Here is a 55,394-nt window from a genome sequence, read left to right as displayed (position 1 = left end):
AGCGAGTGGTTCTGGAACACGACCGCACGCTCGGGGCCGGGGCCCGCGATCTCGCGGTTGGCGCACAGCAGCGTGCCCTCGGTCGCATCCAACAGGCCGGCGATGAGGTTCAGCAGGGTCGACTTGCCGCAGCCCGAGTGGCCGATCAGCGTGACGAACTCGCCCTTCTTCACGTTCAGGTTGATGTCGCGCAGCGCATGGAAGCTGCCCTTGGCGGTGTGGAACACCATTTCCGCCTTCTGGATCTCGATGAACTTGCTTGTGTTATCCATGTCACGCTCCTCAGTTGCGCACTTCTTCATAGGTGAATGCTCTGGCGATGGCGACCAGCGCCTGTTCCAGCAACAGGCCGACCACGCCGATCACGACGATCGCGATGATGATGTGCGGCACGTTCAGGTTGTTCCATTCATCCCAGACCCAGAAACCGATGCCCACGCCGCCGGTCAGCATTTCGGCGGCGACGATCACCAGCCATGCGGTGCCGATCGCGAGGCGCACGCCGGTCAGCATGTAAGGCAGCACCGACGGAAACAGGATCTTCGTGACGATCTTCCACTCCGACAGGTTGAGCACCTTGGCCACGTTCATGTAATCCTGCGGCACGCGCTGCACGCCGACCGCAGTGTTGATGATCATCGGCCAGATCGAGCAGATGAAGATCGCCCAGATCGCGGCCGGGTTGGCGGCCTTGAACACCAGCAGACCGATCGGCAGCCAGGCGAGCGGCGACACCGGCTTGAGCAGGCTGATGATCGGATTGAACATGCCGGACAGGAACTTGAAGCGGCCGATCATGAAGCCGAGCGGGATGCCCACCAGCGCCGCCATGCCGAAGCCGGTCGCCACGCGCTTGAGCGAGGACCACAGGTTCCACCCGATGCCCTGGTCATTCGGGCCTTTCTGGTAGAAGGGATCGGAGAACAGCTTGATCGCATGCTCCAGCGTCACCGCCGGCGTCGGGAAGCCGGTGCTTTTCGCGGCAACGATCTCCCACACGAGCACCAGCAGCGCGATGCCGAGCACCGGCGGCAATACCGCGAGGAAGTAAGGCTTCAGCGGCCGCCTCTTCGCCGGCGCGGGCGCGGCCGCCGGCGGGGCTGCAGCCTTTTTCAGGGGAGCAGCGGATACCCGTTCGTTCAATACCTTGTCCATGACTGCGCTCATATTGGCCTCTCACACTTTGATCTTGAAGGAACCCGCGTACAGCTTCGGGTTCTTGCCGTCCCACACCACGCCGTCGATCAGCTTCGAGGAACGCATCGGGTCCTTGGGCACGCTGACCTTCGCCATGTTGGCGGCGTCCTTGTACAGGTCGATCTGGTTGATCTGCCGCGCGACTGCGAGGTAATCGATGTCTTCCTTCAGCAGGCCCCAGCGGCGCTGCTGCGTGAGGAACCACATGCCGTCGGACAGGTACGGGAAATTGACGTAGCCGTCGTTGAAGAACTTCATGTGGTTGGGATCGTCCCAGGTCTTGCCCATGCCGTTCTGGTAGCGCCCGAGGATGCGCTGGTTGATGGCATCCACGCTGGTGTTCACGTAAGCCTTGTCTGCAACGGTCTCGGCCATCTTCATCTTGTTCTGCAGGCCGGCATCGATCCATTTTCCCGCTTCGAGCACGGCGGCGGTCATGGCGCGCGCGGTGTTCGGATATTTCTTCACCCATTCGGCGGTGGTGCCGAGGATCTTTTCCGGATGGTCCTTCCAGATGTCCTGGGTGGTCACGCCGGTGATGCCGATACCGTCCATGATCGCGCGATGGCCCCAAGGCTCGCCCACGCAATAGCCGTCCATGTTCCCGACGCGCATGTTGGCCACCATCTGCGGCGGCGGCACGGTAATGATCTTGGCATCCTTCATCGGATCGATGCCGTGCGCGGCCAGCCAGTAATACAGCCACATCGCATGCGTGCCGGTGGGGAAAGTCTGGGCGAAGGTGTATTCCCGCTTGTCCGACTGCATCAGCTTGGCCAGCGACGCGCCGTCCACCGCGCCCTTGTCGGCGAGCTTTTTCGAGAGCGTGATCGCCTGGCCGTTGTGGTTGAGCGTCATGAGCATGGCCATGTCTTTTTTCGGGCCGCTGATGCCCAGGTGCACGCCGTAGACGAGACCGTAGAGGACGTGGGCAGCGTCGAGCTCGCCGTTGACCAGCTTGTCGCGCACCCCGGCCCAGGACGCCTCCTTGGTCGGTACGATCTTGATGCCGTACTTCTTGTCGATGCCAAGGACGGAGGCCATGACCACCGACGCGCAATCGGTGAGCGGAATGAAGCCGACCTTGACTTCCTCTTTTTCCGGCTTGTCCGAGCCGGCCGCCCAGGCGCCCTGCGTGGCCAGTCCTCCGAAGGCGCCCGCGGTCATTGCGGCGCCGGCCTTGAGCAGGCTGCGACGGGTCAGGTTCGTCTTGGATGCTTTTATAGTCATGCTGTCCTCATGCGTGATGTCGAAACGGGCAAAAAGAAAGGCGTCCGTCAGCACGGGCAGAAACCCATGTGAACGGACGCCTTTGTCCAGAACCATCCTGACCGGCAGTGGTCAGGACAGCATCATTACTTGTTGCGCCTTCGTTGGCGCCCGGTCTCTATCTGCAAGTGGTGTGCCAGCGCTTGTCGGTGGTTTTCCTACATGTTGGATCCGCGATAAGCCCTTGCCGCGCACTCATTTCGTGCATTGCATTAAAACAGGGCTCCCTAAATGAGCAAGTCGGCCACGTCGAGCATGCGCTGCGCCACGTCGGACAGCTTCAGGTTCTTGTCCATCGCCAGCCGTCGCAGTTTCTTGTAGGCCTCGTCTTCGGTGCAATGGTGGCGCTCCATCAGCAAGCCCTTGGCGCGTTCGATGACCTTGCGCTCGGCCAGCTTGATCTTGGTCTCCGAGAGCTCGTGGCGCAGCTTCTGGTCGACCTCGAAGCGCGCCAGCGCGACGTCGAGCACCGCCTTCACGCGGTCCGCCGAAAGACCCGCGACGACATAGGCGGAGACGCCGGCCTCGATCGCGGCGTGCATCTTTTCCTTGTCGTTGTCCTCGGTGAAGCAGACGATGGGACGGCGCGCGTTCGCGGTGGCGGCGACCACCTTCTTCAGTGCGGCGTCCGACTGCTCATCGACGATGATCACATCGGGCTGCAGCTGCGCGATCTGCTCCTCGAGACCGGCATCGGGCGGCAGCGCGGCGAGGATGTTATAGCCGCTTTCGAGCAGGCCGATGCGGATCGCACGGGCGCGCTCGGCCTGCAGCAGGGCGGCCTTGTCGGCGCCTTCCGGCGCGACCAGGGAGTTGATGACTACGATCTTGAGCTGTCTGGAGTCGTTCATGTGCGGAGCCTCGGGTGCGCTAATCCTATAAAATAGGGCTTTGCAAAAAGCTTGCCATCCCGCCTCTCATCCCATGCTTGTCCTCGGCGTCGAATCCTCCTGTGACGAAACCGGCCTGGCGTTGTACGACACACAACGCGGCCTCCTTGCGCACGCCCTGCATTCGCAGGTGGCGATGCACGAGGAATACGGCGGCGTGGTGCCGGAGCTGGCCTCGCGCGACCATATCCGCCGCGCGATCCCGCTGCTGGAACAAGTGCTGGCCCGGGCGGAAACACCGCGCAGCGCGATCGATGCGATAGCGTATACACAAGGCCCCGGGCTGGCCGGCGCGCTGCTGGTCGGCGCATCGGTCGCCTGCGGCCTCGGCCTGGCGCTCGACCGCCCGGTGCTCGGCGTGCATCACCTGGAGGGGCACCTGCTCTCCCCGCTGCTGTCGCGCGACCCGCCGGAGTTTCCGTTTGTTGCCTTGCTGATCTCGGGCGGGCATACCCAGTTGATGCGCGTGGACGGCGTGGGCCAGTACACGCTGCTGGGCGAGACGATGGACGATGCCGCAGGTGAAGCTTTTGACAAGTCGGCCAAGCTGCTCGGCCTCGGCTATCCCGGCGGCCCGGCGATCTCGCGCCTGGCCGAATTCGGCGATCCCGGCACGTACAAGCTGCCGCGGCCGATGCTGCATTCGAAAGACCTCAATTTCAGTTTCTCCGGCCTGAAGACCGCCGTCCTGACGCTGGTGAAAAGCCAGGTGGTCAACATCTGCGAGCAGGACAAGGCAAACATCGCCCGCGCCTTCGTCGACGCCATCGTGGAAGTGCTGGTGGCGAAATGCCTCGCGGCCCTGAAACAGACAGGCCTGAAACGCCTCGTGATCGCCGGCGGCGTCGGCGCCAACCGGCAATTGCGCGAAGGTCTGAACGCGGCGGCGCAGAAGCGGCGTTTCCGTGTCTACTATCCGGAACTGGAGTTCTGCACCGACAACGGCGCGATGATTGCGTTTGCGGGGGCGATGCGCCTGCAGATCAATCCGCAGGCGGCCAAGCGCGACTATGCGTTCAATGTGCGGCCGCGATGGCCGCTGGATGAATTGCGGGCGGTTTGAGGGGCTCCGCGGTGGGTTTCGCCGCACTCTGAATGCATGGTGGGTTTCGCTTCGCTCTACCCACCCTACGATTCTTTATAAAGGACGGTAGGGTGGGTAGAGCGCAGCGAAACCCGCCAAACTACGCGTACCGCTCAAAGCCGCCCCGTCCTCCGGTGACGATCCACCCAATACGCCCACAGCACCAGCAACCACTGCGACTGCCCCACCCACGCAATCGCATCCGCGCTCGGCGGCGGCTCGCCAAACAGATTGCCGGCATGAACCAGCAGCAGAAAACCGACCAGCGACACGAATCCCCACTTCCCTTTCGCGTTCACGGCCTGCGTACTGCGCGCATACAGCCACACGCCGAGCAGGAAGAGAGGCAATTCTACCGCCAGCGTCAGCGGCAGCGAAGCCCACAGCCCCATCCCGGCGAACGTCTCGCTGCCCGGATACAGAGGCAGGTCGGGCAGGTGCACGATGGCGTCAAGCAGCCAGTGGCTGACGACAAGCGCGCCGACCAGCCATGCACCGCGCCAGTCCTTGCGCAGCCACCCGTACAGCACGCCGACAACGACGCCCCATCCGGCCGCGCCAAGCAGGCTGTGAGAAATCGGGTAATGCTCGAAAACCAGCGGCGTGATCGAATGCGCGCTGGGTGCAATGCGTACCGTTTCCACGCCCAGGAGCAACAAGGTCGGCCATATCAGGTCGATGAACTGTGCCGCGAGGAAAAGCGTGCCGAGAGAGACCTTGGGCGCAGCCGCCTTGGCGCCGAAGCCGATCCCGAAATGTCCGATGAACATGGCCGCCCTCCCCCTTATTTCTTCTTGCTGCCGATCCTGCTTTCCTTGCCCGCCAGCAGGTTGGCGATGTTCTGCCGGTGGCGGTAGATCAGCAGCGCGCTCATGGCGGCCACGGCCGCCAGCTTGGCATCGACACCGAACAGCAGGCCGTAATAGAAAGGCGCGAAGATGCTGGCCACCAGCGCGGCCAGCGAGGAGTAGCGAAAGGCATAGGCAATCACGAGCCAACTGACCAGCGTGGCCAGCCCCAGCCAGCCGTTCAGGCCGAGCAGCACCCCCAGCGCGGTGGCGACGCCCTTGCCGCCGACGAAGCGGAAAAACACCGGCCACAGGTGGCCGAGGAATACCGCCAGCGACACCAGCGCAATGCCGGTGTCGCCCACGCCGTATTGCTCGCCGAAACGCATGGCGAGCCACACCGCCAGCCAGCCCTTGAAGCCGTCTCCCAGCAGGGTCAGTGCGGCGGCGGCCTTGTTGCCGCTGCGTAGCACATTGGTCGCGCCTGGATTCTTCGATCCATAGGTGCGCGGGTCGGCCAGCCCGAACAGGGCGCTGACGACGACGGCAAACGAGATGGAGCCGATCAGGTAGGCGGCGATGACAAACAACGCGGTGGACATTCTCTCCCTTTCAGATGGATGGCTGTGCCCGGCTTACTCTTCGAGCGCGCACTGGACGGTTTTGACGGGCAGGACATTGGCGAGCACCTTCGGATCGATGCCGACCAGGTAGCCGCGCCTGCCGCCGTTGATATAGATCTTGTCGAGCGCGAGGATGCTTTCCTCGACATAGACCGGCATGGCCTTGCGCGTGCCGAACGGCGAGGTGCCGCCGACGAGGAAGCCGGAATGCCGGTTCGCGACTTCGGGCTTGCAGGGTTCGACCGACTTGCAGCCGATCTGGCGCGCGAGGTTCTTGGTCGAGACCTTGCGGTCGCCGTGCATCAGCACCACCAGCGGCTTGGCCGCTTCGTCCTGCATGATCAGGGTCTTGACGACATGGTGCTCGTCCACGCCCAGCTCGCGCGCGGAGACGGCGGTGCCGCCGTGCTCTTCATAGGTGTAGGGATGCTCGGTGAAGGCGACGCCCTGTTTGCGCAGGAATTGCGTGGCCGGAGTTTCCGAAACGTGTTCTTTCTTTGCCATTGCAGCTGCCGGAAAAATTTCGCCACATTATGCAGCAAGAACAGGCCTTTGCGGCCGACCTTGCGCTTTTGTCATGCCGCCGACTGGAGTGGCTGCAACGGCTGACTGTGCAGCAGTTCGTCGAAGGCGTCCGGCGGCACCGGCCTGCTGTAATAGTAGCCTTGTGCAAACACGCATTGGCGCGCGCGCAGGAATGCCGCCTGTTCGCCTGTTTCCACGCCCTCGGCAATCACCTTGAGGTTCAGGCTGTGCGCCATGGCGATGATGGCATTGGTGATGGCGGCGTCATGCGGGTCCTGGCCGATGCCTCGAATGAAGGACTGGTCGATCTTGAGCGCATGGATGGGGAAGCGCTTCAGGTAGGACAGGCTGGAGTAGCCGGTGCCGAAATCGTCCACCCAAAGCTGCACGCCCATGTCGCTCAACTGCCGCAGCGGCACCAGGTTTTCCTCGCTGGGGTGCATGAGGAAGTTTTCGGTGATCTCCAGTTCCAGCGCCGCGGCCGGCACCCCGGTGTCTTCCAGGATGCGTTCGACGCCGGCCACGAAATCCGGCTGCAGCAGCTGACGTGCGGACAGGTTCACCGCCATGCACAGATCGGCATGCCCGGCGTCGCGCCAGCGCTTGAGCTGCAGGCAGGCTTCGCGCAGCACCCATTCGCCGATCTGCGTGATGAGCCCCGTCTCCTCGGCGATCGGGATGAACTCGGCGGGCGGGATGAAGCCGCGCTCCGGCTGCATCCAGCGCAGCAGCGCCTCCGCGGAAACGATCCTGCCGCATTCCATGTCCACCTGCGGCTGGTAATGCAGGAAGAACTCGCCGCGCGCGATCGCCTGGCGCAACTGGTTGGCAATGGCGAGCCGGCGCTGGGCGGCGACATTGAGGCTTTGCATGAAAAACTGGTAATTGCCCCGGCCCTTTCCCTTGGCGTGGTACATCGCGGTATCGGCGGCACGCATCAGCGTATCGGCGTCCTCGCCGTCTTCCGGGAACAGGCTGATGCCGATGCTGCAGCCGGCATGCAGCGCGTGGCCGTCGACGTGGAACGTGTTCCTGAGCTCGTCCAGGATCTTCTGCGCGACGGCGGCGGCGGCGTGGTCGTCTTCGATGGCCGGCAGCACCAGCACGAATTCGTCGCCGCCGAGCCGGGCCAGCGTGTCGCCGCGGCGCAGGCAAAGCTGCAGCCGCCCTGCCACCAATTGCAGCAGGTGGTCGCCGACCTGGTGGCCCAGCGAGTCGTTGATGTGCTTGAAGTCGTCCAGATCAATGAACATGACCGCGACCGACTTTGCGGTCCGCTGCGATTGGCCGACGGCCTGCCTGAGCCGGTCGAGCAGCAGCGCGCGGTTCGGCAGGCCGGTGAGCGTGTCGTGGTGGGCCATGTAGCTGATGCGATGCTCCGCCTGCTTGCGTTCGATGGCGATGCCGGCAATGCGGGCGGTGAAATCGGCGAGCCGCAGTTCCGGCTGAGTGGGCGTGCGCACCTCGCGGTAATACATCGAGAACGTGCCGAGGACGCTGCCCTGCTGGGACAGGATAGGCGTCGCCCAGCATGCGCGCAGGCCGTGGGCCAGCGCCAGCTCGCGATACGCTTCCCACAATGCATCGTTCTCGATGTCGGTGACCACCACGCGTTCGCGCCGGTGCATCGCCGTGCCGCAGGAACCGGCGGACGGGCCGATGCTCAAGCCTTCCAGCGCCCGCGAATACGCGCCCGGCAGGCTGCCCGCCGCTCCGACGCGGACATGCTCGCCATCCTCGTCCAGCAGCAGCACCGCGCCGAGCATGCCTTCCGATTGCGATTCGATGACACTCACCAGCGTGTCGAGCACTTCCTGCAACGACGCCCCGGTGGCGATCATCTCCAGCACGCGGGCCTGTCCCATGTGCAGCGCCTCCACCTGCTTCCGTTCGCTGATCACCTTGCCGGTGCCGCGATACCCGCGGAACGCGCCCTTGTCATCGAACAGCGGCTCGCCGCTGATGCTGTACCAGTACCAGCGTCCGTCGTCGGCACGCACCTTGTATTCGAGGTTGCGGAATGGGCGGCGATCCGCCAGCACTCGCGTATGCGCATCCCACGCCTCCCGGTCGAGCGCTTCCTCGTCGATGGCGAGGTCGTCGCGCGTCTTGCCGATCAAGCGCTCGGGCACCATGCCGGCGGCGCGGCCGACGCCTTCCGATACCAGGGTGAACCGGAAGTGCTCATCCTGCTCCCAGTACCAGTCCGACGAGAGATGGGTCAGGCTGCGGAAACGTTCCTCGCTCGTAACCAGCGCCTGCTCGGCGCACCTGCGCTGGATGAACTGCGCGATCTGGCTGCCGATGACCTGCATCATGCCGATCATTTCACCGTCGGGCATGCGCGTCTCGCGGCTGTAGAAGGACATGACGGCGACAGCCTTCCCGACGAGCAGGACTGGCACGGCAAAACTACCGTGCAGGCCGATCTGCATCGCTTCCTTCGCGCGCCTGAATTCGGGATCGGCCGAGATGTCCGGGAGCCAGATCGGCTGCCGCGCACGGGTCATCCGTCCGGGGATGCCGCGCGATGCCGACACGGTCTTGCCGGTTGCGACGGCGACGAAGCTCGTGGGCGCCAGGACCGGAGCCTCCCATGCCCGCATCAGCCTGAAGGTATCGGCATCTTCGTCGACCTCCCAAAGTTCGCCGATCTCCCAGCCGAAATTGGTGCATACCGCGTCGAGCAGCGGGAGTGCCGCCGCGTCCAGCGAAGCGGCGTCGGCGAGCACCCGCGTCACGGCGAACTGCACGGCCTGGCGTTGTTCGGCGCGCCGCCGGTCGGTGATGTCGCGGAAATTGCACTGGATGACGCGCGTATCCTCCACCTGGTAGGCGCTGCTGACGAAATCGACGATCAGGTCGCGCCCGTCGTTCGCCTGCAGCGGCAGCGAGTCATGGCGCACCGACTCCTTTACCTGCAGCGCGTCGCAGATGCCGGCGAATGCCGGCTGGATGCGGAAGGGGGCGACGTCGCGGATGCGCTTGCCGACGAATTCGTCGTGGCGGAAACCGAGCATGTCGAGCAGACAGGAGTTGGCGTCGGTGATCACCCCCGAGCCGGAATGGAGCAGCAGAATGCCGTCCTTTGCGGTTTCGAACAGGCGGCGGTAATGCGCCTCCGACAGCTGGAGCTCGCGCTCGATCCTGCGCCGCTCGGCGTTTTCTTCCTCGAGATCGGTGTAAAGCCGCGCGTTCTCCAGCGAGATGGCCGCCTGCGAGGACAACAGTTCCAGCACGCCCAGCGCATCCGCGGAAAAGGCGCCGGCGATGAGATTGTTTTCAAGGTATAGCAGGCCGGCGAGTTCGGCCTGCCGGAAGATCGGCTGGCAAAGGACGGAGTTCGGATGGTTGGCGGCGATGTACGGATCGCCGGCGAAACGGTTGTCTTCGCCCGCGTTCTCCAGCAACACTTTCTGGCGCGTCCTCCAGACGTAATTCACGAGGGTCACCGGTACCAGCGTGGTGGATGCCAGCCCGAGCCCGGGCAGTCGGCTCGCCTGGACAACGCCTCGCTCGTCGAGCCCCGCTTCGGCCTCGATGGCGAGCGCGCCTCCGTGCTGCAGTATCACGTAGCCCTTTTGCGCGCCCGCCTGTTCGATCACGACCTGCAGCAGCTTGGCCAGAAGCTTGTCGAACGCGATCTCTCCGGACAGAGCCTGCGATGCCTTGATGACGGCAAGCGCATCGAGCTGCAAGGTGCCGCGCGGAAGACCGTCATCGGCCGCGCTGCTTTCCGCGCCGTGCAGTTGCGGATAGAGCGACTCCAGCTGGCGCACCTTGCCGCTCGCACCCCAACGGGCATAGCAGGCGTGTGCGTGCCGGAGGTAGGCGTCGGCGCTGCGGCCGGAGCCGCGCGTGCGGTAGAAGTGGGCGGCGAGTTCGTTGGCCAGGGCCTCGTCCTGGACGAAACCGTGCAGGGAAGCGAGCCGGATCGCCTGCTCGTAGCGCTGCATCGCATCGAGGTCGCGGCCTTCGATGCGCGCCATTTCCGCGCCCAGCAGCGCATAGCGGTGCAGGAAGTTCTGCGGGCAGTGTTTCGCCCACTGGCGCAGCCGCTTCTGGCAGGCCTTCAGCGTCCCGGCGAATTCCAGCTGCCGCTCGATATCGACCTGAGTGTAGAGCGCGGTCAGCGTCAATGCGTGGTAGAGCGTGCAGCTTGCCTCGATCGGCATGGAGATCATCACGTCCTGCATCGCCATGGCATCGCGGGCCGCATCGGACGCGTCGCCATAGCGGCGGTAAACGAAGCAGGCGATCTGTTTCATGGCATGCCGGAAGGCGATGCCCGATCGGAAGCTTGCCCGATCGAAGGCTTCCAGGCACTCGGCCTCGTCGAAACCGTCGTCGCTGAATCCGGCCTGCTCGTTCGTCGCGCCCTTCATGCTGGCGATGAACTGCTGCACCAGCCGGATGGCGCGATAGACCGTGTCGTTGCGGCTTTGCCGGGCGAAGGCGGCATACTTTTGCAGTGCATTCGACACCGTGTCGAGCGATTCGCCCTTTTCGATCATCTGCCATGGCGTGCGGAAGGACGAGTAGCCCGCCCACACGAGGTCGCCGACTTCCAGGCAGGCGCGGAAACCCTCTTCCATCAAGGCGATGTTGTCGGCGAACGGCTTGTGCCAGAAGTTGAGGTAATTGCCGTGCAGGAAAAGCAGCGCGCCGCGCATGCGGACGTCGTTGTACTTTTCATTCAGCCGCAGGCCGAGCTCGGAAAACGCGTAGCCCGATGCGACATCGCCGAAATGCGACGCGAGAATAATGCCGTAGCCGCTGAAGGCAAGGCAGGATTTTTCCGTCGGCCCGAATTCGAGGGACAGGTTGACCGCCTTGTACATCAACAGGCGGTACAGCCGGTTGCGGGCGACAAACGCGCAAGGCAGCATGTCCACCAGCAAGGCGATACAAGCACTTGCGTTGGGGTCGGACGCATGCGGGATGTCGAACAGGTCGCAGGCAGGACGTCCCGCGAGGTTGCACGCGATGCGCTCGCGCTCCCGGCTTTCCTGCGCGGCGATGTCCGCTTCGCCGTCCGGCAAGGCGATGCCGAACAGCTGCAGGCCTTCGCTCCCGGCCTCCACCGCTTCCTCGAAACGCCCCGCGGTCTGGCAGAGGCTCATGCGCAGCCCGTAGACTTTCGCCCGGTCCAGTGGAGCGGCAACATGCTGCAGGATCAGGGCGAACAGTTCTTCCGCGCGCTCGCCGTCGCCGCTCAGGTATTCGCATTCGGCCAGGTCGAAATGGCATTCGAAGGCGCGGGCCGGATCGGACGTCCAGATGTCCGCGGGCAGGAGCGCGGCCGCATGCCGGAAGTAATTGCGTGCCGCGGCGAAGGCAATTGCGGAGCGCGCCTTGCTGCCAGCGAGCCGGTTGAGACGGCACAGCACTTCCCGTTCCTGCGCATCGTCCAGCGCGGTGAGGTCCTGGTTGAACTGATTGACCACATCAAACACGCGCTCCTCGACCTGCTCCCGGGTGAATGCAGCGAGGCAGGCACGGCCGATCTGCAGGTGCATTGCGCTGCGCTCGCCGGCCGGGATGGTCGAGTAGGCGGCTTCCTGCACCCTGTCATGCAGAAAGCGGTAGTCATCGCCGGCACGCAGCACGAGTCCGGCACGCATGGCCTCGGACAGCGCCGCCGGCAGGTCCGGCGCTGCGCAGCCGAGGGCGGCGGCCAGCAATGCGCCGGGAGCACGCGTGCCGAGACAGGCAAGATGCTGCAACGCGCGCTGCGATGCGGGCGACAGGCGCATCAGCTTGCCGATCATGAACTCGGCCACGTTATCGGTGAAGCCGTGCGCCTCGATACGCGGCAAGTCCCAGCGCCAGCCCGAAAGCCCGCGGTCGAATTCGATCAGGTGCTGCTCGTGCAGGGCGGCGAGGAACTGGATGGCGAAGAAGGGGTTGCCGCCGGTCTTGTCGACGATCAGCCGTGCCAGGGGCAGCGTATCCTTCTCGCTGCGGTGGAGCGCATCGGCGACCAGCATGTTGATCGCTTTGTCCGGCAATGCTTCCAGGATGATCTCCGTCACCGGGGTGCGTCCCTTGCGCAACGCGTCGAGGCTGAGGCGGAACGGGTGCGAGGCGCCGACCTCGTTGTCCCGGTAGGCGCATACCGGCATGAAGTACCGCATTTCCGGATGCAGCAGCAGGCTTTCCAGCAAGGCCAGGCTGGCCGGGTCGGCCCACTGCAGATCGTCCAGGAACAGCACCAGCGGATGCGCCTGTTGCGCGAAGACGCCGATGAAACGGCGGAACACCATGCCGAAGCGGTTGCGTGCTTCTGTCGCGGGCAGTTGCGGCACCGGCTGCTGCGGCCCGATGATCAGTTCGACCGACGGGATGACATCGACGATGAGCTGGCCGTTGACGCCGAGCGCTTCCTGCAGGCGCTGTTTCCATTGCGCGACGCGTTCCTCGCTTTGCGCAAGCAGTTGCAGCACGAGCCCGGCGAAGGCCTGGACGATGGTCGCATACGGGATGTCGCGCTTGTACTGGTCGAACTTGCCGGAGGCGAACAGCGCCTGCTCGCGCGCGATCGGCTGGTACAGTTCATTGACCAGCGACGACTTGCCGATGCCGGAGTAGCCGGTGACCAGCACCAGTTCCGGCCGCCCTTCGCAGGCCACGCGTTCGAAGGCCTGGCGCAGCAGGACGATTTCCCTGTCGCGTCCGTACAGTTTCTGCGGCAGCTGGAAGTGCGCCGGGACGTCGTGCCGGGCGAGGACAAAGGCGTCGATCGTGCCACGCGCCCGCCATTGGCGTTCGCATTCGCGCAGGTCGTGCAGGAGGCCTTCCGCGCTCTGGTAGCGTTCCTCGGGTTCCTTGGCCAGCAGTTTCATCACCATTGCCGACAGGACCGGGGGCAGGGAAAGCCGCATGTCGGCCGGCGGCGTGGGCATGCGGGCGATATGGCTGTAGATCCAGCCCATGGCATCCGTTGCCTCGAAGGGCAAGCGCCCCGTGAGCATCTGGTAAAAAATGATGCCGAGTGCGTAGAGGTCGCTGCGTCGGTCCGGTACGCGATGCATCCGTCCGGTCTGCTCGGGCGACATATAGGCTTGGGGCGCGGCGGCCTCGACAGCCGGGTGCGGCACTGCAAGGCTCTCGCCCTGTCCCAGGCCTGTGAGCCAAACGCCGCTGGCGGCCTCGTCCACCAGGATATATCCCGGCTCCAGCGCTCTGTGCACGATGTCGCGTTCATGGAGTTCGGCGACCGCGTCTGCGATGCTGGCGGCAAGCGCGAGAAAGCGGGCCGGAGCCATCGGCTCGCCGAGCATGAGGGATAGCGGCTCGCCTCCCGGATCTTCCAGCAGCAGCGCCGGCCGCCCCTCGCAGGTCTCGATGGCGACCGGCCTGATGACGCGGGGAGCGTTGACGGTCTTGCCGATGGCAAGCGCGTTGCGCATCCAGTCGCTGTGATGAACGCCGTAATTCTCCGGGACCGCGTGCATCAGGACCGCGTGCCGGTCAGCGGCACGCACCGCGCGGCACAAGATTCCCATACTGCCGACATGCAGGATTTTGCTTACGGAATACATTCTGTCCCCATGTGTTGTGGCTTCGCCCCGTCGGAGTTGGACGCGCCTCTTCTTTCCCGCCTGCAAGATTCTTTCTCAGACTAAAGGAGTATTTCCGCAGATACAAGTACTGACAGCTGCCTCCCATAATTTTTGAAGGCGCGCCTCTAGTGGAACAGTGCAGTTGTTGACTAAACAGCAACCGGTTTGCGCATGCTCAACAAAGCTGCCGAAAATCCGGCCGACGCATGCTGCACTGCGGCGAGCCATGGTAAAAAGCGCAAGGCGCCCCCGGGTTGCTCAAGTGAAAAAGAATTTTGTGCGGCGCACAAAAAAGAGCTTGACTTTGAGGAGGTCGACCTTAAAATATGAATTGTTGCGGCGCACAATAGCGCCGGCCCCGATATTCCGAATACATCCAAAGGAGCGAATCAATGTTTACCCTTCCCGAACAGTTTTCCAGTGCCGCCAAGGCCAACTTCGAAGCCCAACTGTCCCTGCTGACCAACCTGACCAGCAAGGCATTCGAAAGCGTGGAAAAGGTTGTCGACCTGAACCTGAACGTGGCCAAGGCCTCGCTCGAGGATTCCTCGATCGCCGCCCGCCAGCTGCTCAGCGCCAAGGACCCGCAAGAGTTCTTCTCGCTGACCGCTGCCCAGGCGCAGCCGACCGCAGCCAAGGCGATCGCCTATGGCCGTCACCTCGCCGGCATCGCCACCAGCGCGCAGGCTGAGCTCACCCGCACCGCGGAAGAGCAGATCGCCGAAACCGGCCGCAAGATGAGCGCCCTGGTAGACGATGTCTCCAAGAACGCACCGGCCGGCACGGAGAATGTGATTGCCATCGTGAAGACCGCGCTCGGCAATGCAAACGCCGGCTACGAGCAGTTCAGCAAGACCACCAAGCAGGCGGTCGAAGTCATGGAAGCGAACATGAATTCGGCAGTCAGCCAGTTCACGCAGGCAGCCGAAAAGACGGGCAGCCGCGCACGCAGGTAATCCCCGCAAGGGAGTGGGAAACGGGCCTCAGGGCCCGTTTTTTTTTCGCCCGTCGCCGTCGTTGCAGCTTCCCCTCAGGGGCGTGCAGCGGCCTTAGATGTGGCTGACAAAGTAGGTGGCCGCGAAGGTGGCGGCGACGAGGATGAGATAGGAAATGGTACGCAGGCTTTCCATGTCGGTAGTCCGGAAAAATTCACTGACGTACCAATGTACCAGTTAGCCGAAGGGTCAAATTGAGATAAAGCAATGCTTTCCTGCCGCGATTCTCGGAATGATCAAGACCGGCGCCCTACTCGTTTCTGCGCTGCGGCCGATGTTCCGCTTCGACGGCCTCGAGTGTTTTCAGGCGCAGGATCATCACCGTCACGCCGGTGGCGATCGCCAGCAGCATGATCTTGAGCAGCAGCGGCCGGACCAGGTAGATCGAGTAGCTCATGGACACCCAGAGCATGACGAGCGCGACGATCTTGGCGCGCAAGGGCAGCGCCCGCTTGTCCTCGAAGTTGCGGAGGTATTCGCCGAACACCGGGTGATAGCGCAGCCAGCGGTGCATGCGGTCGGAGCCGCGCACGAAGCAGGCGGAAGCCAGCAGCAGGAAGGGAGTAGTCGGCAACAGCGGGAGGAAAATCCCGAGTATCGCCAGCACGACGGCGATGCAGCCGATGATGTTGAGGAGGATTTTCATCTCGCGCCCGGCCTCGGCCTATCCCCGCGGATGGTGCATGGCATGCAGCTTCTTCAACCGCTCGCGCGCCACATGGGTGTAGATCTGCGTCGTCGAGATGTCCGCGTGACCGAGCAGCAACTGCACCACGCGCAGATCCGCGCCGTGGTTCAGCAGGTGCGTGGCGAACGCGTGGCGCAGCGTGTGCGGCGACAGGGGGGCGTTGATCGCTGCCCGCAGCGCGTATTTCTTGATCAGCGTCCAGAACATCTGGCGCGTCATGCCCGCCCCGCGCGCCGTGACGAACAGCGCGTCGTCGACCTGGCCGTTGAGGATCGCGGGGCGTCCTTCCTTCAGGTAGCGCTCGATCCACCCGCGCGCCTCTTCCCCGAACGGCACCAGCCGCGTCTTGCTGCCTTTGCCCGTGATGCGCAGCACGCCCTCGTTCATGCCCACTTCGAGTGTCTTGAGCAACACCAGTTCCGATACCCGCAAGCCGCTGGCATACATCAGTTCGAGCATGGTCCGGTCGCGCAGGCCAAGCGGCGTGTTCACGTCCGGTGCGCCGAGCAAGGCTTCGACCTGCGCCTCCGACAGGGTTTTCGGATAGCGCGGCGCCTGCTTGGCGGATTTGATCTTGAGACAAGGATCGGCGGAAATGCGATTCTGCCGCAAGGCAAGCTGGTAGAAGCGCTTGAGCACGGCGAGGCGCCGATTGGCCGAGGTCGCCTTCGTCTCCGCATGGCGGGCGGCGAAATAGGCATTGATATCGGTGTCCGACGCGGCATACAGACCCTTGCCCTTCTCGGCGTCCAGCCAGGCGGCAAACAGGGTCATGTCGCGCCGATATGCGTCGAGGGTATTCCTGGCCAGGCCGTCTTCCAGCCACAGGGTGTCGCAGAACTCGTCGATGGGCGACTGGCTTGCCGTAGGCGCTTCCGTCATCAATAGCCCTTGACGCCCTCGTGGGCAAGCAGCCAGCGCTTGACGCCGAGGTGGAACCCGGTCTCGTCGTCATGGTTGGAAAACCCGCCCAGGCCGCCGGATGCGGTCACGCGGTGGCAGGGGACGACGAGCGGATACCAGTTCGCGCCGCATGCCTGACCGACCGCGCGCGGCGCCGAGCGGATCAGCTTAGCGACCTGGCCATAGGTCAGGACGTCGCCGCGGGGAATGCCCGAGATGACATCCCACACGCGGCGCTGGAAGGCCGTGCCGGCCTCGGCCAGCGGCAGGTCGAAGCGGAAATCGGGTTCTTGCAGGTAGCGTTCGACCTGCCGGGCGGCGCGCTCGGACAAATCGTCTGTCGGCGCCTTCTCGTTGAAGCTGCGCGGCAGGTACACGAGTTCGCGGATCGCGCCGGCCTCCGTCCGGATGCCTATCGCGCCGAACGGCGCCTCGACGATGGCGGCGAACAATGCGGTGTTTGAGGATGGATGCATGGCGTTAGGATAAATCAAAACGCGTCGCGTATCCGCATGCGCGCGGGCTTGCGTCCCATAAAGAAAATCGGCGTGTCCGTTTCCGGAACACGCCGATTGTCATGATGCCATCCTGCTTACTCCTCGAAGGCTTCCTCGCGCTTCTTGCGCAGGTTCGGGCTGAGCACGACCATCATCGCCAGCGCGGCCAGCACCAGCATGGTGGCCGAGATCGGCCGCTGCAGGAACACCATCGGATCACTGCGCGACAGCAGCAGCGCGCGGCGCAGGTACTCTTCCATCATCGGGCCGATGATGAAGCCCAGCAGCATCGGCGCCGGCTCCATTTCCAGCTTGGAGCAGATGTAGCCGAACAAGCCGAAGCCCGCCATCAGGAACACGTCGAAGTCGCTGTTGTTCAGGGAGAACACACCGATCGCGCAGAACACCAGGATGCAGGGGAACAGGAAGTGGTACGGCACCATGATCATGCGTACCCACAGGCCGATCATCGGCAGGTTGAGCACGATCAGGAACAAGTTGCCGATCCACATCGAGGCGATGATGCCCCAGAACAAGGCCGGCTGTTCGGTCACCACCGCCGGTCCCGGCTGGATGCCCTGGATGATCATCGCGCCGATCATCAGCGCCATCACCGGGTTGGACGGGATGCCCAGCGTCAGCATCGGGATGAACGAGGTCTGGGCGCCGGCATTGTTGGCCGCTTCCGGTGCCGCCACGCCTTCGATCGCACCCTTGCCGAAGTTGGCGGAGTTCTTCGATACCTTCTTCTCGATGGAATAGGACACGAAGGAAGCCAGCATTGCGCCGCCGCCCGGCAGGATGCCCAGCATGGAGCCGAGCGTGGTGCCGCGCAGGATCGGTGCCACGATGCGCTTGAGGTCGTCCTTGGTCGGCATCAGCCCGGTCACCTTCTTCATCACCAGCGAACGGTTTTCCTCATGCTCGAGGTTGGAGATGATTTCGCCGAGGCCGAACATGCCCATCGCCACGACAACGAAGTTGATGCCGTCGGCCAGCTGCGGCAGGTCGAAGGTGTAGCGCGGCGTGCCCGAGTTAACGTCGGTGCCGACCAGGCCCAGCAACAGGCCGAGGATGATCATGCCGATGGCGCGCAGCAACGAACCATGTGCGAGCACGACGGAAGCAACCAGGCCCAGCACCATCAGCGAGAAGTATTCGGCCGGGCCGAAGTTCAGCGCCAGTTCGGCCAGCGGCGGGGCAAACAGTGCCAGCAGCACGGTGGCGACGGTGCCGGCGAAGAAGGAGCCGATCGCCGCGGTCGCCAGTGCCTTGCCGGCATTGCCGTTCTTTGCCATCTGGTGGCCGTCGAGCGCGGTCACCACTGAGGAGGACTCGCCGGGCAGGTTGACCAGGATGGCGGTGGTGGAGCCGCCGTATTGCGCGCCGTAGTAGATACCGGCCAGCATGATCAGCGCCGAGACCGGCGGCAGCGAGAAGGTCGCCGGCAGCAGCATCGCGATGGTGGCCACCGGGCCGAGGCCGGGCAGCACGCCGACCGCGGTGCCGAAGAACACCCCCATCAGGCAGTACATCAGGTTGGTCAGGGTCAGAGCGGTATCGAAACCGAGCGCCAGGTTGTTGAGAATTTCCATGACGTCTTTCCCTTAGAAACCGAGCCACGGCCCGAACATGGGCATCGGCAGGCCGAGCGCCTTGACGAACAGCAGCACGCAGAATACCGACATGCCGACACCGAGGAGCACGTAGGGCCCAAGCTTGAACTTGGTGCTGGCGATGCCGCTGATCACGACGACCAGGACGACGCTGAGCGCAAGGCCGGCGCCGCGCACCAGCAGGCCGAACACCACCACCGAGAATAAGACCAGGAGGATTTCGCGAATGGCGAAGCGGCCGATCGGACTGCCGGTCCTGACCATGGAGCGGACCACGCCGATCAATCCGATCAGGGTCAGCAAGCCGCCGAGAATGGTGGGGAAGTAAGCCGGCCCCATCCTTCCGGCGGTGCCCATCGAGTAGTCGCGGCCGATGATGACGGCGGCAAGCCCGAAGATGACGAAAATGACCCCGGACCAGAAGTCCTTGGGGCCGCGAATGAACGATGGCAAAGCGTATCTCCTTCTACTTATTGGATCGATGGGAGTGGTGCCTTCGGTCTCGCCGCAGTGTTTACCCAGGGCGGGTCAAGGCATCTTATCCCATTTTCCGGCCGCCGGATCTAGATTCCATTAGGCCGCGGCACGCCGCCGGGGTTGCCCCGGCGGCGTGCCGTTTACAGCAATGTCGCTACAGCGGGAAATGCGGGTGATCAGTCAGCGTAGACGCCGGCCTTCTTGATGATCGGGCTCCACTTGTCGATTTCCGCCTTCAGGAAGCTGCGGTGTGCATCCGGCGTTGCGCGGGCTTCGGCAACCGGCTCCGTGCCCAGTTCGCCGAAGCGCTGCTTGACGTTAGGATCCTTCAGCGCAACCTGGAGTGCCTTGGAGAGCGTGTCGACGGCAGCCTTCGGCGTGCCCTTGGGCGCGTACAGGCCGTGCCACACGGCGACTTCGAAGTTCGCCAGGCCGGCTTCATGCAGCGTCGGCAGGTCGGGCAGCGACGGCACGCGCGACTTGGTGGTCACGCCGTAGGCCTTGATCTTGCCGCTCTTGATCTGGCTGGTGGTGTTGGTGGTCTGGTCGCACATGAAATCCACCTGGCCGCCGAGCAGGTCGTTCATCGCCGGGCCGGTGCCCTTGTAGGGAACCGTGGTCAGTTCGGTGTCGATGGCGCTCATGAAGAGCATGCCGCAAAGATGCGATGCGGAACCCACGCCGGCGTTGGCATAGGTCACCTTTTGCTTGTTGGCCTTGACGTAGGAGAGCAGTTCCTTGAAGTCCTTGGCCGGGAAGTCCTTGCGGGCGACGAAGGTCATCGGCACGTCGGTGATCAGGCCGATAGGCTCGAAGCTGTCCAGGGCGTTATACGACAGTTTGCGATAGAGCGCCGGCGCGGTGGACTGGCCGATGTGGTGCAGCAACAGGGTGTAGCCGTCCGGGTCGGCCTTGGCCACACGGGCCGCGCCGATCGTGCCGCCGGCACCGCCGACGTTTTCGATGATCACTTGCTGGCCGAGCGTCTTGCTCATCGACTGGGCGACGAGGCGCGCAACCGTATCGGTCGGGCCGCCCGCAGCGAACGGGACGATCACGGTGACCGTCTTGGCCGGATAGGACTGTGCATAAGCAGCGGTGCTGGCGACCAGGGCAAGACCTGCGAGGAAGCGCAAAGGCTTGAGATTCATGAGTGTCACTCCTCCAATAATTGGTATTTGATACACGAAAAGATCTGTTGTGCGAATTCACTCCGGACGGAGATGCATTCGCGCGCACAAAAACAAGGCGGCAGCGTGCCTCGATGCACCATTATTGCGAGTGGCCATTCTCTAAACAATTGTGGAAAGCCGCAGTGAAAGCGCGGGCGCTCTCGCCGCAGCTTGGCAAAGAATCAATGAATGCGGGAGGAAGGCGGCCGGCAGATGCGCCGGCCGCCTGGAGAGAAAGATTATTTGACGAGCAACACCGGCACGTCGGCCAGGTGGATGATCTTGGTCGCGACGGAGCCGACCAGGAGGCTGGAAATACCGGACAGGCCGCGGGTGCCGATGATGATTTCGTCGCAGCCCTGCTCCTTGGCGAAACGGGTGATCACTTCCGCCGGCTCGCCCACGAACAGGTGCTGCTCGAAAGGCACGCCGGCGGCCTCGAGCGGCTGGCGGGAGGCGTCCAGCACCTTCATGCCCTCTTCGTGGTGGTATTGCTTGATCTGGCCGGCATCGACGAAGGTGGAGACACCGCCGTGCAGCGGATACTGCACGTTCACCAGGTGCACCTGGTATCCATCCTTGCCGGCGGCCGCACGCTTGGCCACATGCGCTACCGCACGCAACGAGGTGTCGGAACCATCAACCGCCAATAGTACTTTCAGCATCGCTCTTCTCCGAATGAGAGTTGTTTATTGTGAAGCTGGCCAACGCTCATTTGGCGCGGCTGCCTTCGGATTTTTCGGCAGCAAGGTCTTCCAGCGGCACCTTCTCCTTTGCCTCCGCTCGCGCCGCCAGCATCTTGCCGATGACGACCACCACCACCGCGCCGACCACCGGGCCGATCCACTTCGCTGCCGGGAGTGTCGCTTCGAACCAGTCATGCACGGCCACATCGCTGACTGCCATGCCGCCCGCGATCCATCCAAGCAGCGCGCCGCCGAGCACGATCACGACCGGGAAGCGGTCCATCAGGCGGATCACGAGCTGGCTGCCGAGCATGATGATCGGGATGCTGAGCAGCAGGCCGAAGACGATCAGGAACTTGCTGTCTTTGGCTGCGCCGGCGATCGCGATGACGTTATCGAGGCTCATGACGGCGTCGGCGACGATGATGGTCTTGATGGCCGCGGCCAGGGTCGCGCCGGCTTCGATGTTGTGTCCGCCTTCGTCGTGTTCCGGCAGCAGCAGCTTGATGCCGATCCACAGCAGCAGCGCGGCGCCGACGAGTTTCAGGTAGGGAACGGCGAGCAGGGTCACGGCGAACAGGATCAGAACGACGCGCAGACCGATGGCGCCGACCATGCCCCAGAAGATGCCGAGCTTGCGCTGTTTCTCCGGCAGGCGTCGGCAGGCCAGCCCGATCACGACCGCGTTATCGCCGCCCAGCACGATGTCGATGGCGACGATCTGCATGAGCGCTACCCAGAACTGCGGATTAGAGAAGTCCATAATGATCTCGAAAAACTAAATGTGTTGAACGCGGAAAGGCAGTGAACCACGGAGACGGCAGAACGCCGGCTGCGAAGGTCGACAGAAGCCGACAGAGCCCGAAAACAGGCAATCCCGCATATTGCCAACCGGACAAGCGGCTTTCAAGCGGAAAAACCGAAGGAACACTGCGGTTGCACTTTGCAATTATTGCCTTCTTGTCCACGACTCGCAATCGTGGATAACCACATCGGATGAAAAAAAGCCGCCGGCCCGGTGACGAGGCGGCGGCTTTCGACATTGCTTGGGCGCGAATCAGACGCCGTCGAACTTGATGCCTTGCTTGGTGACGACGTTCTTCATCTTCTCCAGTTCAGCCTTGATCTCGGCGGCATGCTCGGCCGGCGTATTGCCCACCGGCTCGGCGCCCTGCTGCTTCAGCCTGTCCTTGACCTCGGGCATGTTCAGCACCTTCACGGCCGCGGCGTTGAGCTTCTTGATGATGTCCTCGGGCGTCTTCGGCGGGGCGACCAGGCCATACCAGGCGGGGTCGTTCACCTGCTTCAGGCCGAGCTCGGCGAAGGTCGGCACGTTCGGCAGCGCGTCGAGACGCTTGTTCCACGCGATCGCCAGCGGGCGCAGCTTGCCGGACTGGATGTGAGACATCGAAGACGGCAGGTTGTCGAACATCATGTCCACCTGGCCGCCGAGCAGGTCGTTGAGCGCCGGGCCCGCGCCGCGGTACGGAATGTGCAGGATGAAGGTGCCGGTGGAAGCCTTGAACTGCTCGCCGACCATGTGCTGGATGCTGCAGGTGCCGGAGGTCGCGTAGTTCAGCTTGCCGGGGCTCTTCTTGACCTGCTCCAGGAACTGCTTGAAATCCTGGGCGGGGAACTTCGAATTCACCGTCAGCACGTTCGGGGTGCGCGCCATGTTGGTGATCGGCGCGAAGCCGGAGATCGGATCGTAGCCCAGCTTGGGGTTGCAGGCCGCGTTGACGGCGTGCGTGGAGACGGTCGAGACGCCGATGGTATAGCCGTCCGGGTTCGCCTTGGAAATCGCCGCCGCGCCGATGCTGCCGCCGCCACCGCCGCGGTTTTCCACGACGACGCTCTGGCCGAGTTCCTTGCCCAGCTTGTCGGCAACGATACGCGCCACGATGTCGGTCGTGCCGCCCGGAGCGAACGGTACGATCAGGGTGATGGGCTTGCTCGGGTAGTTGTCCGCCTGGGCCGAGGCGGCAATGGCAAGACCGGATACGAGTGCAAACAGCAACTTGTTCAACTTCATTTTTATCTCCTCAACTTGGATTCATGACAGGTCGCACCCGTCATATTAATGATGCCTGGTGTCTTTTGCATTCTTCGTGCCAACGCGGCCAAGTGACGCAACCCGTTGATTTACATCCGCTTTCCTTTCCTGCCCCCATGCATGCAATGTGAAAAGCCGGAATCCCGCGTCCCGCCGTTCCGGATTTTCGCGCCTTATCTGCCGGCGTAGACCGATGCCGCCCGGTACACTTCCGCCAGCAAATCCTTGCCGATGCGCGGCTCCATTTCCCGGTGCACGGCCAAAAGCGCCCGGCGCCACTCTTCTCTTTCCTTGTCCGACAAGACGTAGATCGTCGTCTTGCCGGATTTGCGGATCGCTTCGAGCGCCTCTTCATTTTCCTTCTGCGCGATCGCATTGGCGTAGACCGTCGCTTCCCTCATCGCCCCTTCCAGCGCCGTGCGTATGCCGGACGGCAGGCCGTCCCAGAATTTCTTGTTGACGATGACGGCATAGCCGAGATAACCGTGATTGGAAACGGTCAGGTGGCGCTGCATTTCATGCATGCGCTGCGTGTAGAAGTTGGACGGCGGGTTTTCCGTGCCGTCGACCACGCCGCTCTGCAGCGCCTGGTAGACCTCGTTGAAGGACAGCGCCTGCGGGCTCGCGCCGAGCGCGCGCATCTGCGCATCGAGGACTTTCGACGGCTGGATGCGCATCTTCAGGCCCTTGAAATCGGCTGGCGTCCTGAGCGGCTTGTTGGACGACATGACCTTGAAGCCGTTATCCCAGAACGCCAGGCCGGTGATGCCCTTGGACTCCAGCTTCTTCAACAGCCCCTGGCCGACCGGCCCTTCGGTCACCCGGTACAGCACTTCTTTCGACGGGAAAATATACGGCAGATCGAAGACTTCGAATTCGCGCACGCCGAGCGGGCCGAACTTGGCGAGCGAAGGCGCGAGCATCTGCACCGCGCCCAATTGCAGCGCCTCCAGCTCTTCCTTGTCCTTGTAGAGCTGGTTGTTGGGATGGACGTCGACACGAACGCGGCCGCCGGTCGCCTTTTCGGCGAGCTGCTTGAAGCGTTCGGCAGCCTTGCCCTTGGGCGTGTCGGCGGCGACGACATGGCTGAACTTGATGACGATGGGCGCCTGCGAGGGTGCTTCTGCCCGGGCTTGGGCGCTGGAAAAGATGACAGCAATTGCGGCAAACCACGCAACCAGATTCATGAGGGGATTCCGTGCTCAGGGTAGGGATAGACTTCCGGTCGAATCATTCTCCCCGCCGCCATCTGCGGCAACAACTGTGGATAACCACAATCGCAAGCCAGCAAGGCGGCTTGGCGGTGGGCTACACTTGAACCTGTCAAGAACCCGCATTGCCCCGCCCGACCATGCTCAACAAACAACTTGCATCGCTGTTCAGTTTCGGCTTCCCCGGCCGCAGGCGGATCTGGCACTGGCTGGTCCCGATGCTGCTGGTGATGCTCTTTGTGTCGACCTTGCTGTGGCTGCCCTGGCAGGCGCAGCAGATGGAGGCGACCGAGCGCCAGGAGCAGCTGATCGCCGACACCCTGTGGGTGGAACAGACCATCCGCTTCCAGCTCGACCGCAACGAAGACAGCATCCGCCTGATCGGCAATGAAATCAGCACCGGTTATCTTTCCGGCAAGCGCTTGCAGGATCGCATGGCCGTCCTGATCCGCAACAATCGCGAACTGAACCGCATCGTCTGGCTCGACGCGCAGGGGAAGACCGTGGTTTCCACCGACGATTCCTCCATCGCACTGACCGATTTTTCGTCGAATTCGCGCATCACGGCGGAACGCGCGCGGGCCACCAAGACACCGCACTACAGCCAGCCCGCCCCGCCGCCGGGACTGAACGGGCCGATGCTGATGGATTACCACGTCCCGCTCTATCTCGGCGAGCAGTACCTCGGCAGCCTCGTGGCCAGCTATTCCGTCAACAGCATCCTCGATGAAATGGTGCCGTGGTGGTTCGCGCAGGATAACGAGATCCTGCTCAGCGACGGCGACGACAATGTGATCGCGCGCCGCGCTGCCGGCGGCCCGGGCCGCGGCGTGTACACCCACAGCCGGGCGCTCGACGTTCCCTATGCCAACCTGATCCTGCGCACCAACAGCGTCAAGAGCGCGCCGAAGCTGCTGCCCAACCTGCTGGTCGGCTCGGTCATCGCACTCTCGATCGGCCTGATCTGGAGCCTGATCGCGCTCTGGCGCGACATCAACCGCCGGCTGGCGGCGGAAGGCGCACTGCGGCAGCAGGTCGCCTTCCGGACAGCGATGGAAAACTCGCTGATGACCGGCCTGCGCGCACGCGACCTCGAAGGCCGCATCACTTACGTGAACCCGGCGTTCTGCGAAATGGTCGGCATCCCGGCCGAGGAACTGGTGGGCAAGGCGCCGCCGATGCCTTACTGGGCGCCGGAAGCGATGGACGAATACAAGCAGCGCTTCACACGCGTTTTGGCGGGAACGGTCACGCCGCAGTTCGAAACCATTTTCCAGCGCTCCAACGGTGAACGCTTCCCGGTGCTGATCTTCGAATCGCCGCTGGTGGACGACAGCGGCAAGCAGACGGGCTGGATGGGATCGATCCTCGATATTTCCGACCGCAAGCGGGTGGAAGACCTGAACCGGCGCCAGCAGGAAAAGCTGCAGGCCAGCGCGCGCCTGGCGACCATGGGCGAAATCGCCTCGACCCTGGCGCACGAGCTCAACCAGCCGCTGGCGGCGATTTCTAGCTACACCACAGGCGCCCTCAACCTGATCGAGAACAGCGTCGCCAAGGGCATCCGTTTCGATCCGGAGTCGCTCAAGCCCGCGCTGGAAAAGGCAAGCACCCAGGCGCAGCGCGCCGGGCATATCATCCGCAGCGTGCACACCTTCGTGAAGCGGCGCGAGCCGAGCCGCGAAGCGATCGCTGTGCAATCGCTGATCGACAGCGTGATCCCGCTGGTCGAACTGCAGGCACGGCAATTCTTCGTCGCCATCCAGGTGCAGGTCGCACCCCAGCTGCCGAGCGTCCTCGCCGACCGCGTCATGCTCGAGCAGGTGCTGCTGAACCTGACGCGCAATGCGATCGAGGCGATGCAGGACGTGGCGCCCGAGCGCCGCATCCTGCGCATCGTGGCCGGACAGGATGCCGAGCCGGGCGGCCAGCGCAGCATTGTCATTTCGGTCATCGACCAGGGGCACGGCATCCCGCAGGAAGTCGCGGAACGGCTGTTCTCGCCCTTCTTCTCCACCAAGGCCGAAGGCATGGGCATGGGCCTGAACATCTGCAGGACCACGGTCGAATTCCACGGCGGGACGCTGGTCCACGCAAACAACCCCGGGGGCGGCACGATATTCCGGTTCTCGCTGCCGGTCCTGGCGGAAACTGTGGCGGAATCGGCCACTGAGGGCCAATAATGGCCCCGGCGGCCCTGCAGGAATTAGCCTTGCCTCCTGACAACTCTCTATAATGCACGGATGACGGACGGGCGGCCCGCGTCCGCATACGGGGAGACAGCATGCTGCACATCGTTGATGACGAAGAAGTAATACGCGACTCGCTCACGTGGCTCGCACGCTCGCGTGCCATTGAGACCGTCGCGTATGAAAGCGGCACTGCCTTCCTGGCCGCGCTCGACGCGAAGAAGGATTTCGACCCCCAGGGCGAATGCCTGCTGCTCGACGTGCGCATGCCGGACATGAGCGGCTCGGCGCTGTTCGACACCCTGGCCACGCGTGGACTGACCGCACGCCTGCCGGTGATCTTCCTCACCGGCCACGGCGATGTGCCCATGGCGGTGGACAAGCTCAAGCGCGGCGCCTTCGACTTCTTCGAGAAACCGTTCAACGACAACAAGCTGATGGACCGCGTAGAGGAAGCGCTCGCCGCCTCGCGCGAAGCCGGCGCCGCGGCCGAGGTGCACACCCGCCTGGCGACCCTGTCCATCCGCGAGCGGGAAGTCCTCGACCTCATCCTCGCCGGAAAAATGAACAAGGTGATCGCCGACGAGCTCGGCATCAGCATGCGCACGGTGGAAGTGCACCGCGCGCACATCTTCGACAAGATGAATGTGAAGACGGCCGTCGAACTCGCCCGCCTGCTCAAGTAAGCCCGGCCTCCGGTAAGCGATATCCCGGAGGGCGGGACGCCGCAATACTCGGTAAGATGCAGGCTCCATCGCATTCCCGCCCCGCTCCATGTCGATCGCCACCATCCTCTTTCCCGACTTTGCGCTGATCCTGCTCGGCTTCCTGCTGATGCGCTACACGGATTGGGGGCCGCAGTTCTGGAGCGGGCTGGAAAAGCTGATCTACTACTTCCTCTTCCCGGCGCTGCTGTTCTACACCACCTCGCGCACCGCCTTCGATTTCGACACCACCGGGAAGATGCTGCAGGTGGCCCTGGTCGGGGTGGCCTGCGGCATCGCGCTCGGATGGCTGGCCAAGCCGCTCTTCCGCAGCCCGCCCATGATGTTCGAGTCGGGCGTCCAGACCGCCTTCCGTTTCAATTCCTACATCGCGCTCGCCATCGCCTCCCGCCTCGCCGGCGAGGAGGGCACCACCCTCATGGCCCTGATCATCGGCTTCGCCGTCCCCATCTGCAACATGGCGGCTGTGCATGCGCTGGTCCATCGCGGCGGCGGCCTGCTGGGAGAACTGGCGAAGAATCCGCTGCTCATTGCCACGGCCGCCGGCATGAGCTTCAACCTGCTGGGGCTGCAATTGCCGGAAGTGATCGGCGCCACGCTGTCGCGCATGTCGAATGCCTCGATCGCCGTCGGCCTGCTGACGGTCGGCGCCGGCCTGCGCCTGTCGGGATTGCACGAGGCGAAGGGACTGGCGATCTACTTCCTCGCCGTCAAGCTGGTGGCGCTGCCGGCGATCGGTTATTTCGTCGGGCGCTGGGCCAACCTGCCGCCTTTGCAGCTGCAGATTGCGGTCGCCTTCTGCGCCCTGCCGACCGCTTCCAGCGCCTATGTGCTGGCCGCGCGCATGGGTGGCAACGGGCCGTTCGTGGCATTCCTGATTTCGGCCGGCACGGTGCTGTCGGTGTTCACCATCCCGGTCTGGCTGGCACTGGCGCGCTGATCAGCGATGCCGGGCGAGCGCCCAGGCGACGTGCTCGCGCACCAGTTCCGACGGATGCCCGGCGCGTGCCTCCAGCGCGGCGACGATGGCCGGGTCGCCGCGGCGCTGGGCAGCAGCGTTGCCGAGGCCGATCGCGAGATTGCGCAGCCAGCGCTCATGCCCGATGCGGCGGATCGGACTGCCCTCCAGGCGCCGGTTGAATTCCTCTTCCTCCCACGCGAACAGGTCGAGCATGCTCACATCGTCGAGCCCGTTACGGACGTCGAAATCGGGCAGCTCCGAGCGTTGCGCGAACTTGTTCCAGGGGCAGATGAGCTGGCAATCGTCGCAGCCGTAGACGCGGTTGCCGATCAGCGGGCGCAGCTCGACCGGAATGCTGCCCTTGAGCTCGATGGTCAGGTAGGAGATGCAGCGCCGTGCATCCAGCCGGTACGGGCCGAGAATGGCCTGCGTCGGGCAGACGTCGATGCAGGCACGGCACTGGCCGCAATGCGACTGCTCCGGCGGATCGACGGGCAAGGGCAGGTCGGTGAACAGCTCGCCAAGGAAAAACATCGAACCCGCTTCGCGGCTGAGCAGTAGCGTGTGCTTGCCGCGCCAGCCTATCCCCGACTTCTCGGCCAGCGCTTCCTCCATCACGGGGGCCGAGTCGGTGAACACGCGGTAGCCGAACTCGCCCACTTCGGCGCGGATGCGGTCCGCCAGTTGCTGGAGGCGGGCACGCAGCACCTTGTGGTAGTCCCGGCCGCGCGCGTAGATGGACACCACGGCCTGCCCCGGTTCGGCCGCGCGCGCAGCCTCGGTTTCGCGCCACTGCTCGCCGCCCTCGCGCGGCAGGTAATTCATGCGCGCCGTGATGACACGGACCGTGCCGGGCACCAGTTCCGCCGGCCGGGCGCGCTTCATGCCATGCGCTGCCATATAATCCATGTCGCCATGGAAGCCGGCGTCCAGCCACGCCTGCAGGCCGGCTTCCGCATGCCGCAGGTCGATGTCGGCGATGCCGATGTCGGAAAACCCGAGTTCACGTCCCCACGCCTTGATGGCCAGCGCGAGCGTGGACAGATTGTTATCGGAAACGGTCATGACAGGCAGGATTTCCCGGTCGCACGGGAAACGAAAGCGAAAAACACCAAAGACGCCATTTTACGAGATGCAGCACTTCCAGACCCACTTGCACAACGAAGCCGGCACCGCCGCCCTCGGCGCCGCGCTGGCGCGCGCCCTCGCCCCCGGCCTGACGATCTACCTGGAAGGCGACCTCGGCGCCGGCAAGACGGCCCTCACCCGGGCCATGCTGCATGCCGCAGGCCACGCGGGCCACGTCAAGAGCCCGACCTACACGCTGGCCGAACCGTACACCGTGCGTCTCGGCGGTGATCCGGTGGAAATCATCCATTTCGATCTTTACCGGCTAGGCAGCCCGGAGGAATTCCTCGATGCCGGCTTCCGCGAGCATTTCAACCAGAGCACCATCTGCATCGTCGAATGGCCGGAAAAGGCGGCCGGCGTGTTGCCCGCGCCAGACATTAAAGTGCTTTTGAGCATCAAAGTTGCCGGGCGTGATATAGAATTGCAGGCGTTGACCGACCAGGGTAGTCAATGCCTCGACCGTTTGAAATTCGCACCAAATCTGTGACATCAGGAACCCGCCGCACGATTCTCAAAGCCGGCGGCACACTCCTTCTCTCCGTTGTTGCCCCCCTGCCCTCGCACGCTGCCCAGATTTTGGCGGTGCGCGTCTGGCCGGCCGAAGACTACACCCGCGTCACGCTCGAGAACGATACCAACCTCAAGACCAGCCATTTCATCGTCAAGGACCCGGAACGGCTGGTGGTCGATATCGAAGGTCTCGAGCTCAACCCGACTTTGAAAGAGCTGGTCGCGAAGATCCAGTCGAACGATCCCTACATCAAGCAGGTGCGCGTGGGCCAGAACCGGCCGAACGTGGTGCGCCTGGTGTTCGATCTGAAGGAAGAGGTCAACCCGCAGGTCTTCACGCTTGCTCCGGTCGGCGAATACCGCCACCGGCTGATCTTCGATCTCTACCCGGTCAATCCGCCCGATCCCATCCTCGCGCTGATCCAGAAAGGCGAATGGGACAAGCAGCCTGCCGAAGTGAAGCCGCCCCTCGCCGACATCCAACCTGAACCCTTGCCCGCGCAACCGGAAGCGCCGGCCGCCAAGGCTGATGGCAAGGAAGATAAGGCAACGACGACCACGCGCATGGTCACCATCGCGCTCGACCCGGGCCATGGTGGCGAAGACCCCGGCGCCATCGGACGTGCCGGCAGCCGCGAGAAGGATGTGGTGCTGGCGATCGCCAAGCGCCTGAAGAACAAGATCGAGAACCAGCCCAACATGCGCGTGATGCTCACGCGCGACGGCGACTATTTCGTCCCGCTGCACACCCGCGTGCAAAAGGCGCGCAAGGTGCAGGCCGACCTGTTCGTCTCCATCCATGCGGATGCGTGGATCGAAGCGACGGCACGCGGCTCCTCGGTGTTCGTGCTGTCTGAAAAAGGCGCGTCGTCGACCGCCGCGCGCTGGCTGGCCAACAAGGAAAATGCGGCCGACCTGATCGGCGGCGTGAACATCAAATCGCACGACCGCCAGCTCGCGCACGTGCTGCTCGACCTCACGACCACGGCGCAGATCAACGACAGCCTGAAGGTCGGCAAGGCGGTGCTCAATGAAATCGGCGGCATCAACCGCCTGCACAAGAATGCGGTGGAACAGGCGGGCTTCGCGGTGCTCAAGGCGCCCGACATCCCGAGCATCCTGATCGAAACCGCATTCATCTCCAATCCTGAAGAGGAATCGAAGCTGACCGACGATGCCTACCAGGACCAGATGGCGGACGCCATCCTCAAGGGCATCCGCAAGTACTTCGCCAAGAACCCGCCGCTGGCCAAGAGCCGGATGATGTAATTCAGGCATGTCTGATCACTAAGTAGAAATACGAAGGTGATCCTGTCCCTGAACTCGGTTCTAATATAGCCAGAAAAAATCGACGTACCGTCAGAGTACAACCCGGGCTACCGCATCGCACGCGCCAGACGTGCTCTCATATTCAACCGACAACAACCGCGGCATTTCACTGCCGGGCGGGGGGACACATGAAACTTCGACATCTTCACATCGGCACGCGCCTTGGCTTCGGCTTTGGCCTCGTATTGCTTCTCCTGGTGGTGCTGGCGCTGGCCAGCCTTTCCAGCATGTCCAACATCCATACCAGCCTGGACAAGGTCATCAACGAAAACAATGTCGTGACCAAGGAACTGAACGACATGCGCCAGGCCGTCATGCGTGTCGCCGTGGCAGTGCGCAACGTGTCCGTGATGACCAACGAGGATGAGGTCAACAACGAGATCAAGCATATCGACGCGGCCAATGCAGAGTACCAGGAAAGCGCCGCCGCCCTCGGCAAGATGATGACCGATGGAGCGGGCAAGGCCTTGCTGGGCAAGATCGCGGCCGGCCAGGCCGCTACCGCGCCCGGCGTCGACAGGGCCATCGCGCTGGCGAAGAAGCAAGGGGATGTGATTCCCGTGCTGCTGAGTAGCGTCGTCCCGCATCAGCGCGCCTGGGTCGAGGCAATCGACGAGATGATCGCCCACCAGCAGAAGCTGGCCCGGCAGACCTCTGTCGAAGCGAACGACGCTTACGGCAACGCACTCCTGCTGACCCTGGCGCTCGCCGGCGCCGCCCTGACCATCGGTGTCTTCGTCGCCTGGTATGTCACGCGCAGCATCACCGCGCCGCTCAAGGGTGCAGTGCACGTGGCACGCCGTGTAGCCGACGGCGACCTGAGCACGCGCGTCACGGTCGAATCGGAAGACGAGACGGGGCAGCTGCTTGCCGCGCTGCGCGACATGAACGAAAGCCTGGTGCGCATCGTCGGCGAGGTACGTGCCGGCACGGACACGATCACCGATGCATCGAGCGAAATCGCACGCGGCAACATGGACTTGTCGGCGCGCACCGAGGAACAGGCAAGTTCGTTGCAGATGACCGCGTCGTCGATGGAAGAGCTGACCTCGACGGTCAAGCACAATGCGGACAGCGCCGCGCAGGCAAACAAGCTGGCGGCGACGGCATCCGAAGTCGCCGTCCGGGGCGGCACCGTGGTGTCGCAGGTGGTCGAGACGATGGGCTCGATCAACGAATCGGCGAAGAAGATCGTCGACATCATCGGTGTCATCGACGGCATCGCCTTCCAGACCAATATCCTCGCGCTGAACGCAGCCGTCGAAGCGGCCCGTGCCGGCGAGCAGGGCCGCGGCTTCGCGGTGGTGGCGGCGGAAGTGCGCAACCTCGCCCAGCGCTCCGCCGCGGCGGCGAAGGAAATCAAGGCATTGATCAGCGATTCCGTGGAAAAGGTCGGCATCGGCGCCAGGCTGGTCGACCAGGCCGGCACCACCATGGATGAGGTCGTGACCAGCGTGCGCCACGTGACCGACATCATCAGCGAGATCGCGGCGGCCAGCAACGAGCAGACGGCGGGCATCGAGCAGGTCAACCAGGCGATCACCCAGATGGACAACGTCACGCAGCAGAATGCCGCGCTGGTGGAGCAGGCCGCGGCTGCAGCAAGCGCGATGCAGGAACAGGCCGGCAACCTGTCGGCGGTGGTCAGCGTGTTCAAACTGCGCGACGGCAATGCGCCGGTGAAGCGGCTGACGGCGCAGCAGCCGGCACCGAAGGCGAAAACGCCTGCCCTGCCCGCCCGTCCGGCGCGGGCAGCGGCACTGCCGGCCGCGCGTCCGGCAGGACCGGACAGCGGCGACTGGGAAGAGTTCTGACCGGACCTGTTGACAATCCGTCATCCCTCCCCGGCCGGCCTGCCTTTTACCGCGCTGCAGTGTCGCAAAGTGGCGGAGAGTCTGCTACTCTTTGTTGCATAGGGGAAATTTGAAAGGGACAAGGAACATGATGCAGACCACCGCCACCGCTGTCGAAACAGCCGACGATATCGCCGCGCGTGAATTCCTGGCCTTCACACTGGGCAAGGAAGAGTACGGCATCCATATCCTCAAGGTGCAGGAATTGCGCGGCTACGAAGAGCCGACCCGCATTGCGAATGCGCCGGACTTCATCAAGGGCGTGGTCAACCTGCGCGGCATCATCGTGCCCATCGTCGACATGCGCATCAAGTTCAACCTGGGCACGCCGACCTACGACCAGTTCACCGTCGTCATCATCCTCAACATCAACGGCCGCGTGGTGGGCATGGTGGTGGACAGCGTTTCCGACGTGATCACGCTCAATGCCGACCAAGTCAAGCCGGCGCCGGAAATGGGGACGGCGCTCAATACCGATTACCTGATCGGCCTCGGTACGGTGGACCAGCGCATGCTCATCCTGGTCGACATCGACAGGCTGATGTCGAGCGCGGAAATGGGGCTGATCGACGCCGTCGCCGCCTGAGTCAGGAAGGCAGCAAGAAAAAAGGCCGCAGATGCGGCCATTTTCTTTTCCAGGAGAGGACAAGGGGCTAGCGCCGTCCGCCCGCCAGCTTCTGATAGACCTTCCACATGCCGCCCAATGCAACGGGGACCACGGCCGCGAGGACACCGACCAGCACGATCGTGTTGAGGTGATTGCGGATGAACGGGATGTTGCCGAAAAAGTAGCCGGCCACGACCAGGCCGATCACCCAGATCAGCGCGCCGACGATATTGAAGAACTGGAATTTCGCGAAGGTCATTGCCGACACGCCCGCCACGAAGGGTGCAAAAGTACGCACCACGGGAACGAAACGCGCGAGGATAATCGTCTTGCCGCCGTGGTTCTCGTAGAACGCGTGGGTCTTGCGCAGGGCATCCTTGTCCAGCCAGCGGTAATCGTGCGTGAAGACCTTTTCTCCGATCGCGCGCCCGATCCAGTAGTTGACGGTATTGCCGGTGACGGCGGCGATGATCAGCAGGCTCATCAGCACCCATTCGTTCATCGCGCCGGTGGCGCAGAAGGCGCCGGCGATGAACAGCAGGGAATCGCCCGGCAGGAAGGGCAGCACCACCAGTCCTGTCTCGCAAAATACGATGGCAAACAGCACGACGTACACCATCGTGCCGTACTCGGCGATGAAGGTACCGAGGTACTTGTCGACATGCAGGATCATGTCGAAGAATTGCAGAAAGTCCATGCTCGCTCCGGGTTCTGAACGGCGAATCATACACCACGGATTTTCCCCGGATTAAGAGATGGAACAAACATTTACACCGCCGCCGGCACCCGCGGAAGCGGACGTTACGGACGTTATAATTCGCGGATGAATGCACCGCACACCCCGCCCCGCCCGATACAGGCGCTCCCCGACCATCTGATTTCGCAGATCGCCGCCGGCGAGGTCGTCGACCGGCCCTCCGCGGTCGTCAAGGAGCTGCTGGAGAATGCCCTGGACGCCGGCGCGACCCAGATTACCGTCCGGCTGGAGGAAGGCGGCGTCAAGCGCATCGCCATCACCGACAACGGCCGCGGCATCCCGCCGTCGCAAATGCCGCTTGCGCTTGCGCGCCACGCAACATCCAAGATCGCCTCGCTCGACGATCTGGAGAATGTCAGCACCCTTGGTTTTCGCGGCGAAGCGCTGGCCTCCATCGCATCGGTCGCACAGCTCACGCTGACCTCGCGCACCGCGCAGGAACCGCACGCATGGGAAATCTCAGGCAGCCACACCGGGCAGGTTGTGCCCTCGTCCGGCGCCCAGGGAACGACCATCGATGTGCGCGACCTGTATTTCAATACGCCGGCCCGGCGCAAGTTCCTGAAATCCGAGCAGACCGAATTCGGCCATTGCGCCGAGGTCGTGCGGCGCATCGCACTGTCGCGCCCGGACGTCGCCTTCTCGCTGTCGCACAACGGCAAGACCGTCGACCACTGGAACGTGAGCGAAGTCGAAAAACGCAGCGCAAACATCCTCGGCGCCGATTTCGCCGGTGCAAGGCTGCGCCTCGACGAATCGGCCGGGCCCTTGCGCCTGCACGGCTTCGTCGGCCTGCCCACCGCCTCGCGCGCCCGCGCCGATTCGCAATACTTTTATGTCAACGGCCGCTTCGTGCGCGACAAGCTGCTGACGCACGCGGTGCGCGCGGCGTACCAGGATGTGCTGCACGGCGACCGCTATCCCTCCTACGTGCTGGGTCTGGATCTCGACCCGGCGCTGGTGGACGTGAACGTCCACCCGTCCAAGATTGAAGTGCGTTTCCGCGACAGCCGCGCAGTGCACCAGTTCGTCTTCCACGCCATCAGCCGCACGCTGGCGCAGACCGCGCCAGGCGGGGACAATGACGCGGCGGCACCGGTTGTCTCGTCGTCCGCGGCCTTGCCCTGGATACGCGAACAGCGCCAGTCCTCGTTCGGCATGCAGTTTTCATCCGGCCTCGGCGTGGCCCAGACGACAGCCGATTACGGTGCGCTGTTTTCAGGTCCTTCACCCTCGATACCGCAGTCCGTGCCGTCCCTGCAGGCTGCACCTCAGCCCATGCCCGCCGAGGCCGATGAAGAATTCCCCCTCGGCTTCGCGCTCGCGCAGTTGCACGGCATTTACGTGCTTGCCCAGAACAGGAAAGGCCTCGTGCTCGTCGACATGCATGCAGCCCACGAGCGCATCCTGTACGAGCAGTTGAAGAATGCGCTGGATGCCGATGCACTGCAGGTGCAGCCGCTGCTGATTCCCGTCACCTTCCATGCCGATGCGGTCGAGGTCGGCACGGCCGAAGAAAACCAGGCCGCGCTGAAATCGCTCGGCTTCGACATCAGCGCCCTGTCGCCCACCACGCTCGCCGTGCGCGCCGTGCCCGCGCTGCTGAAGAACGCGGATGCGCAGAACCTCGCGCGCGACGTCTTGCGCGACCTGCGAGAATTCGGCGGATCGCGCGTGCTGCTGGAGCGCCGCAACGAAATGCTGGGCACCCTCGCCTGTCACACCGCGGTACGCGCGAATCGCGCGCTGACCTTGCCGGAGATGAACGCCCTGCTGCGCCAGATGGAAGCCACGGAACGTGCCGACCAGTGCAACCACGGCCGTCCGACCTGGGTCCAGCTCGCGCTGTCCGACCTCGACAAACTGTTCCTGCGCGGGCAATAAGAAGTGAGCAATCCGGCAAAGCCGCTCGCCGTGGCGATCATGGGCCCCACCGCATCGGGCAAGACCGCCGCCGCGCTGGAAGTGGCGCGGGAGATCCCGTGCGAAGTCATTTCCGTCGACTCCGCCCTGGTCTACCGCGGCATGGACATCGGCACCGCGAAACCGACGGCCGCTGAGCGCGCCGCCGTACCGCATCACCTGATCGACATCCTCGACCCGCTCGACGCCTACTCCGCGATGCAGTTCCGGCAAGACGCGCTGCGACTGGTAAGCGAGATCGTGCAGCGCGGCCGGCTACCGCTGCTGGTCGGCGGCACCATGCTGTATTTCAAGGCGCTGCGCGACGGGCTGGACGAACTGCCGCAGGCCGATCCGGAGATCCGCGCGCGGCTCGACGCCGAAGCGGCCGAACTCGGCGTACCCGCCTTGCATGCGCGCCTGTCGGAAATCGACCCGGAGACTGCCGCACGACTGAAGCCGAACGATTCCCAGCGCATCCAGCGTGCGCTGGAAATCCATACGCTCACCGGACGCCCGATGTCGCAACTGCTGTCCGGCAAGCAGAAGATAGCGCTGCCCTTCGACATGCTGCCGCTGTCGCTGGAACCGTCGGACCGCAGCGTGCTCCACGACCGCATCGCCGCCCGTTTCGATGCAATGCTGGCCGGCGACGGCTTGTTGCAGGAGGTTACTGCACTGCGCGCCCGCGGCGACCTGCATCTCGGCCTGCCCTCGATGCGCTGCGTCGGTTACCGGCAGGCATGGGAATACCTGGACGGCGACTGCGACTTTCCGACGATGCGGGAACGCGGTATTGCAGCGACGCGGCAGCTTGCCAAACGTCAGCTCACGTGGCTTCGCTCGATGCCCGATCGCATTGTCATCGATTGCCTTGCACCGGATGCCACGGCCCAGGTACAGCATGCCGTCCGAGGCGCGCTGCCATAGGGAAACGTATTTTTTCACCCGCAAGATATTGACAAGCTTGACGGGTTGCATCATAATTTAGGGCTATTTTGGTGATATAGCTCAGCTGGTTAGAGCACAGCACTCATAATGCTGGGGTCGGTGGTTCAAGTCCACCTATCACCACCAGATGCCAATGGGTTACGGGTTCGCTCGTAACCCATTTTGCTTTTGTAGTTCCAACAAGCAAACCGCTTCCGCCGGGGGTGTAGGCAGAGTGCTATAATTCGCCCCGCCCCGGTGCACGTTTCAAATATCATGTACGCGGGCCTCGCGCCTGCGGGACGCCCCGGAACCGAACCTGTGAGCCGTCCCAGCGGATTCCAATCCTGATCGCTGCCTTGCGGCGATTCGACGAAACGGGGTATGAGATGTGGCGTCGACCCTTCCTGACCATCTTTCTTTCCGCGGCACTGACCCTGCCTGCGCTGGCATTCGACCGTCCCTTTCCCGCGCCGACCAAGCGCGGACAGATGACGCCGGGTGCCCATCCGGAAATCGTGATCGACGGCAAGCAGCGCAGGCTGTCGCCGGGCGCGCGCATCTGGAACGAGAACAACCTGATCGAAATGCCCGCCGCCCTGCGCGGATCTAACCTCGTGGTGAACTACACTGAAGACACCCAGGGAGAGATCGACCGCGTCTGGATCCTGACCAAGCAGGAAGCCAGCCAGCCGGTGGCGAAGCAGATCAATCCCATGCAACGATAGCCATGCCGAAAAAAGTTTTCATCAAGACCTTTGGCTGCCAGATGAACGAGTATGACTCGGACAAGATGGCGGACGTCCTGAACGTGTCCGAAGGCCTCGTCAAGACCGATACGCCGGAAGATGCCGACGTCATCCTGCTCAATACCTGCTCCGTGCGCGAGAAGGCGCAGGAAAAGGTGTTTTCCGACCTCGGCCGCCTGCGCGAACTGAAGCAGTCCAGGCCCGACCTCGTGATCGGCGTCGGCGGCTGCGTGGCCTCGCAGGAAGGCGAGGCCATCATCAAGCGCGCGCCCTACGTCGACGTGGTATTCGGCCCGCAGACCCTGCATCGCCTGCCCGACCTGATCAGCAAGCGCCGCGAGAGCGGGCGCTCGCAGGTCGACATCAGCTTCCCGGAGATCGAGAAGTTCGACCACCTGCCGCCGGCCAAGGTGGAAGGCGGCGTGGCCAACGTGTCGATCATGGAAGGCTGCAGCAAGTATTGCAGCTACTGCGTGGTGCCCTATACCCGGGGCGAGGAAGTGTCGCGCCGCTTCGACGACGTGCTCGCCGAAGTCGCGCTCATCGCCGAGCAGGGCGTCAAGGAAATCACGCTGCTGGGCCAGAATGTGAATGCCTACCGCGGCGTGATGGCGGATGGCGAAATCGCGGACTTCGCGCTGCTGATCGAGTACATCGCGGAGATTCCCGGCATCGAGCGCATACGCTTCGTCACCAGCCATCCGAAGGAATTCACGCAGCGCCTGATCGATACTTACGCCAAGGTCCCGAAGCTGGCGAACCATCTCTACCTGCCGGCGCAGCACGGCTCGGACCGCATCCTGATGGCGATGAAGCGCGGCTATACCGCGCTGGAGTACAAGTCGGTGATCCGCCGCGTGCGCGAAGTGCGCCCGGACATCACGATCTCGAGCGACTTCATCGTCGGCTTCCCCGGCGAGACGGAAGCGGATTTCGAGGCGATGATGAAATTCATCGAGGACGTCGGCTTCGACCGCAGCTTCAGCTTCCTCTTCAGCCCGCGCCCCGGCACGCCCGCGGCCAACCTGCACGACGATACCCCGCACGACGTCAAGCTCAAGCGCCTGCTGCGCCTGCAGTCCACCATCGAAGCGAATGTGCGCCGCATCAACGAGAGCATGGCGGGCAGCGTGCAGCGCATCATCGTCGAAGGCCCGACGACCAAGAATCCGCAGGAATTCCAGGGACGCACCGAGAACAACCGCGTCGTGAATTTCGATGCCGGGCCGAACGGCGCTCGACTCATCGGCCAGATGCTCGACGTCAACATCGTGCACGCTTATCCGCACTCGCTGCGCGGAGAACTTGTGATCAAACAGTGACTCTCAGCGATACCGACAACCTATTTTGAAAACAAAAATTCCCGCACAGCCCCAACATTTCATCCCGGAACCGCTGGACAACAAGCGGCTCGCCCACTTGTGCGGGCCGATGGATGAAAACCTCCGCCAGATTTCGGCCGCACTCGATGTCACGATCTTCCGCCGCGGCGAGAAGTTCGTGATCAGCGGCGCCAATTCCCAGCGTGCAATGGAACTGCTGGAAAACTTTTACCAGATCGCCGACAAGGCGATTTCCGTGGAGGACATCCAACTCGCGCTGGTGGAGCAGCGCGCGGTGAACCAGCCGAACGGCGAGGCGAAGGAAGAAGAAAACAACGAGGAAGAAGCAATTCCCGTCCTGAAGACCCGCCGCCACGACCTGCGCGGACGCACGCCGCACCAGAGCCAGTACATCAAGTCCATTCTCGAGCACGACGTTACCTTCGGCGTCGGCCCCGCCGGTACCGGCAAGACCTATCTCGCGGTGGCCTGCGCAGTGGACGCCCTGGAGCGCGACGCGGTCAAGCGCCTTGTGCTCACCCGCCCCGCGGTGGAGGCCGGCGAGCGCCTCGGCTTCCTGCCGGGCGACCTGGCGCAAAAGGTTGATCCCTATCTGCGCCCCCTGTACGACGCGCTCTACGACCTGCTCGGTTTCGACCGCGTTCAGAAGCTGTTCGAGAAACAGGTGATCGAGATCGCGCCGCTGGCGTACATGCGCGGCCGCACGCTGAACCATTCGTTCATCATCCTCGATGAAGCGCAGAACACGACGCCGGAACAGATGAAGATGTTCCTCACCCGGATCGGCTTCGGCAGCAAGGCCGTGGTCACCGGTGACGTCACGCAGATCGACCTGCAGCGCACGCAGAAAAGCGGCCTGGTCGATGCCGTGCAGATCCTGCGCAACGTGCGCGGCATCGCCTTCACCCACTTCACCAGCGCCGACGTCGTCCGCCATCCCCTGGTCGCACGCATCGTCGATGCCTACGATGCTTCCGGATCCGCCAAGAACGCAGCCGCACGACATGCCGCAAGAAAATAAACTCACCCTGTCCGTCCAGTATCCCGATCCCCGCCTGAAAGAAACCATTCCGCGAAACAAGTTGCGGCGATGGATACAGGCGGCCCTGTTCGCGCCTGCGGAACTGACGATCCGCTTCGTCGATGCCGAGGAAGGCCGGACGCTGAACCGCGAATACCGCGGCAAGGATTACGCCACCAACGTACTGACGTTCGCCTATACCGAGGATGAGGAAAGCGAAGTGACGCAGGCCGACATCATCCTCTGCACCGACGTCCTGCAACGCGAGGCGGCGGAGCAAAAGAAATCGGTGGAAGCGCACGCAGCGCATCTGGTAGTGCACGGCGTCCTGCATGCCCAGGGTTACGACCACGAAAACGACGAGGAAGCCGCCGAAATGGAAGCGCTGGAAGTTGAAATCCTGGAAAGCCTGGGTGAGGCGAACCCCTACGCGGAAAGTTAGACTTTAGACAACTTGCGCCCCGGATTTCTGGGTTCGAAAGCGCATTTGTTGTATCCTATATCGACGATAACAACGGCTTTTCGCCATATGCAAGATCACCCTAGTGGTGCCAAATTTTCTGACACCAAACCTCAGCGTTCCCTCTTCGAGCGCCTGACCGCGCTGATCTCCCCTGAGCCTGAAAATCGCGCAGAACTCCTCAAGGTCCTTCAGGAGGCGCATGAGCGCAACCTGATCGATGCCGATGCGCTGTCCATGATCGAGGGCGTATTCCAGGTTTCCGACCTCTCGGCCCGGGACATCATGGTGCCGCGTCCCCAGATGGACGTTATCGACATCAACAAGCCGATCGAGGAATGGCTGCCGCTGGTGCTGCACACCGCGCACTCCCGCTTTCCCGCAGTGGACGGCGACCGCGACAAGGTGGTCGGCATCCTGCTGGCAAAAGACCTGCTGCGCTACTACGCTGATGAGTCCTTCGACGTGCGCGACATGCTGCGCCCGGCGGTGTTCATTCCCGAGTCCAAGCAGCTCAACGTGCTGTTGCGCGACTTCCGCGCCAACCGCAACCACATGGCCATCGTGGTGGACGAATACGGCGGCGTGGCCGGCCTGCTCACCATCGAAGACGTGCTGGAACAGATCGTCGGCGACATCGAGGATGAATACGATTACGACGAGGAAGAAGATAACATCCTGCCGGTCAACGACGGCGCGCGCGGACTGCGCTGGCGTGTGAAGGCGCTGACCGAGATCGAGCAGTTCAACGAGGCCCTGGGCACCGGCTTCTCGGATGAAGACGTCGACACCATCGGCGGCCTGGTCGCCAACCATCTCGGGCGCGTGCCGCGCAAGGGAGATGTGTTCGACATCGACGACGTGCGCTTCGAAGTCTTGCGCGCCGATGCCCGCCAGGTCCATATGCTGCTGGTGCAGAAACTGGCGCAACGCTCGATTGCCACCGCCTCGTGATAAGGGCGGCCGCGCAGACGTTCACCAATGACAATCCACTGACGCCCATCGCTTGAAGCCCCGCATCCCGACGACTTCCCAATCGCCGCTCGCCTATCTTGCCGCCCTCGCCGCCGGCGCGGCGACGGTGCTGGCGTTCGCGCCGTTCGGCCTGTGGCCGGTGCAGATTGCGACGCTGGCGCTGATGTTCCGCATGCTGGACCGCGAAGCCGGTTTCCGGCACGGTGCGCTGCTGGGCTGGGCCTACGGCTCGGGCTGGCTGATCGCCGGCGTGCACTGGCTGTACATCAGCATGCACCGCTATGGGGGCCTCCCTGGCTGGATGGCGGTGCTGGCGGTGATCCTGCTCGGGGCCGGGCTGTCCGTCTTCATGGCGCTCGGCACGGGCGGCGCGGCGTGGCTGAAGAAACGCTGGTCGCTCGGCTCCACCGCCTTCCTGCTGCTGGTGATGCCGGCGGTGTGGACGGTGGTCGAATGGACGCGCGGCTGGATCTTCACCGGCTTCCCCTGGGTCAGCTCCGGTTACGCGCACACAAACAGCCCGCTGGCAGGCTATGCGCCGCTGGTCGGCGTCTACGGGCTTGCGCTGCTGTCTGCGCTGGTGGCCGGCAGCATCGCATTGCTGCCGGCGAAAAAGCTTCCGCTCGCCGGCGCCGCCGTCCTGCTGGCCGCGGGTTTCGGATTGCGCGGCGTGGCATGGACCGAGCCGCACGGAAGCCCGGTGACGGTCCGTCTGCTGCAGGGCAATGTGCCGCAGGAGATGAAGTTCCAGCCCGGGCAGGTCGAAGCGACTTTGGCCCAGTACCACGGCATGATCACGGAAAAGCCGGCCGACCTGATCGCCACGCCCGAGACCGCGATCCCGCTGCTGTCGACCCAGCTGCCGGAAGACTACCTGCCGCTGCTGGCGGATTTTTCCGCCGCCACGAAGAGCCATCTCGTGATCGGCATTCCCGTCAGCGACGGGCCGCGCCAGTATTCCAACAGCGTGCTAGGCATCGCGCCGGGTGCCACGGGAATGTACCGTTACGACAAGCATCACCTGGTGCCCTTCGGCGAATTCATCCCGCCGGGTTCGCGCTGGTTCGTGCAGATGATGAACATCCCGCTCGGCGATTTCAACAGCGCGGGCCTGCTGCAGGCGCCGTTCAAGGTGCGGGACCAGTGGGTGCTGCCTAACATCTGCTACGAGGACTTGTTCGGCGAGGAAATTGCGGCCCAGTTGCGCGCCAGCGCCGACGGCCGGCTTCCGGAAGCGACCATGCTGCTCAACGTGTCCAACATCGCCTGGTTCGGCGATTCCATTGCCCTGCCCCAGCACCTGCAGATTTCGCAGATGCGCTCCATCGAAACCGGCAAGCCCATGCTGCGTTCCACGAATACCGGCGTAACTGCCGTGATCGGGCCGACAGGCGAAGTCGCCGGCCAACTGCCGCCCTTCGAAAAGGGCACGCTGTCGGCAAGCGTGCAGGGATTTTCCGGCCTGACGCCGTATAGCCGCTACGGCAACATCCCGGCCGTCGGCGCGGCAATCCTCCTGCTTTTTGCCGCCCGGTTTTCGGGTTTATCCCGCGGCAACAAACTGCCTAACCCCCTCGAAACCCGCTAAAATCTAGGGTTTTAGCGATTTTCCGTCATTCATCCTCAGCCCGCCTGACCGGCGGCGAAGGTCACCTTACGATGCTCACATTTCAACAAGTCATCCTGAAGCTGCAAGAGTACTGGGACGCGCAAGGCTGCGCCCTGCTCCAGCCCTACGACATGGAAGTCGGCGCCGGCACTTCGCATACCGCGACCTTCCTGCGCGCCATCGGCCCGGAGCCGTGGCGCGCTGCCTACGTCCAACCGTCGCGCCGCCCGAAGGACGGCCGCTATGGTGAGAACCCGAACCGCATGCAGCACTACTACCAGTACCAGGTGGTGCTCAAGCCGGCGCCGGAAAACATCCTCGACCTGTATCTCGGTTCGCTGGAAGCGCTGGGACTGGACCTGAAGCAGAACGATGTGCGCTTCGTCGAGGACGACTGGGAAAACCCGACGCTGGGCGCATGGGGCCTGGGCTGGGAAGTGTGGCTCAACGGCATGGAAGTGACGCAGTTCACCTACTTCCAGCAGGTGGGCGGACTGGACTGCAAGCCGGTGCTGGGTGAGATCACCTACGGCATCGAACGCCTCGCGATGTATCTGCAGGGCGTGGAAAACGTGTACGACCTGGTGTGGACCGAATGGGAAGAACACGGCGTGACCAAGCGCCTGACCTATGGCGATGTGTTCCACCAGAATGAAGTCGAGCAATCGACCTTTAACTTCGAGCACTCCAATACCGAATTCCTGTTCTCGCTGTTCGGCAACTACGAAGCCGAAGCGAAGCGCCTGATGGAAGTGCCGCTGGCCCTGCCCGCCTACGAAATGATCCTGAAGGCGGCGCATACCTTCAACCTGCTCGACGCCCGCGGCGCGATTTCCGTCACCGAGCGCGCGGCCTACATCGGCCGCATCCGCAACCTGTCGCGTTCGGTCGCGCAGGCTTATTTCGAGTCCCGCGAGAGGCTCGGCTTCCCGATGTGCGGCGACACCCGCCAGGCTGCCTAAGAATATCCACCCGCGCATGCGGGAATGACGACAAGAGAACATGAACCAGACACTGCTAGTCGAACTGCTCACCGAAGAACTCCCGCCCAAGGCGCTGGCCCGGCTGGGCGAGGCGTTTGCCGCCGGTATCTTCAACGGCCTGAAGTCGCGCGATTTCGTCGAGGCCGACGCCGTCGCCACCGCCTATGCCACGCCGCGCCGCCTCGCCGTCTCGATCACGAAAGTGCGCGCCACCTCGCCGGACAAATCCATCCGCGAAAAAGTGCTGCCGGTTTCCGTCGCGCTCGACAAGGAAGGCAACCCGACGCCGCCGCTGGCCAAGAAGCTGGCTGCGCTCGGCTTCCCCGACCTCACGCTGGCCGACCTGGAACGCGCCTCCGACGGCAAGGCGGAAAGCTTCTTCTACAACTATACCGCGCCCGGCTCCGCGCTGCACGCCGGCCTGCAGGCCGCGCTGGAAGACACGGTGGCCAAGCTGCCGATCCCGAAGCTGATGAGCTACCAGCGCCCCGACGGCTCCACCGTGCAATTCGTGCGCCCCGCGCACAAGCTGATCGCACTGCACGGCGCCGATGTCGTGCCCATCGCAATCCTCGGCCTGTCCGCCGGACGCGTCACGCTGGGCCACCGCTTCCTGTCGTCCGGCGACATCGCTGTTGCCAGTGCGGAGAGCTATGCGTCGACGCTGGAAGTACAAGGCAAGGTCATCGCCTCCGTCAACGCGCGCAAGGAACGCATCCGCGCATCGCTGCTCGACAAGGCCGGCCATGACAAGACCCTGATGCCGGAAAGCCTGCTCGACGAAGTGACGGCGCTGGTCGAATGGCCGGTGGTCTACGAATGCAAGTTCGAGGACTCTTTCCTGTCGGTGCCGCAGGAATGCCTGATCCTCACCATGCAGACCAACCAGAAATATTTCGCGCTGACCGACAGCAACGGCAAGCTGCGCTCCCGCTTCCTGATCGTCTCCAACCTGGAAACCGCCGATCCGCAGCACATCATCGGCGGCAACGAGCGCGTGGTGCGTCCGCGCCTGTCCGATGCGAAGTTCTTCTTCGAGCAGGACAAGAAAAAGAAACTCGCGGACCGCCTGCCCGGCCTCGCGAATGTGGTCTACCACAACAAGCTCGGCACCCAGGCGCAGCGCACCGAACGCATCAAGACGCTGGCCGGCAAGATCGCCCAGGCATTGAACGCCGACGTGGCGCTGGCCGAGCGCGGCGCGCTGCTGGCCAAGGCCGACCTGCTGACCGACATGGTCGGCGAGTTCCCGGAACTGCAGGGCATCATGGGCACCTACTATGCGCGCCACGACGGCGAGCATGACGAGGTGGCCCGCGCCGCTTCCGAACACTACCAGCCGCGCTTCGCCGGCGATACGCTGCCGGAAACGCAGACCGGCACGGTGGTCGCCCTCGCCGACAAGCTGGAAACGCTGGTCGGCATCTGGGGCATCGGCCTGCAGCCGACCGGCGACAAGGACCCGTTCGCCCTGCGCCGCCATGCACTTGGGGTGCTGCGCATGCTGGTGGAAAAGCGCCTGCCGCTGTCGCTCAAGGCCGTCCTGCAGGACACCGCGCAACTGTTCGCCGGCAATGCCAACTTCAAGGACGCCACCGCTGAAGTGACCGAGTTCATGCTGGATCGCCTGCGCGGACTGCTGCGCGAGCGCGGCTATGCGCAAGGCGCGATCGAAGCGGTGGTCGCGCAGAACCCGGACCGCCTCGACAACATCGTCGAGCGCCTGGATGCCGTGAAGGCCTTCGCCGACCTGCCGGAAGCCGAATCGCTGGCCGCCGCCAACAAGCGCATCACCAACATCCTCAAGAAGACGGAAGTAGGCGCAGGCAAGGTCAGCAAGGAATTGCTGAAGGAGCAGGCGGAAGAAAACCTGTTCACCGCGATGACGGAACTCAAGCCCAAGGTCGACGCGGCATTCGCCAGCGGCGACTTCACCGGTACCCTGAAGACGCTCGCGCACATCCGCGACAACGTCGACGCCTTCTTCAACGACGTGATGGTGATGGCCGAGGACGAGCAGTTGCGCAACAACCGCCTCGCCCTGCTGTCCGACCTGCACGGCATGATGAACCGCGTGGCGGATATCTCGAAACTGGCGGCATAAAGTGGTAGCAAGAGCAGACGAGCACGCGCGCATGAAACTGATCATCCTCGACCGCGATGGCGTCATCAACCACGACTCCGACCAGTTCATCAAATCGCCGGACGAGTGGGTGCCCATCCCCGGATCGCTCGAAGCCATCGCACGCCTGCACCAGGCGGGCTACCGCGTGGTGGTCTGCACCAACCAGTCCGGCATTGCGCGCGGCCTGTTCAACATCGTCACGCTCAACGCGATCCACCAGAAACTGCACGCGGCGGTGCGCGTGGTCGGCGGCGAAATCGACGCCATCTTCTTCTGCCCGCACGCCGCCGACGACAACTGCGACTGCCGCAAGCCGAAGCCGGGCATGCTGCAGGAGATCGCCGAGCGTTTCGAAGTCAGCCTCAAGGGCGTGCCGGCCATCGGCGATTCGCTGCGCGACCTGCAGGCGGGATTCGTGGTCGGCTGCACGCCCTACCTGGTCCTGACCGGAAAGGGCGAGAAGACGCATGCCAAGGGCGGGCTGCCGCCGGGAACGACGGTCTATCCGAACCTGGCTGCCGTCGTCGACCAGCTGTTGAAATCGACGGCAAGCGTATCCGCTGCCGCATAAATATTGCATCCGCCGGCCCTAGTCCCCTAGGGCGGCGTTCCTGGAGAACCGATGTCTAGCTTTATCCTGTTCCTGCGTTCGCTCGTGTTCGCACTCCTGATGGTGATCGCGACCGTGGTATGGGCACCCATGTGCTTCCTGTTTGCGCCGCTTCCCTACAACCAACGCTACCACCTGACGTCATTCTGGAACCGGTTCGTGATCTGGAGCGCGAAGACGGTGTGCGGCATCCGCTACCAGTTCAAGGGCACCGAAAACCTGCCCGACGGGCCGGCCATCCTCCTCTCGAAGCACCAGTCGGCCTGGGAAACGATCGCTTACCTCTTCAGCTTCCCGCGCCCGCTGGTGTATGTGTTCAAGAAGGAGCTGCTCTACATTCCCTTCTTCGGCTGGGGCATCGCACTGCTGCGCATGATCCCGATCGACCGGCAGAAGGGCAAGGATGCGTTCGCCCAGGTTGTGGCACATGGGCGCAAGCGCCTGGCGAGCGGCCAATGGATCATCATGTTCCCCGAGGGCACGCGCTCCTTCGTGGGCACGAAGGGCAAGTACAAGGCGGGCGGCACCCGCCTTGCCGTGGAAACCAATACGCCGGTCGTGCCGATCGCGATGAATGCGGGCGAATGCTGGCCGAAAAACAGCTTCATCAAGAAGCCCGGCCTGATCACCGTTTCGATCGGCAAGCCGATTTCCCCGGAAGGCAAGACCCCTGCTGAGTTACTGCAACAAGTTGAAAATTGGATAGAATCCGAGATGCGGGTGATTTCCTCGCCCGGCATTTATTCAAAAGACAACCTCCCGGATTCCCTTGAAGCTGCTACGCCAGACTCCGCCTGACCCCAACCAGCTCTCGCTGCAGCTCGACTTTTTCTCTCCGGATTTTTCCGCACAGCCGGCCGTCGACCAACCCGCTCCGGTGCCGACGCCGGTGGCACCGAAGGAAGCGCCGGAACTCTTTCCGGCGCCTGCAACACCCGGCAGCGTCGCGCAGCCGGGACGCCGCCGGGTACAGGTGCGCGACCATTTCCTCGAATACCGCCTCGCGCGCTCCAAGCGCCGCACCATCGGCTTCCTCATCGATGAGGACGGCCTGCGCGTGACGGCGCCGAAGTGGGTGACGGTCGCCGAGATCGAAAACGCGATCCGCGACAAGCAGCGCTGGATCCTCACCAAGCTGGCCGAGCGCCGCGAACGCTCCGCGCGCCGCCTGCAGCCGCACATGCAATGGTGCGACGGCGCAACACTCCCCTATCTGGGCAATGACATCGCCTTGCGCATCCTCGCGGCGCAAGCCACGGGCGTGACCTACAATGCCGAGACGCGCGAGCTCACCGTCAGCCTGCCGCCCGAGGCCGGCGAACAACAGCTCAAGGACCGTGTCCAAGGATGGCTGCAGCTGGAAGCGAAACGCGTGTTTGCGGAACGCCTTCCGGTGTACGCGGAAAAACTCGGCGTTACCTATCATTCGTTTGCCTTGTCGTCGGCCACGACCCAGTGGGGGTCGTGCACCGTGGAAGGCAAGATCAGGCTCAACTGGCGGCTGATCCATTTCGCGCTGCCCATGATCGATTACGTGATCGCGCACGAGCTGTCGCACCTGCGCGAGATGAACCACAGCCCGCGCTTCTGGGCGACGGTGCAATCGATCTTCCCGGAGTTCGAAATGGCCAAGCGGGTGCTGCGCGAAAGTGGCCCCGACACGCTGCCCATTTTTTGAACAGGAATACTCCATGCGCATTCTTCACACCATGCTGCGGGTCGGCGACCTGCAACGTTCCATCGACTTCTACACCAAGGTGCTCGGCATGAACCTGCTGCGCACCACCGACCGGCCGGAACAGAAGTACACGCTGGCCTTCGTCGGCTACGGCACCAACCCGGACCATGCGGAACTCGAGCTGACCTACAACTACGGCGTCGACAAGTACGACCTCGGTTCGGCCTACGGCCATATCGCCATCGGCGTGCCCGACGCGTACAAGACCTGCGAGCAGGTGAAGGCGGCCGGCGGCAACGTCACGCGCGAAGCGGGACCGGTCAAGGGCGGCGACACCGTCATCGCCTTCGTGCAAGACCCGGACGGCTACAAGATCGAACTGATCGAACGCAAGGGCGAATAACGCAACAGGATGGATTCGCACGTAACGAACGCTACGCACGACCGTCCGCGCCCGCAGTCCCTCTCCGACCTCTATCTCTCCTTCACGCTGCTGGCGCTGCAAGGCTTCGGCGGCGTGCTCGCCATCGTGCAGCACGAGCTGGTCGAGAAGAAGCGCTGGATGACGCGCGAGGAATTCGTGGAGGAATGGGCGGTCGCGCAGATCATGCCCGGACCCAATGTCGTCAACCTGTCGCTGATGATCGGCGCCCGCTATTTCGGCCTGCCCGGCGCGCTCGCGGCGCTGGCCGGCATGCTGTCGCTGCCGCTGGTGGTGGTACTGCTGCTGACCTTCGTCTACGCACAGTTCGCCGATCATCCCGGCCTTGCCGGTGCATTGCGCGGCATGGGTGCGGTCGCCGCCGGTCTCATCACCGCCGCCGGGCTCAGGCTGCTGTCCACGCTGAAGAACTATCCCCTGGGAATGCCGGCCGGCATCGGCTTTGCCGCGGCCTGCTTCATCGCCATCGCGCTGCTGCGCTGGCCGCTGCTCTATGTGCTGCCCAGCCTCGGCGTCGTGGCATGCTTCCTCACCTACAGGAAGCTGAAGCCATGAGCGGCTTGTCCCTCCAATGGGCAGACTGGCTGCAACTGTTCGTGCAGTATCTGTCCCTGTCGCTGCTGTCGGTCGGCGGGGCGATCACCACGGCGCCCGAGATGCACCGCTATCTCGTGGACGAGACGCGCTGGCTGACGGAACAGCAGTTCAACGCCTCCATCGCCATCGCACAGGCGGCGCCCGGGCCCAACATCCTGTTTGTCGCGCTGATGGGATGGCATGTGGGCATCAACACCGGCAGCCTGCTCATGGGGCTGTTCGGCGTGATGGTCACGATGGTCGGCATCATGCTGCCCAGCACGACGCTTACCTACCTCGCCGCGCAATGGGGCCACCGCAACCGCAACCTGCGCGGCGTGCGTGCGTTCAAGCAGGGGATGGGACCGATCGTGATCGCGCTCCTGGTCGCGACCGGATGGGTGCTGACCAGTGCGCACAACGATGCGGCAAGGGACTGGCCGCTCTGGCTACTGACGGCAGTCTCCGCCATCATCATCTGGCGCACCCGGCTGCACCTGCTGTGGATGTTGGGCGCGGGCGCGGTGCTCGGCTGGTTCGGGCTGGTGTAGGGCTAGAGGCGGTTCGCCAGGGCGACGAACTGTTCCACGGGTACCGCCTCCGGCCGCGCCTGCGGATCGACGCCGGCTTCCACCAGTTCACTTTCGGTGAACATGCCGGACAGGCAGTTGCGGATCACCTTGCGCCGCTGCGAAAACGCCTTCGTCACGACCTGCTCCAGCTTGGCCGCATCGCAGGGGAGCGGCGTCGCAAGCGGGATCATGCGCACGATGGCCGAATCCACGGCCGGCGGCGGATCGAACGCGGTCGGCGGGACGACGAACAGCAGTTCCATGTAATAGCGCCACTGCAGCATCACGGAAAGCCGGCCGTAAGCCTTGCCGCCGGGTTCCGCCACCATGCGCTCCACCACTTCCTTCTGCAGCATGAAATGCTGGTCCTGCACGCGCGGTGCGATCGCGGCGAGATGAAACAGCAAGGGGCTGGAGATGTTGTACGGCAGGTTGCCGACGACGCGCAGCTTCTTCCCTTCCGGCACCGGGATCGACGCGAAATCGAACTGCAGCGCATCGCCTTCGTGGATCTCGAGGCGGGCCGGATCGAAGCGCTTCTTCAGGCGCGCGACGAGGTCGCGGTCGAGCTCGACCACGTGCAGCCGGTCGAGTGATTCCAGCAGCAGGCTGGTCATGGCGGCGAGGCCGGGGCCGATTTCCACCATCGTGTCGTCCTTGCGCGGATCGATGGCGCGGATGATGTCGTGCAACACCGCCTGGTCGGTCAGGAAGTTCTGGCCGAAGCGTTTGCGTGGGATATGTTTCATTTGACTAGTTTGCTTGTGCGGACGCCCTTGCCATCTGCGCGGCCACCCTCACCGCCTCGAACATGCTGCCCGGATCGGCCTTGCCGATGCCGGCGGCGGCAAGGTCGAGCGCCGTGCCGTGATCGACGGAGGTGCGGATGATCGGCAGTCCGAGCGTGATGTTGACGCCGTGCCCGAAGCTGGCGTGCTTGAGCACCGGCAGGCCCTGGTCGTGGTACATCGCCAGGACGCAGTCGGCGTTTTCGAGATACTTGGGCTGGAAAAGCGTGTCGGCAGGATACGGCCCGCGAGCGTCGATCCCATTTGCCTGCATGGTCTGCAGCACCGGCGTGATGACGTCAATCTCTTCGCGTCCGAGATAGCCGCCCTCGCCCGCATGCGGGTTGAGGCCGGTGACGAGGATGCGCGGTTCGGCAATGCCGAACTTGCGCTGCAGGTCGGCGTGGATGATCTGGATCGTGCGCGCCAGGCTGTCCTGCGTGAGCGCGGCCGGCACGTCCTTCAGCGGCAGATGCGTGGTGGCGAGCGCGACGCGCAGCATCGGTTTGCCGCCGGCCAGCATCATCACCACCTGCGGCGTGCCGGTCTTCTCGGCGAGGTATTCGGTATGGCCGGTGAAGGGCACGCCGGCGTCGTTGATCGTGCTCTTCTGCAGCGGCGCGGTGACGATGGCATCGAACTGCTTTTGCATCGCGTAGCGGATCGCCACGTCCAGCGTCTGCAGCACCGCCTTGCCGTTGCGCGCATCGAGCTTGCCGGGCACCGCCGGCTCGGCCAGCGGGCAATCGATGACCGGAATCTGCCCGGCGGGCAGATGCGGCAGGCCGCTGTTGCGGAAGGCCAGCGTCGATATCGCGACCAGGCGGATCGCCGGGTCGATATCAGCGGCCGTCATCGACAGCAGCGCCGCATCGCCGATCAGGATCGCACGCACTTCCTCGCGCATTTCCCAGGCGGCCCGGATCGAGATCTCAGGGCCGATGCCCGCAGGCTCGCCGCAGGTGATGGCAATGGTCGGCCGCTTATCCATTGTTTCAGCGCGCGTCGTCGAAGCGGTACTCGACGTAGGCACGGTCGCGCAGCTGGCGCAGCCAGTCCTGGGTCGCCTCGTCCAGCTTGCGTTCGCGGATCGCCTGGCGGGCGATGAGGCGTTGGCGCTCCTGCGATACGTCATCCTTCTTGCGCTCCAGCACCTGGATCAGGTGGTAGCCGAACGGCGATTCGATCGGTTCGCTGACCTCGCCCGGCTTGAGCGCATCCATCGCACGCTCGAACTCCGGCACGGTGTCGCCGGGATAGATCCAGCCGAGGTCGCCGCCGCGGGAAGCGGACAAGTCGTTGGAGAACAGCTTGGCCAGGTCTTCGAACTTGGCGGCGTTGTTGTCCAGGCGCTGCTTGAGTTCCGTCAGCTTGCGCTTGGCGTCGCCCGGCGTGACGATCTGGTTCACCTTGATCAGGATGTGGCGCACGCGGGTCTGCTGCACGGAATTGCCTGCTGCCTTCACCACGCTCGCGCTGCGCGTGCCGTTGAGCTTGAGGATATGGAAGCCGTTCGGGCTCTTGATGAGGCCCGAGACTTCGCCCTGCTTGAGTCCGTCGAGCGCATTGACGAACAGTTGCGGCAGGCGGTCCTGGTTGCGCCAGCCGAGGTCGCCTCCGGTGAGCGCGTCGGTGGCATCCGAATAGGTTGCCGCCAGCTTGGCGAAATCGCCGCCGGCCTTGACCTGCCGCAGCACCTCTTCGGCGCGCTTGCGGCGCTCGGCGATCTGCTCGGCCGAGGCGTTTTCCGGCGTGCGCACCAGGATGTGCGAGAGCTGGAATTCCTGTCCCTGCGGCGCGCCCTGCTCGGCGAGGTAGTTGTCGACTTCCGATTCGGTGATCTGGATCTTGTTATCGACTTCGCGCTCGCGCAGGCGCTGCATCATGATCTCTTCGCGGATCTCTTCGCGGAAGCGGGCAAAGGGCGTGCCCTCGCGTTCCAGCGTGGCGCGGAATTCCTGCAGCGACATGCGGTTCTGCTCGGCGATGCGCGCGACCGCGCGGTCGAGCATGACGTCGTCGATGCGGATGCCGTACTCCTTGGCCAGCTGAAGCTGGGCGCGGTCGAGGATCATGCGCTCCAGCAGCTGGCGCTGGAATTCGGCGGGCGGCGGCAGCGCGATGTTCTGATTCTTCATGCGGCGCTCCACCAGCCGCAGCCGGTCGACCAGCTCCTGGCGCGTGATCACTTCGTTGTTGACCACGGCAAGGATCGCATCGGCCAGGTAGACCCGCGGTGCGGCCGGTGTGCCCGTTGTGGCGGTATTGGCCGGCTTCGCCTGCGCGGCGGCGTCATGCTGCAGACCGAGGCCGGCGCACAGGACGGCGGCGGCCACGACGATGTGGCGGGCCGGTGATGTTGCGAGTCGCATGATCTGAAGAGTCTTCATGATGAACGTGTAGTTAAGGTTGATTCACCAGCTGATAGCCGGGGATGTTCGCGCGTATCGCGTCCAGCGGGTTGGAGCCGAGGCGGGTCAGCCCGTTCAGTTCGAGCTGGAAGAAAAGCGCCGAGTTGGTCTGGCCGGTCGCGGTCGGAGTGCGCTGGCCGACGATGCGGAATACCCAGCAATCGGCCTTGTATTCCATGCCCAGCAGCCCCTCCGCCACCTTGCTGTCGGGCAGGGAGTAGTTGACGCGTGCCACGCCGTACCAGCGTTGCGCCAGCGGCCATTGGCCCGACACGTCGATCTGCTCCAGGTTGTTCACGCGGTCGCGGCGGTATTGCAGGTTGAGCACGCGCTTGGGCGCCGGCTGCCAGCGCACGCCGTAGTTGGCCCGGCTCATGGAATCCAGTGTCTGGCTGTATTGCACATTGCCTTCGACGCTGAATGCCCGGGTGAGCTGTCCGTAGGCGGAAACGAGCAGGTCGGAACGGCTTTCGTTGCGCGCACCGCCCAGCGTCACGCGCTGCTCCGTGAAATAGAAACGCTGGCCGACGGCAAAGCGCATGCGCTCAGCACCCGTCGGTTCAATGTAGCGCGAGATGACTGCAGCGGTCAGCTGGTTGGCGTCGCTGATGCGGTCGCTGCCGATGAAGCGGTTCTCGCTGAACAGTTGCGCGAAGCTCAGGTCGGCTTCCGCCGTGTCGAAGTTCGGGAAAGCCGACTGGTCCTTGTACGGGGTATAGACGTAGAACAGGCGCGGCTCGAGCGTCTGGATCATCGCGTTCCCGAAGAAGCGCGCGTCGCGCTCGAACACCAGGCCGCTGTCGAGCGAGACGGTCGGCAGCGTGCGCGACAGGTTGTCCGCGGCGCCCGGGGTGTTGCGGTCGAGCTGGTACCGGGTCGAATGCAGCGACAACCGCGGCGTGATGAAGTAGCCCGGCCTGAGGATCGGGTAAGCGATGCGCGGATTGACCAGGAAGCGGTCGCCTCGCAGCAGGCTCGGATGCCAGAAGCGGGTGACTTCCGAATCGACGTCCCAGTCGAAGCCGTTGACGTCCTGCTTCCCGGCATGGAACGTAATCTGCGGCAGGCGGTCGTAGGGACGGACGATGGGCACCACGGGGTCCTGCAGCACCTGGTAGTTGGATGCGCGCGCCGAGGCTTGCCACAGCGGGGTGACATAGGTCAATGCCGTGTCGCGCAGGAGCAGGCGTTGCGTCGCTTCCGTGATGGTGCGCGAGAAATCGGTCGGGTAGTCGTCGTCGGACGCGCTGTTGATGTTCCACGTCCAGGCCAGGCCAGGCGCCAGGAATTGCGTGTGCGTCGACGAGAGCGCGTAGCGGTCGGTCCCGGTCTGCTGGTCGTCGGGAAGGTATTCGACGCGCGTCTGGCCGTAATAGCTCTCGCCCAGGTAGCGTCCCTCGGCGCCCAGCTGCAGGCCGCGCCGCGCGTAAATCTTTGGATAAAGCGTCAGGTCGCGGTTGGGAGCGATGTTGAAATAATAGGGAACCGTGACTTCCAGGCCGCCGCGGCTGGTCGTGCCGATGGTGGGCGGAAGGACGCCGGACTTGCGTGCGTCCGACAGCGGAAAGGACATCGCCGGCGCGGCGAGGATGGGCACGCCCTTGAAATACACGAGGGTGCGGTGCGCAATGCCTTCGTCGCGCGCATTGTCGAGGTTGAGCCGGCCCGATTTCAGGTACCAGTCGGGATCGGGGCCTTCGCAGGTGCTGTACGAACCTTCGTGCACCACGGCCCGGTCCTCGCCCTCGAAATCGATGCGGTCGGCGCGTCCCTGTGCGTTGTTGCGCTCCAGGCGGTAGGTCGGATTGGTGACATAGCCCTCGCCGGCCTCGATCTTGAGCCGCAGCTCGTCGCCGGTATAGGTGTCACCGAAGCGGCGCATGCGGATATTGCCCTCGGCCTCGACCTCGTCTTCCACG

49 protein-coding genes and 1 tRNA gene are annotated in these 55,394 nt (G+C 63.8%); 26 read left to right on the top strand and 24 right to left on the bottom strand.

The window, feature by feature from the left end:
* The 4 genes from VFF99_RS09680 to VFF99_RS09665 all read right to left on the bottom strand — a co-directional run.
* The coding region (locus VFF99_RS09680) for an ATP-binding cassette domain-containing protein (protein WP_325017302.1) at positions 1-272 on the bottom strand (272 nt) is incomplete at its 3' end.
* Between the two features lie 10 nt (positions 273-282).
* Positions 283-1,167, bottom strand: coding sequence for a nitrate ABC transporter permease (gene ntrB / locus VFF99_RS09675; protein WP_414691520.1), 885 nt, complete (start codon positions 1,165-1,167; stop codon positions 283-285).
* Between the two features lie 9 nt (positions 1,168-1,176).
* Entirely contained in the window at positions 1,177-2,427 is a 1,251-nt protein-coding gene (locus VFF99_RS09670; protein ID WP_325017298.1) for a CmpA/NrtA family ABC transporter substrate-binding protein, read from the bottom strand.
* A 266-nt stretch (positions 2,428-2,693) separates the two neighbouring features.
* Positions 2,694-3,317, bottom strand: a complete 624-nt coding sequence (locus VFF99_RS09665; protein ID WP_325017297.1) for an ANTAR domain-containing response regulator — start codon at positions 3,315-3,317, stop codon at positions 2,694-2,696.
* Positions 3,318-3,390: 73 nt separating this feature from the next.
* On the opposite strand from VFF99_RS09665, the gene tsaD reads away from it, so the two are divergent.
* Positions 3,391-4,419, top strand: coding sequence for a tRNA (adenosine(37)-N6)-threonylcarbamoyltransferase complex transferase subunit TsaD (gene tsaD, locus VFF99_RS09660; RefSeq protein WP_325017295.1), 1,029 nt, complete (start codon positions 3,391-3,393; stop codon positions 4,417-4,419).
* 134 nt (positions 4,420-4,553) lie between these two features.
* Here tsaD and VFF99_RS09655 read toward each other — a convergent pair whose 3' ends face one another.
* The 4 genes from VFF99_RS09655 to VFF99_RS09640 all read right to left on the bottom strand — a co-directional run bounded on the left by VFF99_RS09655 (position 4,554) and on the right by VFF99_RS09640 (position 13,920).
* Entirely contained in the window at positions 4,554-5,210 is a 657-nt protein-coding gene (locus VFF99_RS09655) for a hypothetical protein (protein ID WP_325017293.1), read from the bottom strand.
* Between the two features lie 14 nt (positions 5,211-5,224).
* The gene (gene plsY, locus VFF99_RS09650; protein WP_325017291.1) at positions 5,225-5,830 is read right to left on the bottom strand and encodes a glycerol-3-phosphate 1-O-acyltransferase PlsY; all 606 of its coding nucleotides are present in this window, start codon (positions 5,828-5,830) and stop codon (positions 5,225-5,227) included.
* A 33-nt stretch (positions 5,831-5,863) separates the two neighbouring features.
* On the bottom strand, positions 5,864-6,355 hold the full coding sequence (gene ybaK, locus VFF99_RS09645; protein WP_325017289.1) for a Cys-tRNA(Pro) deacylase: 492 nt from the start codon (positions 6,353-6,355) through the stop codon (positions 5,864-5,866).
* Between the two features lie 71 nt (positions 6,356-6,426).
* On the bottom strand, positions 6,427-13,920 hold the full coding sequence (locus VFF99_RS09640) for an EAL domain-containing protein (RefSeq protein ID WP_325017287.1): 7,494 nt from the start codon (positions 13,918-13,920) through the stop codon (positions 6,427-6,429).
* 413 nt (positions 13,921-14,333) lie between these two features.
* Here VFF99_RS09640 and VFF99_RS09635 point away from each other — a divergent pair, with 413 nt between their 5' ends.
* Positions 14,334-14,897 (top strand): phasin family protein, encoded by a 564-nt coding sequence (locus VFF99_RS09635; RefSeq protein WP_325017285.1) that lies wholly within the window; start codon positions 14,334-14,336, stop codon positions 14,895-14,897.
* 289 nt (positions 14,898-15,186) lie between these two features.
* Here VFF99_RS09635 and VFF99_RS09630 read toward each other — a convergent pair whose 3' ends face one another.
* From VFF99_RS09630 to VFF99_RS09585, 10 genes are all read right to left on the bottom strand, one after another.
* A complete protein-coding gene (locus VFF99_RS09630; protein ID WP_325017283.1) occupies positions 15,187-15,582 on the bottom strand; it encodes a YbaN family protein in 396 nt (131 codons plus the stop codon).
* A gap of 18 nt (positions 15,583-15,600) precedes the next feature.
* Positions 15,601-16,506: a site-specific tyrosine recombinase XerD gene (xerD, locus tag VFF99_RS09625; protein WP_325017282.1), complete on the bottom strand. Its 906-nt coding sequence runs from the start codon at positions 16,504-16,506 to the stop codon at positions 15,601-15,603.
* Positions 16,506-17,003 (bottom strand): methylated-DNA--[protein]-cysteine S-methyltransferase, encoded by a 498-nt coding sequence (locus tag VFF99_RS09620; RefSeq protein WP_325017280.1) that lies wholly within the window; start codon positions 17,001-17,003, stop codon positions 16,506-16,508. The genes xerD and VFF99_RS09620 overlap by 1 nt, the downstream gene beginning before the upstream one ends.
* Positions 17,004-17,119: 116 nt before the next feature.
* Positions 17,120-18,619: a tripartite tricarboxylate transporter permease gene (locus tag VFF99_RS09615; RefSeq protein ID WP_325017278.1), complete on the bottom strand. Its 1,500-nt coding sequence runs from the start codon at positions 18,617-18,619 to the stop codon at positions 17,120-17,122.
* Between the two features lie 12 nt (positions 18,620-18,631).
* Entirely contained in the window at positions 18,632-19,093 is a 462-nt protein-coding gene (locus VFF99_RS09610; protein WP_325017276.1) for a tripartite tricarboxylate transporter TctB family protein, read from the bottom strand.
* A gap of 200 nt (positions 19,094-19,293) precedes the next feature.
* Positions 19,294-20,268: a tripartite tricarboxylate transporter substrate binding protein BugD gene (locus VFF99_RS09605; protein ID WP_325017274.1), complete on the bottom strand. Its 975-nt coding sequence runs from the start codon at positions 20,266-20,268 to the stop codon at positions 19,294-19,296.
* 260 nt (positions 20,269-20,528) lie between these two features.
* Positions 20,529-20,954 carry a universal stress protein gene (locus VFF99_RS09600; protein ID WP_325017272.1) on the bottom strand — a complete coding sequence of 142 codons (426 nt, stop codon included), beginning with the start codon at positions 20,952-20,954 and terminating at the stop codon, positions 20,529-20,531.
* Positions 20,955-21,000: 46 nt separating this feature from the next.
* Positions 21,001-21,741 (bottom strand): TerC family protein, encoded by a 741-nt coding sequence (locus VFF99_RS09595; RefSeq protein ID WP_414691522.1) that lies wholly within the window; start codon positions 21,739-21,741, stop codon positions 21,001-21,003.
* Between the two features lie 291 nt (positions 21,742-22,032).
* Complete coding sequence (locus tag VFF99_RS09590) at positions 22,033-23,007, bottom strand: tripartite tricarboxylate transporter substrate binding protein BugE (protein WP_325017268.1); 975 nt, start codon at positions 23,005-23,007, stop codon at positions 22,033-22,035.
* 194 nt (positions 23,008-23,201) lie between these two features.
* Entirely contained in the window at positions 23,202-24,215 is a 1,014-nt protein-coding gene (locus VFF99_RS09585; RefSeq protein ID WP_325017266.1) for a TRAP transporter substrate-binding protein, read from the bottom strand.
* 164 nt (positions 24,216-24,379) lie between these two features.
* Between VFF99_RS09585 and VFF99_RS09580 the strand changes: the two genes are divergently transcribed.
* The 3 genes from VFF99_RS09580 (at position 24,380) to VFF99_RS09570 (ending at position 28,093) form a co-directional block, all read left to right on the top strand.
* Positions 24,380-26,422 carry a PAS domain S-box protein gene (locus VFF99_RS09580; RefSeq protein ID WP_325017264.1) on the top strand — a complete coding sequence of 681 codons (2,043 nt, stop codon included), beginning with the start codon at positions 24,380-24,382 and terminating at the stop codon, positions 26,420-26,422.
* A 101-nt stretch (positions 26,423-26,523) separates the two neighbouring features.
* Positions 26,524-27,114: a response regulator transcription factor gene (locus VFF99_RS09575; RefSeq protein WP_325017262.1), complete on the top strand. Its 591-nt coding sequence runs from the start codon at positions 26,524-26,526 to the stop codon at positions 27,112-27,114.
* Positions 27,115-27,202: 88 nt separating this feature from the next.
* Entirely contained in the window at positions 27,203-28,093 is an 891-nt protein-coding gene (locus VFF99_RS09570; RefSeq protein ID WP_325017260.1) for an AEC family transporter, read from the top strand.
* On the opposite strand, the gene queG is transcribed toward VFF99_RS09570, so the two are convergent.
* A complete protein-coding gene (gene queG / locus VFF99_RS09565) occupies positions 28,094-29,179 on the bottom strand; it encodes a tRNA epoxyqueuosine(34) reductase QueG (protein ID WP_325017258.1) in 1,086 nt (361 codons plus the stop codon).
* A gap of 67 nt (positions 29,180-29,246) precedes the next feature.
* Between queG and tsaE the strand changes: the two genes are divergently transcribed.
* The 4 genes from tsaE (at position 29,247) to VFF99_RS09545 (ending at position 33,523) form a co-directional block, all read left to right on the top strand.
* On the top strand, positions 29,247-29,732 hold the full coding sequence (tsaE, locus tag VFF99_RS09560; protein WP_325017305.1) for a tRNA (adenosine(37)-N6)-threonylcarbamoyltransferase complex ATPase subunit type 1 TsaE: 486 nt from the start codon (positions 29,247-29,249) through the stop codon (positions 29,730-29,732).
* Complete coding sequence (locus VFF99_RS09555; RefSeq protein WP_325017256.1) at positions 29,696-31,024, top strand: N-acetylmuramoyl-L-alanine amidase; 1,329 nt, start codon at positions 29,696-29,698, stop codon at positions 31,022-31,024. The genes tsaE and VFF99_RS09555 overlap by 37 nt, the downstream gene beginning before the upstream one ends.
* 188 nt (positions 31,025-31,212) lie before the next feature.
* Positions 31,213-32,898, top strand: coding sequence for a methyl-accepting chemotaxis protein (locus tag VFF99_RS09550; RefSeq protein WP_325017254.1), 1,686 nt, complete (start codon positions 31,213-31,215; stop codon positions 32,896-32,898).
* 130 nt (positions 32,899-33,028) lie between these two features.
* The gene (locus VFF99_RS09545; RefSeq protein WP_414691521.1) at positions 33,029-33,523 is read left to right on the top strand and encodes a chemotaxis protein CheW; all 495 of its coding nucleotides are present in this window, start codon (positions 33,029-33,031) and stop codon (positions 33,521-33,523) included.
* Positions 33,524-33,590: 67 nt separating this feature from the next.
* Here VFF99_RS09545 and VFF99_RS09540 read toward each other — a convergent pair whose 3' ends face one another.
* Positions 33,591-34,241, bottom strand: a complete 651-nt coding sequence (locus tag VFF99_RS09540; protein WP_325017250.1) for a VTT domain-containing protein — start codon at positions 34,239-34,241, stop codon at positions 33,591-33,593.
* A 126-nt stretch (positions 34,242-34,367) separates the two neighbouring features.
* On the opposite strand from VFF99_RS09540, the gene mutL reads away from it, so the two are divergent.
* From mutL to VFF99_RS09455, 17 genes are all read left to right on the top strand, one after another.
* Positions 34,368-36,185 (top strand): DNA mismatch repair endonuclease MutL, encoded by a 1,818-nt coding sequence (gene mutL / locus VFF99_RS09535; protein ID WP_325017248.1) that lies wholly within the window; start codon positions 34,368-34,370, stop codon positions 36,183-36,185.
* A 39-nt stretch (positions 36,186-36,224) separates the two neighbouring features.
* Positions 36,225-37,133: a tRNA (adenosine(37)-N6)-dimethylallyltransferase MiaA gene (gene miaA, locus VFF99_RS09530; RefSeq protein WP_325017304.1), complete on the top strand. Its 909-nt coding sequence runs from the start codon at positions 36,225-36,227 to the stop codon at positions 37,131-37,133.
* Positions 37,134-37,203: 70 nt separating this feature from the next.
* Positions 37,204-37,280, top strand: a tRNA-Met gene (locus tag VFF99_RS09525).
* 242 nt (positions 37,281-37,522) lie between these two features.
* On the top strand, positions 37,523-37,861 hold the full coding sequence (locus tag VFF99_RS09520; protein WP_325017246.1) for a hypothetical protein: 339 nt from the start codon (positions 37,523-37,525) through the stop codon (positions 37,859-37,861).
* A 2-nt stretch (positions 37,862-37,863) separates the two neighbouring features.
* Complete coding sequence (gene miaB, locus VFF99_RS09515) at positions 37,864-39,204, top strand: tRNA (N6-isopentenyl adenosine(37)-C2)-methylthiotransferase MiaB (RefSeq protein WP_325017244.1); 1,341 nt, start codon at positions 37,864-37,866, stop codon at positions 39,202-39,204.
* A gap of 25 nt (positions 39,205-39,229) precedes the next feature.
* Positions 39,230-40,246 carry a PhoH family protein gene (locus tag VFF99_RS09510; RefSeq protein ID WP_325017242.1) on the top strand — a complete coding sequence of 339 codons (1,017 nt, stop codon included), beginning with the start codon at positions 39,230-39,232 and terminating at the stop codon, positions 40,244-40,246.
* Positions 40,230-40,688, top strand: a complete 459-nt coding sequence (ybeY, locus tag VFF99_RS09505; protein WP_325017240.1) for an rRNA maturation RNase YbeY — start codon at positions 40,230-40,232, stop codon at positions 40,686-40,688. Before VFF99_RS09510 ends, ybeY begins: the two co-directional genes overlap by 17 nt.
* A gap of 87 nt (positions 40,689-40,775) precedes the next feature.
* Positions 40,776-41,660, top strand: coding sequence for an HlyC/CorC family transporter (locus VFF99_RS09500; RefSeq protein WP_325017238.1), 885 nt, complete (start codon positions 40,776-40,778; stop codon positions 41,658-41,660).
* Between the two features lie 52 nt (positions 41,661-41,712).
* On the top strand, positions 41,713-43,269 hold the full coding sequence (lnt, locus tag VFF99_RS09495) for an apolipoprotein N-acyltransferase (protein ID WP_325017236.1): 1,557 nt from the start codon (positions 41,713-41,715) through the stop codon (positions 43,267-43,269).
* A 71-nt stretch (positions 43,270-43,340) separates the two neighbouring features.
* Positions 43,341-44,252, top strand: a complete 912-nt coding sequence (glyQ, locus tag VFF99_RS09490; RefSeq protein ID WP_325017234.1) for a glycine--tRNA ligase subunit alpha — start codon at positions 43,341-43,343, stop codon at positions 44,250-44,252.
* Positions 44,253-44,292: 40 nt separating this feature from the next.
* Positions 44,293-46,377: a glycine--tRNA ligase subunit beta gene (gene glyS / locus VFF99_RS09485; protein ID WP_325017232.1), complete on the top strand. Its 2,085-nt coding sequence runs from the start codon at positions 44,293-44,295 to the stop codon at positions 46,375-46,377.
* Position 46,378: 1 nt separating this feature from the next.
* Positions 46,379-46,969 carry a D-glycero-beta-D-manno-heptose 1,7-bisphosphate 7-phosphatase gene (gene gmhB / locus VFF99_RS09480; RefSeq protein WP_325017230.1) on the top strand — a complete coding sequence of 197 codons (591 nt, stop codon included), beginning with the start codon at positions 46,379-46,381 and terminating at the stop codon, positions 46,967-46,969.
* A 51-nt stretch (positions 46,970-47,020) separates the two neighbouring features.
* A complete protein-coding gene (locus VFF99_RS09475) occupies positions 47,021-47,806 on the top strand; it encodes a lysophospholipid acyltransferase family protein (protein ID WP_325017228.1) in 786 nt (261 codons plus the stop codon).
* On the top strand, positions 47,778-48,686 hold the full coding sequence (locus VFF99_RS09470; protein WP_325017226.1) for a SprT family zinc-dependent metalloprotease: 909 nt from the start codon (positions 47,778-47,780) through the stop codon (positions 48,684-48,686). Before VFF99_RS09475 ends, VFF99_RS09470 begins: the two co-directional genes overlap by 29 nt.
* 13 nt (positions 48,687-48,699) lie before the next feature.
* Entirely contained in the window at positions 48,700-49,089 is a 390-nt protein-coding gene (gene gloA / locus VFF99_RS09465) for a lactoylglutathione lyase (protein ID WP_325017224.1), read from the top strand.
* Between the two features lie 9 nt (positions 49,090-49,098).
* The gene (locus VFF99_RS09460) at positions 49,099-49,683 is read left to right on the top strand and encodes a chromate transporter (RefSeq protein WP_325017222.1); all 585 of its coding nucleotides are present in this window, start codon (positions 49,099-49,101) and stop codon (positions 49,681-49,683) included.
* The gene (locus VFF99_RS09455; protein ID WP_325017220.1) at positions 49,680-50,255 is read left to right on the top strand and encodes a chromate transporter; all 576 of its coding nucleotides are present in this window, start codon (positions 49,680-49,682) and stop codon (positions 50,253-50,255) included. Before VFF99_RS09460 ends, VFF99_RS09455 begins: the two co-directional genes overlap by 4 nt.
* Positions 50,256-50,257: 2 nt before the next feature.
* Here VFF99_RS09455 and rsmA read toward each other — a convergent pair whose 3' ends face one another.
* The 4 genes from rsmA to VFF99_RS09435 all read right to left on the bottom strand — a co-directional run.
* A complete protein-coding gene (gene rsmA / locus VFF99_RS09450; protein WP_325017218.1) occupies positions 50,258-51,025 on the bottom strand; it encodes a 16S rRNA (adenine(1518)-N(6)/adenine(1519)-N(6))-dimethyltransferase RsmA in 768 nt (255 codons plus the stop codon).
* Between the two features lie 4 nt (positions 51,026-51,029).
* Complete coding sequence (gene pdxA / locus VFF99_RS09445) at positions 51,030-52,055, bottom strand: 4-hydroxythreonine-4-phosphate dehydrogenase PdxA (protein ID WP_325017216.1); 1,026 nt, start codon at positions 52,053-52,055, stop codon at positions 51,030-51,032.
* Positions 52,056-52,059: 4 nt separating this feature from the next.
* Entirely contained in the window at positions 52,060-53,436 is a 1,377-nt protein-coding gene (locus VFF99_RS09440) for a peptidylprolyl isomerase (RefSeq protein WP_325017214.1), read from the bottom strand.
* A 31-nt stretch (positions 53,437-53,467) separates the two neighbouring features.
* Positions 53,468-55,394: LPS-assembly protein LptD (locus tag VFF99_RS09435; protein WP_325017212.1), on the bottom strand; the 1,927-nt coding region annotated here is incomplete at its 5' end.

Origin of the sequence: Noviherbaspirillum sp. (assembly GCF_035654295.1) — a bacterium.
Taxonomy (GTDB): Bacteria; Pseudomonadota; Gammaproteobacteria; order Burkholderiales; family Burkholderiaceae_D; genus Noviherbaspirillum.
This window is presented reverse-complemented; position numbering and strand designations above follow the sequence as displayed.

Bases quoted from the DNA above. Each gene is read 5' to 3' on its own strand.
- VFF99_RS09670 (WP_325017298.1), bottom strand. From the start codon at position 2,427: ATGACTATAAAAGCATCCAAGACGAACCTGACCCGTCGCAGCCTGCTC.
- pdxA (WP_325017216.1), bottom strand. From the start codon at position 52,055: ATGGATAAGCGGCCGACCATTGCCATCACCTGCGGCGAGCCTGCGGGC.
- VFF99_RS09520 (WP_325017246.1), top strand. From the start codon at position 37,523: ATGTGGCGTCGACCCTTCCTGACCATCTTTCTTTCCGCGGCACTGACC.
- VFF99_RS09550 (WP_325017254.1), top strand. From the start codon at position 31,213: ATGAAACTTCGACATCTTCACATCGGCACGCGCCTTGGCTTCGGCTTT.
- glyS (WP_325017232.1), top strand. From the start codon at position 44,293: ATGAACCAGACACTGCTAGTCGAACTGCTCACCGAAGAACTCCCGCCC.
- miaB (WP_325017244.1), top strand. From the start codon at position 37,864: ATGCCGAAAAAAGTTTTCATCAAGACCTTTGGCTGCCAGATGAACGAG.
- VFF99_RS09545 (WP_414691521.1), top strand. From the start codon at position 33,029: ATGCAGACCACCGCCACCGCTGTCGAAACAGCCGACGATATCGCCGCG.
- VFF99_RS09615 (WP_325017278.1), bottom strand. From the start codon at position 18,619: ATGGAAATTCTCAACAACCTGGCGCTCGGTTTCGATACCGCTCTGACC.
- VFF99_RS09500 (WP_325017238.1), top strand. From the start codon at position 40,776: ATGCAAGATCACCCTAGTGGTGCCAAATTTTCTGACACCAAACCTCAG.
- VFF99_RS09605 (WP_325017274.1), bottom strand. From the start codon at position 20,268: ATGAATCTCAAGCCTTTGCGCTTCCTCGCAGGTCTTGCCCTGGTCGCC.
- VFF99_RS09440 (WP_325017214.1), bottom strand. From the start codon at position 53,436: ATGCGACTCGCAACATCACCGGCCCGCCACATCGTCGTGGCCGCCGCC.
- VFF99_RS09640 (WP_325017287.1), bottom strand. From the start codon at position 13,920: ATGTATTCCGTAAGCAAAATCCTGCATGTCGGCAGTATGGGAATCTTG.
- VFF99_RS09570 (WP_325017260.1), top strand. From the start codon at position 27,203: ATGTCGATCGCCACCATCCTCTTTCCCGACTTTGCGCTGATCCTGCTC.
- VFF99_RS09475 (WP_325017228.1), top strand. From the start codon at position 47,021: ATGTCTAGCTTTATCCTGTTCCTGCGTTCGCTCGTGTTCGCACTCCTG.
- VFF99_RS09600 (WP_325017272.1), bottom strand. From the start codon at position 20,954: ATGCTGAAAGTACTATTGGCGGTTGATGGTTCCGACACCTCGTTGCGT.
- ntrB (WP_414691520.1), bottom strand. From the start codon at position 1,167: ATGAGCGCAGTCATGGACAAGGTATTGAACGAACGGGTATCCGCTGCT.
- VFF99_RS09630 (WP_325017283.1), bottom strand. From the start codon at position 15,582: ATGAAAATCCTCCTCAACATCATCGGCTGCATCGCCGTCGTGCTGGCG.
- mutL (WP_325017248.1), top strand. From the start codon at position 34,368: ATGAATGCACCGCACACCCCGCCCCGCCCGATACAGGCGCTCCCCGAC.
- VFF99_RS09655 (WP_325017293.1), bottom strand. From the start codon at position 5,210: ATGTTCATCGGACATTTCGGGATCGGCTTCGGCGCCAAGGCGGCTGCG.
- VFF99_RS09590 (WP_325017268.1), bottom strand. From the start codon at position 23,007: ATGAAGTTGAACAAGTTGCTGTTTGCACTCGTATCCGGTCTTGCCATT.
- gloA (WP_325017224.1), top strand. From the start codon at position 48,700: ATGCGCATTCTTCACACCATGCTGCGGGTCGGCGACCTGCAACGTTCC.
- ybeY (WP_325017240.1), top strand. From the start codon at position 40,230: ATGCCGCAAGAAAATAAACTCACCCTGTCCGTCCAGTATCCCGATCCC.
- tsaE (WP_325017305.1), top strand. From the start codon at position 29,247: ATGCAGCACTTCCAGACCCACTTGCACAACGAAGCCGGCACCGCCGCC.
- VFF99_RS09635 (WP_325017285.1), top strand. From the start codon at position 14,334: ATGTTTACCCTTCCCGAACAGTTTTCCAGTGCCGCCAAGGCCAACTTC.
- queG (WP_325017258.1), bottom strand. From the start codon at position 29,179: ATGACCGTTTCCGATAACAATCTGTCCACGCTCGCGCTGGCCATCAAG.
- VFF99_RS09580 (WP_325017264.1), top strand. From the start codon at position 24,380: ATGCTCAACAAACAACTTGCATCGCTGTTCAGTTTCGGCTTCCCCGGC.
- glyQ (WP_325017234.1), top strand. From the start codon at position 43,341: ATGCTCACATTTCAACAAGTCATCCTGAAGCTGCAAGAGTACTGGGAC.
- VFF99_RS09455 (WP_325017220.1), top strand. From the start codon at position 49,680: ATGAGCGGCTTGTCCCTCCAATGGGCAGACTGGCTGCAACTGTTCGTG.
- tsaD (WP_325017295.1), top strand. From the start codon at position 3,391: ATGCTTGTCCTCGGCGTCGAATCCTCCTGTGACGAAACCGGCCTGGCG.
- rsmA (WP_325017218.1), bottom strand. From the start codon at position 51,025: ATGAAACATATCCCACGCAAACGCTTCGGCCAGAACTTCCTGACCGAC.
- VFF99_RS09585 (WP_325017266.1), bottom strand. From the start codon at position 24,215: ATGAATCTGGTTGCGTGGTTTGCCGCAATTGCTGTCATCTTTTCCAGC.
- VFF99_RS09620 (WP_325017280.1), bottom strand. From the start codon at position 17,003: ATGCATCCATCCTCAAACACCGCATTGTTCGCCGCCATCGTCGAGGCG.
- VFF99_RS09460 (WP_325017222.1), top strand. From the start codon at position 49,099: ATGGATTCGCACGTAACGAACGCTACGCACGACCGTCCGCGCCCGCAG.
- miaA (WP_325017304.1), top strand. From the start codon at position 36,225: ATGGGCCCCACCGCATCGGGCAAGACCGCCGCCGCGCTGGAAGTGGCG.
- plsY (WP_325017291.1), bottom strand. From the start codon at position 5,830: ATGTCCACCGCGTTGTTTGTCATCGCCGCCTACCTGATCGGCTCCATC.
- xerD (WP_325017282.1), bottom strand. From the start codon at position 16,506: ATGACGGAAGCGCCTACGGCAAGCCAGTCGCCCATCGACGAGTTCTGC.
- VFF99_RS09540 (WP_325017250.1), bottom strand. From the start codon at position 34,241: ATGGACTTTCTGCAATTCTTCGACATGATCCTGCATGTCGACAAGTAC.
- VFF99_RS09665 (WP_325017297.1), bottom strand. From the start codon at position 3,317: ATGAACGACTCCAGACAGCTCAAGATCGTAGTCATCAACTCCCTGGTC.
- ybaK (WP_325017289.1), bottom strand. From the start codon at position 6,355: ATGGCAAAGAAAGAACACGTTTCGGAAACTCCGGCCACGCAATTCCTG.
- VFF99_RS09575 (WP_325017262.1), top strand. From the start codon at position 26,524: ATGCTGCACATCGTTGATGACGAAGAAGTAATACGCGACTCGCTCACG.
- VFF99_RS09555 (WP_325017256.1), top strand. From the start codon at position 29,696: ATGCCTCGACCGTTTGAAATTCGCACCAAATCTGTGACATCAGGAACC.